The organism is Mesorhizobium sp. CA8, assembly GCF_020164955.1.
Taxonomy (GTDB): Bacteria; Pseudomonadota; Alphaproteobacteria; order Rhizobiales; family Rhizobiaceae; genus Mesorhizobium.
Genome location: NZ_JAIUHG010000015.1, coordinates 109,820 through 153,563, shown reverse-complemented (window position 1 = coordinate 153,563; position 43,744 = coordinate 109,820). Strand labels below are relative to the sequence as shown.

Annotated in this window: 41 protein-coding genes and 1 tRNA gene (1 of these 42 only partly in view); 17 read left to right on the top strand and 25 right to left on the bottom strand. The window is 64.6% G+C overall.

Annotated elements, in window-relative coordinates; translation table 11 throughout:
• Positions 1–273 precede the first annotated feature (273 nt).
• From LB553_RS18065 to LB553_RS18050, 4 genes are all read right to left on the bottom strand, one after another.
• Positions 274–519, bottom strand: coding sequence for a Trm112 family protein (locus LB553_RS18065; protein WP_224515385.1), 246 nt, complete (start codon positions 517–519; stop codon positions 274–276).
• 23 nt (positions 520–542) lie between these two features.
• Positions 543–1,214, bottom strand: coding sequence for an LON peptidase substrate-binding domain-containing protein (locus tag LB553_RS18060; RefSeq protein WP_224515384.1), 672 nt, complete (start codon positions 1,212–1,214; stop codon positions 543–545).
• 312 nt (positions 1,215–1,526) lie between these two features.
• Positions 1,527–2,519 (bottom strand): thioredoxin, encoded by a 993-nt coding sequence (trxA, locus tag LB553_RS18055; RefSeq protein WP_224515383.1) that lies wholly within the window; start codon positions 2,517–2,519, stop codon positions 1,527–1,529.
• Positions 2,520–2,621: 102 nt separating this feature from the next.
• On the bottom strand, positions 2,622–3,116 hold the full coding sequence (locus LB553_RS18050) for a prolyl-tRNA synthetase associated domain-containing protein (RefSeq protein WP_224515381.1): 495 nt from the start codon (positions 3,114–3,116) through the stop codon (positions 2,622–2,624).
• A gap of 261 nt (positions 3,117–3,377) precedes the next feature.
• Between LB553_RS18050 and LB553_RS18045 the strand changes: the two genes are divergently transcribed.
• Together LB553_RS18045 and LB553_RS18040 are read left to right on the top strand one after the other, a co-directional pair.
• Positions 3,378–3,452: transfer RNA gene (locus LB553_RS18045), tRNA-Gly, on the top strand.
• Between the two features lie 335 nt (positions 3,453–3,787).
• The gene (locus tag LB553_RS18040) at positions 3,788–4,171 is read left to right on the top strand and encodes a hypothetical protein (protein ID WP_224515378.1); all 384 of its coding nucleotides are present in this window, start codon (positions 3,788–3,790) and stop codon (positions 4,169–4,171) included.
• Positions 4,172–4,353: 182 nt separating this feature from the next.
• Here the strand turns inward: LB553_RS18040 and LB553_RS18035 are convergent, their stop codons facing one another.
• Both LB553_RS18035 and LB553_RS18030 read right to left on the bottom strand, forming a co-directional pair.
• Positions 4,354–4,650 (bottom strand): adenylate cyclase, encoded by a 297-nt coding sequence (locus tag LB553_RS18035; RefSeq protein WP_224515376.1) that lies wholly within the window; start codon positions 4,648–4,650, stop codon positions 4,354–4,356.
• Positions 4,651–4,818: 168 nt separating this feature from the next.
• On the bottom strand, positions 4,819–5,259 hold the full coding sequence (locus tag LB553_RS18030; RefSeq protein ID WP_040987948.1) for an Lrp/AsnC family transcriptional regulator: 441 nt from the start codon (positions 5,257–5,259) through the stop codon (positions 4,819–4,821).
• Between the two features lie 131 nt (positions 5,260–5,390).
• On the opposite strand from LB553_RS18030, the gene rocF reads away from it, so the two are divergent.
• On the top strand, positions 5,391–6,323 hold the full coding sequence (gene rocF, locus LB553_RS18025; RefSeq protein WP_224515374.1) for an arginase: 933 nt from the start codon (positions 5,391–5,393) through the stop codon (positions 6,321–6,323).
• 2 nt (positions 6,324–6,325) lie between these two features.
• Positions 6,326–7,384, top strand: coding sequence for an ornithine cyclodeaminase (locus LB553_RS18020; protein ID WP_224515371.1), 1,059 nt, complete (start codon positions 6,326–6,328; stop codon positions 7,382–7,384).
• A 204-nt stretch (positions 7,385–7,588) separates the two neighbouring features.
• On the opposite strand, the gene LB553_RS18015 is transcribed toward LB553_RS18020, so the two are convergent.
• The 5 genes from LB553_RS18015 to LB553_RS17995 all read right to left on the bottom strand — a co-directional run bounded on the left by LB553_RS18015 (position 7,589) and on the right by LB553_RS17995 (position 13,642).
• Complete coding sequence (locus LB553_RS18015) at positions 7,589–8,587, bottom strand: LacI family DNA-binding transcriptional regulator (RefSeq protein WP_224515369.1); 999 nt, start codon at positions 8,585–8,587, stop codon at positions 7,589–7,591.
• Between the two features lie 12 nt (positions 8,588–8,599).
• Positions 8,600–9,616 (bottom strand): ABC transporter permease, encoded by a 1,017-nt coding sequence (locus LB553_RS18010; RefSeq protein ID WP_224515368.1) that lies wholly within the window; start codon positions 9,614–9,616, stop codon positions 8,600–8,602.
• Entirely contained in the window at positions 9,613–11,112 is a 1,500-nt protein-coding gene (locus LB553_RS18005) for a sugar ABC transporter ATP-binding protein (protein WP_224515366.1), read from the bottom strand. The genes LB553_RS18010 and LB553_RS18005 overlap by 4 nt, the downstream gene beginning before the upstream one ends.
• 140 nt (positions 11,113–11,252) lie before the next feature.
• Positions 11,253–12,218: a sugar ABC transporter substrate-binding protein gene (locus LB553_RS18000; protein WP_224515365.1), complete on the bottom strand. Its 966-nt coding sequence runs from the start codon at positions 12,216–12,218 to the stop codon at positions 11,253–11,255.
• A gap of 404 nt (positions 12,219–12,622) precedes the next feature.
• Complete coding sequence (locus LB553_RS17995; protein ID WP_224515364.1) at positions 12,623–13,642, bottom strand: LLM class flavin-dependent oxidoreductase; 1,020 nt, start codon at positions 13,640–13,642, stop codon at positions 12,623–12,625.
• 249 nt (positions 13,643–13,891) lie between these two features.
• Here LB553_RS17995 and LB553_RS17990 point away from each other — a divergent pair, with 249 nt between their 5' ends.
• Positions 13,892–14,647, top strand: coding sequence for a COG4280 domain-containing protein (locus LB553_RS17990; RefSeq protein ID WP_224515363.1), 756 nt, complete (start codon positions 13,892–13,894; stop codon positions 14,645–14,647).
• Positions 14,644–14,859, top strand: coding sequence for a hypothetical protein (locus tag LB553_RS17985; protein WP_224515362.1), 216 nt, complete (start codon positions 14,644–14,646; stop codon positions 14,857–14,859). The genes LB553_RS17990 and LB553_RS17985 overlap by 4 nt, the downstream gene beginning before the upstream one ends.
• A gap of 320 nt (positions 14,860–15,179) precedes the next feature.
• On the opposite strand, the gene LB553_RS17980 is transcribed toward LB553_RS17985, so the two are convergent.
• A complete protein-coding gene (locus tag LB553_RS17980; RefSeq protein ID WP_224515361.1) occupies positions 15,180–15,812 on the bottom strand; it encodes a methyltransferase family protein in 633 nt (210 codons plus the stop codon).
• A 201-nt stretch (positions 15,813–16,013) separates the two neighbouring features.
• Between LB553_RS17980 and LB553_RS17975 the strand changes: the two genes are divergently transcribed.
• The 3 genes from LB553_RS17975 to LB553_RS17965 all read left to right on the top strand — a co-directional run bounded on the left by LB553_RS17975 (position 16,014) and on the right by LB553_RS17965 (position 19,090).
• Complete coding sequence (locus LB553_RS17975; RefSeq protein ID WP_224515360.1) at positions 16,014–16,796, top strand: hypothetical protein; 783 nt, start codon at positions 16,014–16,016, stop codon at positions 16,794–16,796.
• A gap of 197 nt (positions 16,797–16,993) precedes the next feature.
• A complete protein-coding gene (locus LB553_RS17970; protein WP_224515359.1) occupies positions 16,994–17,671 on the top strand; it encodes a winged helix-turn-helix domain-containing protein in 678 nt (225 codons plus the stop codon).
• A gap of 45 nt (positions 17,672–17,716) precedes the next feature.
• A complete protein-coding gene (locus LB553_RS17965; RefSeq protein ID WP_224515357.1) occupies positions 17,717–19,090 on the top strand; it encodes a sensor histidine kinase in 1,374 nt (457 codons plus the stop codon).
• Positions 19,091–19,111: 21 nt separating this feature from the next.
• Here LB553_RS17965 and LB553_RS17960 read toward each other — a convergent pair whose 3' ends face one another.
• The gene (locus LB553_RS17960; protein ID WP_224515355.1) at positions 19,112–19,981 is read right to left on the bottom strand and encodes a helix-turn-helix domain-containing protein; all 870 of its coding nucleotides are present in this window, start codon (positions 19,979–19,981) and stop codon (positions 19,112–19,114) included.
• Positions 19,982–20,087: 106 nt separating this feature from the next.
• On the opposite strand from LB553_RS17960, the gene LB553_RS17955 reads away from it, so the two are divergent.
• The 5 genes from LB553_RS17955 (at position 20,088) to LB553_RS17935 (ending at position 26,466) form a co-directional block, all read left to right on the top strand.
• Positions 20,088–21,356, top strand: coding sequence for an ABC transporter substrate-binding protein (locus LB553_RS17955; RefSeq protein WP_224515352.1), 1,269 nt, complete (start codon positions 20,088–20,090; stop codon positions 21,354–21,356).
• Between the two features lie 179 nt (positions 21,357–21,535).
• Positions 21,536–22,396, top strand: coding sequence for a carbohydrate ABC transporter permease (locus LB553_RS17950; protein ID WP_224515350.1), 861 nt, complete (start codon positions 21,536–21,538; stop codon positions 22,394–22,396).
• The gene (locus tag LB553_RS17945) at positions 22,393–23,229 is read left to right on the top strand and encodes a carbohydrate ABC transporter permease (RefSeq protein WP_224515348.1); all 837 of its coding nucleotides are present in this window, start codon (positions 22,393–22,395) and stop codon (positions 23,227–23,229) included. Before LB553_RS17950 ends, LB553_RS17945 begins: the two co-directional genes overlap by 4 nt.
• Before the next feature lie 66 nt (positions 23,230–23,295).
• The gene (locus LB553_RS17940; RefSeq protein ID WP_224515346.1) at positions 23,296–24,381 is read left to right on the top strand and encodes an ABC transporter ATP-binding protein; all 1,086 of its coding nucleotides are present in this window, start codon (positions 23,296–23,298) and stop codon (positions 24,379–24,381) included.
• 57 nt (positions 24,382–24,438) lie between these two features.
• Positions 24,439–26,466 (top strand): aldo/keto reductase, encoded by a 2,028-nt coding sequence (locus LB553_RS17935; protein ID WP_224515344.1) that lies wholly within the window; start codon positions 24,439–24,441, stop codon positions 26,464–26,466.
• Between the two features lie 215 nt (positions 26,467–26,681).
• On the opposite strand, the gene LB553_RS17930 is transcribed toward LB553_RS17935, so the two are convergent.
• Positions 26,682–27,110 (bottom strand): Lrp/AsnC family transcriptional regulator, encoded by a 429-nt coding sequence (locus LB553_RS17930; RefSeq protein ID WP_224515343.1) that lies wholly within the window; start codon positions 27,108–27,110, stop codon positions 26,682–26,684.
• 128 nt (positions 27,111–27,238) lie between these two features.
• On the opposite strand from LB553_RS17930, the gene LB553_RS17925 reads away from it, so the two are divergent.
• Positions 27,239–28,342 carry a saccharopine dehydrogenase family protein gene (locus tag LB553_RS17925; protein WP_224515340.1) on the top strand — a complete coding sequence of 368 codons (1,104 nt, stop codon included), beginning with the start codon at positions 27,239–27,241 and terminating at the stop codon, positions 28,340–28,342.
• Between the two features lie 169 nt (positions 28,343–28,511).
• Here LB553_RS17925 and lpdA read toward each other — a convergent pair whose 3' ends face one another.
• The 4 genes from lpdA to LB553_RS17905 all read right to left on the bottom strand — a co-directional run bounded on the left by lpdA (position 28,512) and on the right by LB553_RS17905 (position 33,745).
• Positions 28,512–29,909 (bottom strand): dihydrolipoyl dehydrogenase, encoded by a 1,398-nt coding sequence (gene lpdA, locus LB553_RS17920; protein WP_224515338.1) that lies wholly within the window; start codon positions 29,907–29,909, stop codon positions 28,512–28,514.
• Between the two features lie 181 nt (positions 29,910–30,090).
• A complete protein-coding gene (locus LB553_RS17915) occupies positions 30,091–31,479 on the bottom strand; it encodes a dihydrolipoamide acetyltransferase family protein (protein ID WP_224515335.1) in 1,389 nt (462 codons plus the stop codon).
• A 17-nt stretch (positions 31,480–31,496) separates the two neighbouring features.
• The gene (locus tag LB553_RS17910) at positions 31,497–32,510 is read right to left on the bottom strand and encodes an alpha-ketoacid dehydrogenase subunit beta (protein ID WP_224515333.1); all 1,014 of its coding nucleotides are present in this window, start codon (positions 32,508–32,510) and stop codon (positions 31,497–31,499) included.
• A 2-nt stretch (positions 32,511–32,512) separates the two neighbouring features.
• Complete coding sequence (locus LB553_RS17905) at positions 32,513–33,745, bottom strand: 3-methyl-2-oxobutanoate dehydrogenase (2-methylpropanoyl-transferring) subunit alpha (RefSeq protein ID WP_224515330.1); 1,233 nt, start codon at positions 33,743–33,745, stop codon at positions 32,513–32,515.
• 543 nt (positions 33,746–34,288) lie between these two features.
• Between LB553_RS17905 and holA the strand changes: the two genes are divergently transcribed.
• Entirely contained in the window at positions 34,289–35,335 is a 1,047-nt protein-coding gene (gene holA / locus LB553_RS17900) for a DNA polymerase III subunit delta (protein WP_224515328.1), read from the top strand.
• Between the two features lie 134 nt (positions 35,336–35,469).
• On the opposite strand, the gene LB553_RS17895 is transcribed toward holA, so the two are convergent.
• From LB553_RS17895 to mnmE, 7 genes are all read right to left on the bottom strand, one after another.
• Positions 35,470–36,255, bottom strand: a complete 786-nt coding sequence (locus LB553_RS17895; RefSeq protein WP_224515326.1) for a DUF2182 domain-containing protein — start codon at positions 36,253–36,255, stop codon at positions 35,470–35,472.
• Between the two features lie 34 nt (positions 36,256–36,289).
• Positions 36,290–36,916 carry a DUF1326 domain-containing protein gene (locus LB553_RS17890; protein ID WP_224515390.1) on the bottom strand — a complete coding sequence of 209 codons (627 nt, stop codon included), beginning with the start codon at positions 36,914–36,916 and terminating at the stop codon, positions 36,290–36,292.
• An 856-nt stretch (positions 36,917–37,772) separates the two neighbouring features.
• Positions 37,773–38,669, bottom strand: a complete 897-nt coding sequence (locus LB553_RS17885; protein WP_224515324.1) for a ParB/RepB/Spo0J family partition protein — start codon at positions 38,667–38,669, stop codon at positions 37,773–37,775.
• Between the two features lie 62 nt (positions 38,670–38,731).
• Positions 38,732–39,529, bottom strand: a complete 798-nt coding sequence (locus LB553_RS17880; protein WP_040999223.1) for a ParA family protein — start codon at positions 39,527–39,529, stop codon at positions 38,732–38,734.
• A 17-nt stretch (positions 39,530–39,546) separates the two neighbouring features.
• Positions 39,547–40,188, bottom strand: coding sequence for a 16S rRNA (guanine(527)-N(7))-methyltransferase RsmG (gene rsmG, locus LB553_RS17875; protein WP_224515322.1), 642 nt, complete (start codon positions 40,186–40,188; stop codon positions 39,547–39,549).
• Positions 40,185–42,059, bottom strand: coding sequence for a tRNA uridine-5-carboxymethylaminomethyl(34) synthesis enzyme MnmG (mnmG, locus tag LB553_RS17870; RefSeq protein WP_224515320.1), 1,875 nt, complete (start codon positions 42,057–42,059; stop codon positions 40,185–40,187). Before mnmG ends, rsmG begins: the two co-directional genes overlap by 4 nt.
• 159 nt (positions 42,060–42,218) lie before the next feature.
• Positions 42,219–43,526 carry a tRNA uridine-5-carboxymethylaminomethyl(34) synthesis GTPase MnmE gene (gene mnmE, locus LB553_RS17865; RefSeq protein WP_224515318.1) on the bottom strand — a complete coding sequence of 436 codons (1,308 nt, stop codon included), beginning with the start codon at positions 43,524–43,526 and terminating at the stop codon, positions 42,219–42,221.
• A 122-nt stretch (positions 43,527–43,648) separates the two neighbouring features.
• Here mnmE and LB553_RS17860 point away from each other — a divergent pair, with 122 nt between their 5' ends.
• A protein-coding gene (locus tag LB553_RS17860) for a thioredoxin domain-containing protein (RefSeq protein WP_224515316.1) crosses the window boundary here: on the top strand, positions 43,649–43,744 show its start. Its footprint extends 1,920 nt past the window's final position; only the first 96 of its 2,016 coding nucleotides appear in the window; its start codon is at positions 43,649–43,651; its stop codon lies beyond the right edge, outside the window.

Here is a 43,744-nt window from a genome sequence, read left to right as displayed (position 1 = left end):
AAGCGATTCGTGTGTCATCTCCAGCGTAGAATCACAACCGATTCCGCGCCGCAATACCTATCTTAGCGCCTATGCCCGCAAGGGGGAGATTGGCAGCTTGGGCGCTCCGCTCAATCCTGCGACGTTGAAGATTGGCGAAAGCCGGCGTGACGTCTGATCTCCCCCCTTGCGGGGGAGATGCCCGGCAGGGCAGAGGGGGGTGCTGCCCCGCCAGCCTTTCCGATTGCTGCGCTGCAGCGCCTCCGCCAATCCGAAGACTTGCCGGGGTCCCGCTCACGACGGCCCGCTGAGCCGCGGCGGTGGTGGCGTCAGCATGTCCTCGGCCGAGATCGTGCGCGCCTCCGAGGGAAGCATGATCGGAATGCCGTCGCGCACCGGATAGGCGAGCTTCGCCACACGCGAGACCAGCTCGCTGCGCTCGGGATCCCAGGTCAGCGGCCCCTTGGTCAGCGGGCAGGCCAGCAATTCAAGAAGCTTCGGGTCGACCTCGGCCTTCCGTCCGTCCCGTCCGTCCGTCATGGAACTCACCCCGTGTCGGCAAACTATTGCAGGCTTGGCCCAAACTCGTCATCCTCGCGCGCCAGCGTCATTTCGGTGATGGCGATCAGCGTCTCGGCACGCGTCTTCAGGTCCGGCGCTTCCAAGAGCGCCTGCTTCTCGGCCGGTCCATAGGGCGCCATCATCGACAGCGCGTTGACCAGCATGCCGTTTTCGGCCCGGCTGACGCTCTCCCAATCGGCCTCGAGATCGTTGGCCTGCAGATAGGCGCGGAACGCCTTGAGCAGCGCCGGCCGGTCGACCTCGGCGCCGGCCGGATCCTCCTCGAGGTCGGCGAGAAACGGCATTATCTTGCACTGCCGGAACGGCGCCTTTGCCGCGAGCTCCTGCACGATGCGGAACCGGCATACGCCTTGCAGCGAGATCAGATAACGGCCGTCGCCCGTCTCGGCGAGCGAGATGATGCGTCCGGCGCAACCGACGCTGCACAGCTCCGGTTCGCCGTCGTCGCGCAAAGCGCCGTCGAGGCTCGGCTGGATCATGCCGATCAGCCGGGAGCCGGCCATCGCCTGGTCGATCATCTGCAGATAGCGCGGCTCGAAGACGTTGAGCGGCATGCGGCCGCCGGGTAGAAGCAGCGCGCCGGCGAGCGGGAACACCGGGATTGCCGATGGCAAATCCTTGGCAAGCCGGTAGAGTGCATTACCGACGCGCACCGCAACCCTCCCAAAGCAACGCCGGCAAGCGCATTACCTGCAATCTCTCTCGCCCGGCAAACTCGTCTTCGTTTGGCGGCGAACCGCCAGCCTGCCCTTATCTGGCGCTGGCGCTCCGCCGCTCAAGCCTGCCGACCGCGACAGCCGGCAAAAAATTCGGGGCAATTCCGAAAACCAGCGGTTTCCGCCAGGAATTGCGCAAAGAACAAGCCTAGAGCAATTCCAGGAAAAGTGCGAAACGGTTTTCCGTCCGGAATTGCGTCAGAAAAACATTGACAGCGCTCCGGCGAATCCGTGAAACGCCGAGCCGAGCTACGAGAACAGCAGCGACGAGAGCTTGCGGCGCGCCGCGAGCGTCGCCTCGTCGGTCATTCCCCACGCCTCGAAGAACTTCAACAGCTGCGCCCTGGCGCCGTCGTCGTTCCAGCTCCGGTCGGCCTTGACGATCGCCAGCAGATTGTCGGCGGCCGCATTCCGCTCGCCGCGGGCGTTCTGGATCATCGCCAGGTCGAAGCGCGCCTGGTGGTCGGCGGGGTTGGCCGCGAGCCGCCGCTCGAACTCGGCTGGATTGCCGAGCGCCGCCGCTTCCGCCGCCAGCGTCATCTTGGCGCGCAGCGCCGCCAGCGCCGGCGCGTCCTTCTTGTCCTCGGGCGCCCGGGCGAGTGCCGCTTCGGCGCCTTCCGTATCGCCGGCATCGAACAGGATCTCGCCCAGCCCCGCGATCGCCTCGAGCGTCTCGGGCGCCTGCTCGAGGATCGCGTCGTAGATGTCGGCCGCGGTCTGCACGTCGCCGGCCGTGCGCGCCTCGGCCGCGGCGGCAAGCGCGTCCGCGATCTGCGGCGCGCCGCCGCCCTTGCCGCCGACCTTCTGGATGAATTGGGTAATCTGGCTTTCGGGAATGGCGCCCATGAAGCCGTCGACGGGCTGGCCGTCCTTGAAGGCGATGACCGCGGGGATAGACTGGATGCCGAGCTGGCCGGCGATCGAGGGATGATCGTCGATGTTCATCTTGACCAGCTTGACCTTGCCGCCCGCGGCCTGCACCGCCTTTTCGAGCTGCGGCGTCAGCTGCTTGCAGGGCCCGCACCATGGCGCCCAGAAGTCGACCAGCACCGGCTGACGGCGCGATTCCTGGATGACGTCGGCGGCAAAGGCGGCTGTTGTCGTCTCCTTGATCAGGTCGGCCGCCGCCGGCGCGTCGCCCAGCGAAACCTTTGGGCGGTCGCCGCCGCCATATTGCACCGTCTGGGCGTACTGGCCGCCATTGCCGCCGAACGCGCCGCTATACGGATTGTTGTCGCTCATCGTGTCGCCCTTTCGGTCGCGCTCCAGGCGTCGGCGCCCGGCGCATCATTGTCGGATTTTGGAACCGCCTTCCATGTGGCGATCAAGCCCCGACTTTCAAGATTATGAGACTTTCAGGATAACAGGATCATGGCCGGTTGCCTCGACGAATCTGATCAGGTCGGCGGCGGCGATCGAGGTCGTCGCCTCATTGGTCAGCGGATGGCCGTTGATAATGTCATGGCTCATTAATGCCTGGTCGAGCACCACCTTGACCTTCCCTTCGGTGTCGTTGATCAGGCCGAAAACGGTGACCGCGCCGGGGATGACGCCGAGCAGCTCCATCAGCATCTCCGGCTTGCCGAACGACACCCGGCCGGCGGCGCCGATCAGGTGGTGGATCTGCTTCAGGTCGACCACGGCGTCCTCGCCGACGGTGACGAGGAAGTAATTGTCCTTCTTGTCCTTGAGGAACAGGTTCTTGGTGTGGCCGCCGGGAATCTCGCCGCGCAGGCCTTGCGAATCGGCGACCGTGAACAGCGGCGGGTGCCTGACCGTCGAGACGGAAATGCCGAGATCGGCAAGAAATTCGTTGAGCTCGGCTTCGGTCTTCGGCATCGGTCCTCGCGCGGTCGAACAGGGCTCATGCCGTTTACGGCCAACCGTGCCGTCGGGGCAAGGCCGCCGGAACAATTCCAGAAAAATCGGGCGACGGCTTTGCCTGCGGATTTGCGATCGGTCCGCTTCCGCGCCGCGTCGATGCTTTCGACGCGATGTCACCGCGGGAAGAAATTCGTTCAAAAAAGACCGTCATTTCCCTGTTGCAATCGCCGCGCTCTTCGGCCATATAGGCGCGGCTTGCGGCCCGAGGCCGCGCGAGCGGGTGTAGCTCAGGGGTAGAGCACAACCTTGCCAAGGTTGGGGTCGGGCGTTCGAATCGCCTCACCCGCTCCAGTTTCCTCACCGAGGATCAAGCAAACGAAAAGCCGCGGTCTCCGCGGCTTTTTCGCGTTTAAAGGCCAGCCCGCGCCGAGCAGCAACATGTCCGGTATCTGCGCCGGGCAACCGGACCGCGGATCACACACGACGCCGCATCGGCGATTCGACCCCAGATCACATCGGATAACGTTTGCGTGCCACTCCATTTCAACGCCGCGGCGGTTTCTATATCTCCTCCCTGGGCCGAGAACCGCCGGCGGTGGATGGCCTGCACCGCGACACGACGCGACCGGACGGCCCGTTTCGGAAAAAGCGGCTTTGCCGCTCCTCCATCACGAGGAGATGTCATCATGCGTTCTTTCACCCCTAAAATCATCGCGGCCGCCTCGATCTTCGCGGCCATACCGCTTTCGAGCGCCTATGCCGTGCACCGCCACCATAGAGCGGCGGTCGACACCATGACCACGGCGTCGGCGCCGGCGGACCCGGAAGCGAGAGCCGCGACGGAGCAACTGCTTGGCGTGAAACAAGGCATCCGCACGGCCAGGCAGGCCGGCAAGATCACGCAGGACCAGGCCCGCGACCTGATGCGGCAGGCCGATGCCATCAAGCCCACCGGAGGCCGTTCGGCGATCGGGCAGATCAACGAGCTGGATCAGCGGCTTCGGGATGCCACCGGCCAGGGAACCTATATGGGCGACGGCTCGGACGGCGGCTATTATCCGAACGGCTGACGAACATGCATCTTGGTAAAGCGGTTGCCGGTGTGATCGAGCCTTCCCTGGCTTCACACCGGCGTGCCGCATACCGACGAGGCTGCGGCGGCGGTAACGCCGGCATGTGTCGTCTTGAGTTGCGCTCTTTGGGAATCTTCGCTTTCTCCGCCATGCGCAACCCCGTCGCCTAATGCCCGTCGCTAATGATTGTGGGACTGCTGGAACCCGGCCACGTCATATTGCGATACGCTCTTCGGATTCTTCGAATTCTGCGGCTGGGTGCCTGCGTAATGCGTTCCGGCGTTGCCGTCCGGGTTGAAGGCCGAACCCGGAGCGGAGGCGGCGTGGCCCGGCGTGGCATCCCCTGTCTGAGGCGTGCCGATGGTTTGGTTCGGCTGACCTGTCGTGCCCGTTACGGTGTGGACGTTGGCGGCCAAGGCCATGCCGGTGGAGGCTATGAACAGGCCAGTCGCTATTGGCATGAGAAGATGTTTCATCGTGTTCTCCTAAAAGCGTTGGATTTCAGGAGGGCGCTCGGGTCTTTGGAGCACCCGGCGAGTCGGACATCATGCGCCACTAACGCTCTCGGAGCGCCGATCGTCCCTAGTCTCACGCAACCGTGATGCGCAGGCGGGCCTGCCGGCAAGCCTCGACCGATCGCAAAACTACGCCAGCCGCGCCCGCGTCGTCCGCGGTGTCGCCAGCAACAGGCTGGTCTCGCTGCCCGTTATGCCGGGGATCAGCCGGATGCGGCGCAGCACCGCGTCGAAATCCGTCAGCGTGGCGGTGCCGAGCTCGACCACCAGGTCCCAGCGGCCGTTGGTGGTATGGATGGTCGAGACCTCGGCGAGGCCGCCCAGCGCCTTGACGACGCGATCGGCGGCGTGGCCCTCGATCTCGATCATCATGACGCCGCGTATCCTCTGATCGACCGCATCGGCGCGCAGCACCACCGTGTAGCCGATGATCTCACCAGATTTTTCCAGCCGCTCCATGCGCGCCCGGACCGTGGCGCGCGAGACGCCGAGATCGACGGCAAGGTCGGAGACGCTGCGCCGCGCATCGTGCCGCAGAAGCGTGACCAGTCTTTCGTCGAGCGCATCCATGATTGCCCGTTTCGATCAAATCGCTTGTCCAGAATGATAAATCATTCTTCTCGAAACACCAATTTCACCTGTTCAAACCGCCAGCGGCCGATGATCCAATAAGCCGATCAATCGCAAGGGCTACAAGAATCATGCGCTGCAGGATCGTCGGCGCGCCGGTGCAGGACGGCGCGGGCAGGATGGGATGCGAGATGGGGCCGAGCGCGCTACGCACGGCAGGTCTCGTCTCGGTGCTGGCCGAGCTCGGCCACGAGGTCGAGGACTGGGGCGCGGTCGAGAAGGCCGCGGCGCGTCCGGTGGTGCATGGCAATCTCGCGCTGAAGGCGCTGCCGGAGATTTCCGCCTGGACGGCGGCGATCGCCGAGACCGCCTACGCGGCTTCGCGAGACGCCATGCCAATCTTCCTCGGCGGCGACCATTCGATCTCCGCCGGCACGGTGTCGGGCGTGGCGCGCCGCGCCGCCGAGCGTGGCCGGCCGCTCTTCGTGCTGTGGCTCGACGCGCATCCCGATTTCCACACGCTCGACACCACCACCAGCGGCAATCTGCACGGCGTGCCGCTCGCCTATGCCAGCGGGCAGGCGGGTTTTCAGGGCTATTTCCCGGATCTGCCGCAAGCGGTCGACCCGGCCCGAATCTGCGCCATGGGCCTGCGCAGCGTCGACCCGGCCGAGCGCCGCGCGCTCACTGAAGCCGGCGTCACCGTCCACGACATGCGCGCCATCGACGAGCACGGCATCGCGCCCTTGCTGCGCGCCTTCCTGGCCTGCGTCGAGAAGGAGAACGGCCTCCTGCATGTCAGCCTCGACGTCGATTTTCTCGATCCTTCGATCGCGCCGGCCGTCGGCACCACCGTGCCCGGCGGCGCCACCTTCCGCGAGGCGCATCTGGTGATGGAGATGCTGTCCGACTCAGGCCTGGTCTCGAGCCTCGACCTGGTCGAATTGAATCCGTTCCTCGATGAGCGCGGCCGCACCGCGACCCTGATGGTCGACCTCGCCGCCAGCCTGATGGGCCGCCGCATCATGGACCGACCGACCCGCAGCCATTCCGGAAGCCTCTGATCATGACCCAGCCTTCGCGCCTTGCCATCGTTCCCTTCGTCAGCGTCGACCGCATGATGAAGCTGGTGCTCGCCATCGGCGTCGAGCGCTTCCTCACAGAGCTCGCCGCCTATATCGAGGAGGATTTCCGCCGCTGGGAGTTGTTCGACAAGACGCCGCGCATCGCCTCGCACAGCCATGACGGCGTCATCGAGCTGATGCCGACCAGCGACGGCAAGATGTACGGCTTCAAATATGTCAACGGCCACCCGAAGAACATGCGCGAGGGCCGCCAGACCGTCACCGCCTTCGGCGTGCTCGCCGATGTCGGCTCCGGCTATCCGATGCTGCTCACCGAAATGACGATCCTGACGGCCCTGCGCACGGCGGCCACCTCGGCGGTGGCGGCAAAATACCTGGCGCCCAAGGGCAGCCAAGCCATGGCCATCATCGGCAACGGCGCCCAGTCCGAGTTCCAGGCCATCGCCTTCAAGGCGCTGCTCGGCATCGACCGGCTGCGGCTCTACGACATCGACCGCTCGGCCTCGGAAAAATGCGCCCGCAACCTCGCCGGCAAGGGTTTTGATATCACCATCTGTTCGACCGGGCAGGATGCCGTGGAAGGCGTCGACATCATCACCACCGTGACGGCCGACAAGCAGTACGCCACCATCCTCACCGACAACATGGTCGGGGCCGGCGTCCACATCAACGCCGTCGGCGGCGACTGCCCCGGCAAGACCGAGCTCCACCGCGACATCCTGTTGCGCTCCGACATCTTCGTCGAGTTCCCGCCGCAGACGCGCGTCGAGGGCGAGATCCAGCAGCTCGACGCCGACCATCCGGTGACCGAGCTGTGGCAAGTGATGACCGGGAAAGCTGAAGGCCGCAAGACGCCGGAGCAGATCACGCTGTTCGATTCCGTCGGCTTTGCCACGGAAGATTTTTCCGCGCTGCGCTATGTCCGCGACCAGCTCCAGGCCACCGGCCTCTATGAAGAGCTCGACCTGCTCGCCGACCCCGACGAGCCGCGCGACCTGTTCGGCATGCTGGAGCGGGCGGCCATGCAGCCCGCGGCGTAAGCCAACCGCATAGGGCGCCCCCCTCTCCGTCCGCTGCGCGGACACCTCTCCCCCGCCTTTGGCGGGGGCGAGGAACCCAAGCCTTGCAAGGCCGCGCCGTTAGCGATTGGCGTTTCCTCGCCCCCGCAAAGCGGGGGAGAGGTGGATCGGCGCGCAGCGCCGAGACGGAGCGGGGGCTGCGCCAAAGTCGACGATTAAACAACACTACCGCCGCGCCGCGCAGCTCTCCCTCTCCACCAGCACCGGCGCCAGCACCTCGCGCCTTGAAGGCGCTTCCGGCTCGCCCAGCCTCTCGAGCAGCAGGCTCACCGCCAGCGTGCCGATCTTTTCCACCGGCTGCGCGATCGTCGTCAGCGGCGGCCAGGTGGTGACGGCATAGGGGATGTCGTCGAAGCCGATCATCGACATGTCGTCGGGAACGTGCAATCCGCGCGAGCGCAGCGCGGTGACCGCGCCCATGGCCATCAGGTCGTTGCAGGCGAATACCGCCGTGATGTCCGGCGCCTGCGCCATGAGCTGATCCATCGCCAACCGGCCGCCGGCGAAATGATAGTCTGAATCGACGATCGACGAGGCCGGCAGCTCCACGCCTGCTTCGCCGAGCGCGCGGGCAAAACCGCGCAGGCGGGCCGGGCTGGAGCTCGAATCGCGCGGGCCGCCGATGACGCCGATCTTCTTGTGGCCGAGTCCGGCCAGGTATTTGCCGGCGAGATAGCCGCCATGCTCATGGTCGACCAGCACCGAATCGACATTGACCGACTGGATCTCGCGGTCGAGCAGCACCGCCGGCACGCTGGGCAACAGCCGGGCGAAGACCCGCGCATGGTCGGACGAGCCGGCGAAGATCAGCCCGTCGATCTGCTTGGCCATCAGCACCGAGAGGTAGCGCTCCTCCTTCTCGGCATTGCCGTCGGAGTTGCACAGGATCACCGTGTAGCCGGAGACGAAGCCCGCATCCTCGATCTGCCGCGCGACGCTGGCGAAAAACGGGTTGGAATTGTCGGGGAGAAGCAGGCCGATGGTCTTGGTCTCGCCGCGCCTGAGACTCCGCGCCACCGAGTTCGGGCTGTAGCGCAGCGCGCTGATCGCGGCGCGCACCCGCTCGGCCGTTTCCGGCTCGACATGGCGCGTATGATTCATCACATGCGAGACGGTGGCGACGGACACCCCCGCATGGCGCGCGACATCTGCGATCGTCGTCATAGCCCGTTCCCCTCAGCGGATTTTCCGCAACAGCCTCTCCCGGTACGCGTCTAGGATGACCGCGAGCACGATGACAAGGCCAATCACGATCGGTTTGAAATTGTCGCCGACGCCGAGCAGCTGCAATCCGGTCGAGAGCACCTGCAGAATGCAGGCGCCGACCAGCGTGCCGATGATCGAGCCTTTGCCGCCGCTGAGGCTGGTGCCGCCGATGATGACGGCGGCGATCGCGTTGAGCTCGTAGCCGACGCCGGCGATCGGGCTTCCGATGTTGAGCCGCAACAGATAGACCATGGCCGCGATGCCGGCGGTCAGCCCGCTGATAGTGAAGGCGGCGACCGTGTAGAAATCCGGATTGTGACCCGACAGCCGCACCGCCTCGTCATTGGTGCCGACAGCGAAGATCATGCGGCCGAAGACGGTGAAGCGAAGCACGAACCAGCCGGCCGCGATCACCAGCACTGCCACCAGGAAGATCGACGGCAGGAAGCCGCCGATGATGAGGTTGCCGAAATCCACGAAGCTCTGCGGCAGGCCGGTGATGGTGGAATTGTCGCTGACGACGCGCGCGGCGCCCGCCGCCATGTTGAGCATGCCCAGCGTGACGATGAAGGAGGGGATCTTCCAGCGTGTCGAGATCCAGCCATTGAGGAAGCCGCAGGCTGCGCCCGTCGCCATGCAGGCGAGCAACGCCAGCGTGATGGCGACGGCCGGCGACAGGCTCTCGTTGATCATCACGGTGGCGCCGACCACGGTGCACAGCGCCAGCACCGAGCCGACCGAAAGGTCGATGCCGCCGGTGAGGATGACGAAGGTCATGCCGGCCGCCAGCACCGTGTTGATGGCGATCTGCACGAAGATCTTCAGCGCATTGCCGGAGGTGGCGAAATAGGGAGCGGTGGCCGAGAAGAACAGCGTGATCAGCACCAGCGCCAGGAGCACGCCGGCATCGCGCACGAGGAAGCGCAGGAATTTTGCCCGGCCTGGAGAAACAGGCGCCGCAACGGCTGCTTCGGTCGTCTCGCTCATGGCCGCACATACTCCTGATAGGCGAGCGACAGGATGCGCTCCTGGTCGAAGTCGGATCGCGCCACTTCGCCGACGATCCTGTTCCTGGAAAAGACGATGATGCGGTGGCACATGCCCATCAATTCAGGGAGATCGGAGGACACCATGATGATGCCTTTCCGCTGCGCCGCCAGCATCCACAGAAGCTGGTAGATTTCGCGCCGCGCGCCGATGTCGACGCCGCGCGTCGGCTCGTCGAGGATCAGCGTCGAGGTGCCGCGGAACAGCCATTTCGCCAGCACCACCTTCTGCTGGTTGCCGCCGGAGAGATTGCGCACCGCCTGCTCGATCGAGCTCGCCTTGACGCGCAGCTGGCCGACGAGATCGTTGGCGGCGGCAGCCTCCGTCCTTCGATTGAGCAGCCCGTTGCGCGAAACCTTGCTGAGATCGGTGATGGTGATGTTCTTGTCGACGGCCATGTCGAGCAGCAGGCCCTGGCCCTTGCGGTCCTCGGTAAGCAGGCTCAAGCCATGCCGCACCGCATCCTTCGGCGCTGTGATCGCCACCGGCTTGCCATCGATCTCGACGACGCCGTCGAGCTTCGGGTCGGCGCCGAACAGCGCGCGCATAGCCTCGGTGCGGCCGCTGCCGACAAGGCCGGCGACGCCGAGGATCTCGCCATGGCGCACGGCGAAGGAAATGTTCGGAGTGGAGGCGTCGCGCTTCAGATTGGCGACGCTGAGCGCGACTTTGCCGGGCACGATCGAGGCATCGAAACCGAATTCGTCGGCGATGTCGCGGCCGATCATCATGCGCACGATATCCGGCACGGAAAGGCCGTGAAGGTCGCGCGTTGCGACCACTCTGCCGTTGCGCAGCACCGTCACTCGGTCGCCGATCTCGAACACCTCATGCAGCCGGTGCGAGATGTAGATAATGGTGACGCCCTTGGCCTTCAGCCGCTTGATGATGGAAAACAGCCGCTCGATCTCCGGCGGCGTCAGCGTCGCCGTCGGCTCGTCGAGGACCAGAAGCTTCGAGTCGTAGCTCAGCGCCTTGGCGATCTCGACCAGCTGCATCTGCGCCACGCCCAGCGCCTCGACCCTGGTGCGCGGATCGATGTCGAGGCCGACTTCCTTGAGCAGCGCCACGGCGCGGCTGTTGAGCGCCTTGCGGTCGACGATGCCGAAGGCGCGGCGCGGCAGGCTTTCCAGCATCAGATTCTCGGCGATGCTGAGATAGGGCAGAAGATTGAGCTCCTGATGCACGATGCGGATGCCGCTCTGCTGCGCATCATGCGGCGTCTTCGGCTGGTAGGGCTCGCCGTTGAAGGCAATCCTGCCGGAGTCCGGCTGGTAGATGCCGGCCAAGAGCTTGATCAGCGTCGACTTGCCGGCGCCGTTCTCGCCCAGGATGATGTGGGTCTCGCCGCGCGCGATCGACAGCGACACGTCGCTCAGCGCGACGGCGCCGGGAAAGATTTTTCCGACCCCTTCAAGGGAGAGAATCGCATCCATGGGCGGTAGAAATCCTAAACCGTGCCCGTCGGCGACGATAGCGGCGCGGGCGCTCCGTCACCGCCGCCGGAATTGCCGGCGGCGGTGACGAGAGAGGCGAAGCCTGGCGCCGGAAGGGAGTGCCGGCGCGCGGACTCGCCTCATGCCGTGATCAGCTTGACGTCCGTCTTGACCCAGCCGGAGAATTTCTCGCCGGCCAGCTCGCGCAAACCATAATCGATGCCCATGGCCGCCATCTTCGCGCCATACTGCTCGACGGTGGCGAGCATCTTGCCTTCCTTCAGCAGCGGACCGACGGCCGGGATGTTGTCGAAGCCGACAACCTTGATCTGGCCGGACTTGCCGGCAGCGTCGATCGCCTTGACGACGCCGAGCGCCATGGAGTCGTTCGCCGCCATCACGCCCTGGATGTCGGGATGCTGGGTGAGGAAGTTGGTCATCAGCGTGTTGGCTTCTTCGGTCTCCCAATGCGCGGTCTTGGAGTCGAGCAGCTTCAGCTTGTACTCCTTCACCGAATCGTCGAAGCCGAGCTTGCGCTGCTTGGCATTGTCGGCCTCGGGATTGCCCTCGAGGATGACGACCTTGCCGCCCTTGCCCAGCGCCTTGCCGAGCGCGTCGCCGGCGAGCTTGGCGCCGGCGCGGTTGTCCGGACCGAAGAAGGCGAGGTCGATGCCGGCCTTCTTCTTGGCCTCGGCGTCGAGCGCGACGTCGATGTTGATGACCTTGATGCCGGCCTTCAGCGCCTTGGCGATCGGCGTGACCATGGCTTTCGAATCTGCCGGCGCCACAACGATGATGTTGTAGTTCTGGGTGATGAAGTTCTCGATGGCGTCGACCTGGGCGGCGAAGTCGCGCTCGTCCTTCATGCCGACTGCGGCGAAATCGAACTTGTCCTTGTTCTTGGCCGCATACTCCTCCGCACCGGCCTGCATCTGCTTGAAGAACTCATTGGCTAAAGACTTCATCACCAGGCCGACCTTCGGCTTGTCGGCGGCGAGGACCGGGCCGAGCGGCAGAGCCAGCGCGCCGGCGGCCAAGGCGCTGGTCTTCAGGAACTGGCGGCGTGAGAACGGGCCAAGCCCATGCGTGTTCGAAATCCTGCTCATGATCTCCTCCACTTGATTGAGCCGTAATCGGTTACGTAACCGATTACGTGGCAAAGTAGATTGCTATTTTATCAGATGTCAACGTCGAGGGTAAGGACGGGAGCGGCACCGGCGCCGAAGCTGCCGATCTCCCCTTGCGGGGGAGATGTCCGGCAGGACAGAGGGGGCGCGAAGGAACGCGGCCTATAACTTCCTCAATCCAAGGGCGGCGCCACCAGCGAGCGACGCGGCGCAGACCTGTGCCGCGCCCTACGAGCGTAGCGTGGTGCAGAATTCCGATATGCTTGCACTAGCCTGATCGAGCTAAAGAAACCGAATGCTGAGATGCCGGCGGGACAGCACCCCCCTCTGGCCTGCCAGCCATCTCCCCCGCAAGGGGGGAGATTACGCGTTTTGCGGTTTTCTTACCGCCAGCCCAGCGCCGGCGCGACGTGCTTCAGGATCGACTCGATGACATGGGCGTTGTAGTCGACGCCCAGCTGGTTGGGCACGGTGAGCAGCAGCGTGTCGGCCTCGGCGATCGCCTCGTCCTCCTTGAGTTGCTCGACCAGCTTGTCCGGTTCAGCGGCATAGGTGCGGCCGAACACGGCGCGCTTTTCCGGCTCGATATAACCAAAGTGGTCCTCGCCCTCGCTGCCGCCGAAATAGGCGCGGTCCATGTCGTTGACGAGAGCAAAAATGCTGCGGCTGACCGAGACGCGCGGCTCCCTGGCATGGCCTGCTTCCTTCCAGGCGGCGCGGTAGGCTCTTATCTGCTTGGCCTGCTGGACATGCAGCGGCTCGCCGGTCTCATCGAACTTCAGCGTCGAGCTTTGCAGATTCATGCCGAGCTTGGCCGCCCACACGGCGGTGGCGTCGGTGGCCGCGCCCCACCAGATGCGTTCGCGCAGGCCCGCCGAGAAGGGCTCGAGCCTCAACAGGCCGGGCGGGTTGGGGAACATCGGCCGCGGATTGGGCTGGGCAAAGCCTTCGCCGCGCAGCAGGTCGAGGAAGATCTCCGAATGCCGGCGCGCCATGTCGGCGTCGCTCTTGCCCTCTTCCGGCACGTAGCCGAAATAGCGCCAGCCGTCGATCACCTGCTCGGGCGAGCCGCGGCTGATGCCCAACTGCAGACGCCCGCCGGCAATCAGGTCGGCAGCACCCGCGTCCTCGGCCATATAGAGCGGGTTCTCGTAGCGCATATCGATGACGGCGGTGCCGAGCTCGATACGCTTGGTCTTGGCGCCGGCGGCGGCAAGCAACGGAAACGGCGAGGCGAGCTGCCGGGCAAAATGGTGGACGCGGTAATAGGCGCCGTCGGCGCCGAGTTCCTCGGCCGCGACCGCGAGGTCGATCGACTGCAGCAGCGCGTCTGCGCCCGAGCGCGTGCCCGATTGCGGCGAGGGCGACCAATGCCCGAACGACAGAAATCCGATTTTCTTCATTGGCTCCGTTCCTGCTGGAGCGGCCGTCGACCGCTTAAAACTTCTTGTTGCTCCAGCAGATAGCCAGGGCAGTGCCGCGATACAACGGACACCGAACGGATACAGTCCGTCAATGAGTTCATCGAAATGTCCGGTCCCGACCTCGCCTCACGCGGGACCAGATCGGATCATCTGCGGCATTTTCGCCGGCGCCGCAGCGCTGTATCGTTCTCACCGACCGATGATTCCCCAGCATTGGACGAAGCCTTGATGCATGGCCTGACACCTATATTTTCCACCGTGACGGCCTCGTTCCTGGCCTCCTTCGTCGAAGTGGTCGAAGCCTTCACCATCGTGCTCGCCGTCGGCGTGACGCGCAGCTGGCGCCCGGCGCTGACAGGCGCGGCGCTGGCGCTCGCCCTGCTGGCGGCGCTGGTGCTTGTTTTCGGGCCGCTTCTGGCGCTCGTCCCCATCACCGCCCTGCAATTCGTGGTCGGCGTGCTTTTGATCCTGTTCGGCATGCGCTGGCTGCGCAAGGCGATCCTGCGCAGCGTCGGCGTCATCGCACTGCATGACGAGGAGCAGGCTTTTTCCAAGGAGACGGCCGCCTTGCAGCGGCAGGCCAATGACCGCCGCGCCGACTATCGGGCGGCCGTCGCGTCGTTCAAGGCGGTGCTGCTCGAAGGCGTCGAAGTGGTGTTCATTGTCATCGCCGTCGGCGCCGCGCATGGGCAGACGCTTTATGCCGGCCTCGGCGCGCTGGCGGCCTTCCTGCTGGTGATGCTGATCGGCCTTGCCGTGCACCGGCCGCTGGCGCGTGTGCCCGAGAATGCGCTGAAATTCGTCGTCGGGCTGATGCTGACCAGCTTCGGCGTGTTCTGGACCGGCGAGGGCCTCGGCGCCGAATGGCCGGGCGCCGACCTCGCTCTGCTCGCCATCTTCGCCGTCATTGCCGTTACATCCTTCGCCATTATGCGCTGGTTGCGCGGCGCTTACCCGGCACCCGCCGAAGGGGTAGTCCGATGACCGTGATCCGTCTCGTCCTCAAGGAACTCGTCGGCATGTTCGTCGACGACGGCAGCCTTGCGTTGCTGGCGCTGATCCTGATCGCGCTGATCACCGCCGCGGTAAAGCTTCTGACGCTGCCGCCGCTCGTCGGCGGCTTCCTGCTTCTCGCCGGCTGCCTGGCAATTCTCCTGCAGAGCACCTGCCGCGCCGCGCGCGGCAAGGCGCGTTGATCGGCGTTCATTTTCTGGGAAATCAGCGCAAACGCAGGAGACTGGCGGAAGCTTCACAACCTCGTCATCCACGGGCGGAGCGACGCGAAGCGGAGCGCAGACCCGAGGATCCATTCCGTGACCTTGGTCGAGGAAAGCAGCGGAGCAGAATTCTGCATCGTGGCAACGCCTCGACGTCACGGAATGGATTCTATGGTCTGCGTGCGTCGCTTCGCTCCTTGCTCCGCCATAGAATGACGACCTGACAAGCGCGTCAGCCAATCTCCAACGTATGCCGCCTGCCAAGGCAGACAGAGCCGTCGGTCATTCTGTACCGGAAACTAATAGACCGTGAAAAGCGTCGGCAGGTCCCCGCTGAGACGCAAATATTCGACCGCCTCGATCACCGGAAACAAAGCCAGGAAATAGAGCCCGTCGCGAAACGTGTTCCGCAGCGCGCCCGTCGAGAACAGCCACTGCGCCTCGTCGCGGTAAAGCAGCGGATTCGGCCAGAAGGACGGCGTGCGTTCGGCGTAGACCGCGTAAGCCGGACCGAATTTGCCGGCGAGATATTCGGCCTCCTTGCGCGCGGTGAAGCGGAAGACGAGGAAGCTTGCCAGGCCGAGCATTCCAGCCGCCAGCACCGAACCGAACATCAGTCCGATGCCGGCCGTGCCGACAGTTGAAAAGAAATAGAGCGGGTTCCGGGTCATCGAGAACGGGCCGGACACGATCAGCTCGTCATTCTTCCTGCCACCGACGAAGAGGATGCTCCACAGCCGGCCGAGGAAGCAGATCAGCACCATCGCGAAGCCGATCGTCTCCACGACTTCGTGCCCGTCCGACCCTTCGGCCAGGGCCGGCTTGCTGAACAGGAGCAGGATGATGGCAAGCACGGCGGCCACCTGCACGACGATCAGCCGCTTGTGCTGGTCGAACGCTTTCGGCGCCGATTTGAGAGACGTGTAGGCCATTCCTTCTCACCGCTCCGGCGCCGGCAAGGGCACCAAGGCTTCTCTAGCTTCTCTGCCGCGTGATGGCGAGGCCCGGCGGATGTTTTTGGCCGACCTTACGAATTTGTAAGGGCGCGGACAGGCTGCGGTGAATTCGCCTGCCTAGCCTGACGATCGCCGCCGAACGCAATTTTTCGGGCGCGAATGGAAACGGAAATTGCGATGGCCGCAATCATTGAACACGACTCCGAATTGAACCGGGTTCCGGACGTCGCCATCGACTTCTGGCTGATCAAGATCATGGCGGTGACCATGGGCGAGACGGCGGCCGATTATCTCGCCGTCAATCTTGGCCTCGGCCTTACCGGCACGTCGCTCATCATGACCGGTGTTCTGATTGTCGCGATCGCCCTGCAATTCGCGCAGAAGCGCTACGTGCCCTGGGCCTACTGGCTCGCCGTGGCCCTGATCAGCATCGTCGGCACGTTGGTCACCGACAACATCGTCGACAATTTCGGCGTCCGGCTGGAGACGACGACGATCGTCTTCTCGGTCGCCCTCGCACTGACTTTCGCGGCCTGGTACGCCACCGAAAAGACCCTGTCGATCCACACCATCTTCACCACCAGGCGCGAAATTTTCTACTGGCTGGCGATCCTCTTCACCTTTTCGCTCGGCACCGCCGCCGGCGATCTGGTGGCCGAGCGCTTCGCCCTGGGCTATCTCGCCACCGGGCTCATCTTCGGCAGCCTGATCGCGGCGATCGCGTCTGCCTGGTTCTTCCTCGGCCTGAACGCCGTCCTCGCCTTCTGGCTCGCCTATATCCTGACCCGGCCGTTCGGCGCCTCCTTCGGCGACCTGCTCTCGCAGCCTGTCGAACACGGCGGCATGGGCTTCGGCACCACCTTCACCAGCCTGACCTTTCTCGGCTGCATCATGGCTATCATTCTCCATATGACGCTGAGAAAATTGATCGAAGAAGACGAGCAGGCGCTCCTCGACTAGGGCATGATGCCGAAAAGTGTGAGTGATTTGCGGCCGGGACTAGCTCCGTTTCGAAGAGAGAGCGCCTCTCGCAAAAATGTGTAGCGGTTTTCAGTCCGGAAATGCGTAAAAACAAAGAGATAGGACACCAGCCGAGAAAAGTCCCAGCCCGCGCTGCCGAGCCGGCGAGGCTGCGGCGGCAAGGATAGCACCGGGCAATGCGACTTCTGCTTGTTGAAGACGATCCGAGAACCGCCGACTATATCGTCAGGGGGCTGACCGAGGCCGGCCATGTCTGCGATTTGCTGCGCGACGGCCATGACGGGCTCTTCGCCGCGACTCGCAACGCCTATGACGTGATCGTGGCCGACCGCATGGTGCCCGGCCTCGACGGCCTGTCGATGATCAAGGCGGTGCGTGCCGCCGGCATCCGTACGCCGGCTATTTTCCTGACCTCGATCGGCGGCGTCGACGACCGGGTCGAGGGCCTCGAGGCGGGTGGCGACGACTATCTGGTCAAGCCGTTCGCCTTTTCCGAGCTGCTTGCCCGCATCCATGCGCTTGGCCGCCGGCCGGCGGCCCAGGAGCAGAAGACCAACTTACGCGTCGCCGATCTCGAAATGGACCTGATTCAGCGTCGCGTGACCAGGCAAGGCCAGCCGATCGATCTGCAGCCGCGCGAGTTCAGCCTGCTGGAAGTGCTGATGCGTGGCGAGGGCCGCGTCATCACCCGCACCATGCTCCTGGAGCGCGTCTGGGATTTTCACTTCGACCCCAAGACCAGCGTCGTGGAGACGCATATCAGCCGGCTCAGGGCCAAGGTCGACAGGCCGTTCGACGTGCCGCTGATCCACACCGTGCGCAACACCGGCTACAGCCTGCATGTCCCGGCCTGATCTTCCCTCCGCAATTGCGGGTCGGCCAACCGCCTCCGCGGTCACATGAGCGAGACGCGCTCCAGCCTGCTGCGCAGCACGCCGTTCAGGCTGGCCCTGTCCTTCGCCTTCCTGTTCCTGCTGGCTTTCATCCTGTCCGGCGCGATCGTCTATCAACTGATGAGCGCTTCGCTCGCCAGGCAGCTCGATCAGTCTATCAAGGAGACCTATTCGCTTATCGCCGCCACCTATGCCGAGAGCGATAAGGAGGATCTCGTCGCCACCGTCAGGGACCACGCCCAGTTCAGCCAGGACAAGGACGAAATCTTTTCCCTCACCGACAAGGACGGCAACCGCCTCGCCGGCGATTTCACCGCCACCAGCCTGCCGGACGGCTTCTCCATGTTCGCCGCCGACTTGCCGGGCGTGGCGCCCGATACCCAATATCGCGCCTATTCGGGCACGGTCGGCGACAACAAGCTGACGGTCGCCTTCTCGCTTTCGGAAACCGAGGATCTGGAAAGGATCGTGCTGATGAGCTTCGGCTGGGCCACGCTCTTCATTACCGTCTTGGCGGTCGGCGGCGGCGCCGTGCTTGCCTCGCGCGTCCAGCGCCGCCTCGACGGCATCGCCAACACCATGGTCGACGTCTCGCATGGGCGGCTCGATGCGCGCATTCCGCTGACCGGCAATGGCGACGACATCGACGCCGTCTCGGCCCAGGTGAATTCCGCGCTCGATCGCCTATCGGCCCTGGTCGATGGCATGCGGGAGGTAAGCGCCAACATCGCCCATGATCTCAAGACGCCGCTCAACCGGCTACAGATGATCCTGGAATCGGCCGCCGACAAGACGGTGTCGGGCGAGGATGTCTCGACCGAGCTGACCGACGCCCGTGCCGAAAGCCAGCAGATCAACAGCACCTTCGACGCCTTGCTGCGCATCGCCCAGATCGAGGCCGGCGCCCGCAAGGCACGCTTCGTCGATCTCAATGTGGGGCCGGTCGTCGAGACCATTGGCGAAGTCTATGCCGATGTCGCCGAGGACGACGGCAAGTCGCTGTCCACTGTGATCGTTCCGGGCACGAAATGGTATGTGCACGGCGACCGCGACCTGCTCATGCAGATGCTCGCCAATTTGGTCGAGAACGCGCTCAGGCATTGCCCGCCGGGCACCGCGATCGAGCTCTCGGTGACCGGCGGAGGCAGTCATGTGCTCATCCATGTCCGCGACAATGGCCCGGGGATTCCCGCCGAGGAGCGCGAAAAGGTGTTCCGTCGGCTGTACCGGCTCGATGCCAGCCGCACGACGCCCGGCAGCGGCCTGGGCCTCAGCCTAGTCAAGGCGGTGGCCGACCTGCATGGCGCCGCAATAACGCTCGAGGACCGCAATCCGGGTCTCGGCGTCACAATCAGCTTTCCGGCCGTCGCATCCGCCTGATCGTCCCGCTAACGCGATCCGCTACCGCGCCCCGCCCGCGCGGCGGAAATCGGAAGGCGACATGCCGGCGAGCTTGCGGAAGGACTTGTTGAAGGCGCTGAGCGAGCCGAAGCCCGAGTCCATGGCGACCCTCAGCACATTGGCGTCCTCATGCATCAGGAGCGCCTGGGCGTAGCTCAACCGCAGCAGGTTGACATATTCGTTGAGCGTCATGCCGGTCGATTTCTTGAACAGGCTCATGGCGTATTTGGGATGGATATCTGCGGCCGCGGCGATGGTCACAGAATCGATGTCGTAGAGGAAATTCTCGGCGATGAAATCGCACATGCGCCCGACATTACGCGAGGACTGCTGGTCGAAGGCATTGCCGGCGCCTTGCCCAGCCACCCTTTCCGGAACCAGCCGGTAAGGCTCGAAGCGTACCCGCTCGAGCCGAAGCAGCAGCTCGTTGACGGCGTGCTCGGTCCTGGCCGGATCGCCCGAGCGCGCATATTCGTTCCAGCGCTTGAAATTGTCGTCGTCCGACTGGTCGGTCGCGTTGGTCACCAGCGTCGCGCCGGTCATCAGCCGATGGCGTATGTCGGCCGGCAGGTGCAGGCGGAAGAAATGCACCAGCGGCAGATGCGCGCCGGCATAGACGGCGTCGTCGGAAAGATCGTCCATCTGGTGCGGCAAGCCGCCCCAGAACAGGCACATCTCGCCGGCCGAAAGCGAAATCTCGTGCTCGGCCATGCGGTAATGCACGCGGCCCTGCACGATGAAATTCACCTCCACCTGGGCGTGCCAGTGCGGCTTCAGCATCACCAACGGGTGGTTGTAAAACATCTGCAGCATGAGCGGCAGTCCTTCGACGCTGCTCGCGCCAGGCTGGTAGAACGGACGCTCCGGCATCTTACTTTCCGCCAACTTCTTATTCCCTCTGACGGCGACAAGCCTTCCGCGCCGCATAGTCTAGCCACGCTCACAGTGAGAGAGCAAATGAAATGGGAGGATTTCAATGCGCACTACACTGACCTGCGCCGCGCTTATGCTTGCCCTGGGTTCCGGCTCGGCCCTGGCGCAGTCCGGCGAGATCACCATCTGGAGCTGGAACATCGCCGCCTCGTCGCTGAAGGCGACGGTCGAGGGCTTCAACAAGAAATACCCCGACATCAAGGTCACGGTTCAGGACCTCGGCAACCAGCCCACCTATGACAAATCGATCGCCGGCTGCGCCGCCGGCGGCGTCGGCCTGCCCGATATCGTCTCGATCGAGAATGGCGAGGCGGAAAACTACTGGAGCCAGTTCCCGGACTGCTTCGTCGATTTGCACACGCTGGGTTACACGGCGGAAGACCAGAAGAAATTCCCCGATTTCAAGCGCACCGAGCTCGAAGTCGGCGACAAGGCCTACGCGATGCCATGGGATTCCGGCCCGGTCGCCGTCTTCTACCGCCGCGACTTCTACGAGAAGGCCGGTGTCGATCCCGCCTCGATCAAGACCTGGGACGATTTCATCGCCGCCGGCAAAAAGATCCAGGACGCCAATCCGGGCGTGTCGATGACCAATGCCGATTTCAACGGCGACACCGAATTCTTCCGCATGATCTCCAACGAGCAGGGCTGCGCCTATTTCGCCGAGGACGGCCAGTCGATCACCGTGGCCGAGCCGAAATGCGTCGATGCCATGACCAAGGTCAAGGAAATGAAGGACGCCGGCATCGTGTCGTCGGCCGACTGGTCGACCAAGATCACCAACAACACCGCCGGCACGGTCGCCAGCCAGGTCTATGGCGGCTGGTATGAAGGCACGATCCGTACCGAATCGCCGAAGGAGAGCGGCAAATGGGGCGTCTATCTGATGCCGAGCCTGACCGCCGACGGCCCGCGCGCCGCCAATCTCGGCGGCTCGTCCCTGGCCATCACCTCGGCCTCGAAGAACAAGGAAGCGGCCTACGCCTATCTGAAATATACGCTCGAGACCAATGAGGGCCAGATCACCATGCTGAAGGATTTCGGCCTGGTGCCGTCGCTGATCTCGGCGCTCGACGATCCTTACGTCTCGCAGCCGCAGCCCTATTGGGGCGGCCAGGCCGTGTGGAAAGATATCCTGGCCACGCTGCCCAAGGTGGTGCCGAGCCGCGGCACACAGTTCCAGAGCGACGCCGAGATCATCGTCCGCGCCGTGCAGACCAAATATCTGGCCAACGGCTATCCCGACGCCAAGGCCGCGCTCGACGACGCCGCCAAGCAGATCGCCGCCGCGACAGGTTTGCCGGTGAAGTAGGGCGCCGCCTCACCTTCTCCCCTTGTGGGAGAAGGTGGATTGGCGCGCAGCGCCAAGACGGTTGAGGGGTGTTCCAGCGGAGTGAGACGTTGGCGTTCCCTGGAACACCCTCATCCGGCCGCTTCGCGGCCACCCTCTCCCACCGGGGGAGAAGGGAAAGACAGACGAAAGGAGGAAGAATGCGCACCCAGAACGCCACCGCGTACCGCTTCCTCACGCCTTACCTTCTGATCTTCGCCATCTTCTGGATTTGGCCGATCATCTCTTCCTTCATCATCTCCTTCCAGGCGACCCGCACCGTGCCGTGGCGCTTCGCGCCGACCTTCAACTGGGGTCGCCTTATCGGCGACCCCGCCTTCTACAATGCGCTGAAGAACACGCTGCTGATCCTTGTCATCCAGGTGCCGGTGATGATTGCGCTGGCGATCGTCATGGCGGTGCTTCTGAACTCGCCGCTCCTGAAGGCCCGCGGCCTCTACCGCTTCGCTTTCTTCGCGCCCGTGGTGGTCGGCGAGGTCGCCTATTCGGCCGTCTTCCGGCTGATGTTCAGCCTCGATTTCGGCATCGTCAACAAGCTCCTGGAGAGCGTCGGCCTGGCCAAGATCGACTGGTTTTCCAACGTCACGCCGGCCATGGCGCTGATCATGATCGCGGTGACCTGGCGCTGGGCCGGCTACAACGCCATCATCATCCTGGCCGGCCTGCAGTCGATCCCAGAGGACGTCTACGAGGCCGCGACGCTCGACCGCGTCAGCAAGCTGAGGCAGTTCTTCTACATCACTTTGCCGCTGCTGAAGCCGGTCATCGTCTTTTGCGCCGTTCTGTCGATCATCGGCACCATGCAGCTCTTCACCGAGCCGTTCCTGATCACGGAGCGCGGCGGGCCGGGCGGCGGCACCGAGACGCTCGGGCTGCTGCTTTACCGCCAGGGTTTCCGCTCGCTCAATTTCGGCTACGCCTCGGCCGTCGCTTACACCATGGCCGGGCTCGCCATCGCCATCACCCTGGTGCAGCTCTGGCTGATGAGGGAACCGAAATGACTTCGCGCTCCCAAAGGCGGCTCGGGCGGAGCATTGCGCTGCATCTTTTCCTGACGCCGCTGGCGCTGGTCTGGCTGTTTCCGCTGTGGATGATGGTGGTGTTCTCCACCATGCCCGACAACGGCATCTTCAGCCCCGGCATCGAGCTCCTGCCGCACGACAATTTCCTCGACAATGTCGCCAACCTGCAGCGCGACACCAATTTCATCGGCGCCATCGGCATCTCGGTCTCGGTCGCGGTGACCTACACCGTGCTGTCGGTGCTGCTCACCTCGATGGCCGGCTGGGCGCTGGCGCGCTACGAGTTCCACGGCAAGGGCGCGGTCGTCGCCATCATCTTCGGCACCATCACGCTTCCCTATGCGGTGGTGCTGATCCCGCAATTCATCATGGTGGCGCGCGACTTCGCTTTGGCCAACACCTGGATCGCGCTGATCGTGCCGCCGCTGTTCAATTCGCTGGGCGTGCTCTTCATGCGCCAGGCTTTCTCGATGATGCCGGCCGAGCTGTTCGACGCCGCCCGCGTCGAAGGCGTCAAGGAATGGCGCATCTTCCTGTTCGTGGCGCTGCCGCTGGCCCGCCCGATGCTGGCGGCGCTCGCGATCATCCTCTTCCTCGCCTCGTGGAACAACTATCTCTGGCCGCTGCTGATCAACAGCCAGCCGGGCGCTATGACCGCGCCGGTGGCGCTCGGCACGCTGATCGGCCTGACCAAGGTTTCGTGGGGCGGCATCATGGCCGGCGCCGTCATGCTGACGGTGCCGATGCTCGTCGTCTTCGTGCTGTTGCAGCGTCATTTCATCGCCGGCATCGCCGCCGGCGCGGTCAAATAGGAAAGCGCGAGATGCCTCGCCCACCGGGACACAGAATGATCCACCCTAGCTACATCTCGCTCTAACATGGCGGCCGTCACCCTCACCAACGTCGTCAAACGCTTCGGCATCTTTGAAGTCGTCCACGGCGCCAACATCGACATCGCCGACGGCGAGTTCGTCGTCTTCGTCGGCCCCTCCGGCTGCGGCAAGTCCACGCTTCTGAGGATGATTGCCGGGCTGGAGGACATCAGCGGCGGCGACATCGCCATCGGCGGCAAGGTGATCAACGATGTCGAGCCGGCCGACCGCGGCATCGCCATGGTGTTCCAGTCCTACGCGCTCTATCCGCACATGACGGTCGAGCAGAACCTCAGCTTCGGTCTCAGGATGAACGGCAATCCGAAGGCCGACACCGAGCGCCGGGTGAAGCGAGCGGCGGAAATCCTGCGCATCGACGAATTGATGCAGCGCCGGCCGAAGCAATTATCCGGCGGCCAGCGCCAGCGCGTCGCCATCGGCCGCGCCATCGTGCGCGAGCCGCAGGTCTTCCTGTTCGACGAGCCGCTCTCCAATCTCGACGCCGAGCTCAGGGTCCAGATGCGGGTCGAGATCTCGCGCCTGCACAAGGAGCTCGGCGTCACCATGATCTATGTGACGCACGACCAGACCGAGGCGATGACGCTGGCCGACCGCATCGTCGTGCTCAAGGCCGGCAATGTCGAGCAGATCGGCGCGCCGCTCGATCTCTATGACGACCCGGCCAACCGTTTCGTCGCCGGCTTCATCGGCTCGCCGAAGATGAATTTCCTCAGCGCCAAGGTCGTCGAGACGACGAACAGCGCCGCGATTATCGAGCTCGCCCATCACGGCGGCGCCAGATTGCGCAAGCCGCTTTGCGAGACTTTTCCAGCCCTCGGCGCCGAGGTGGTGCTCGGCGTCAGGCCGGAGCATTTCTTCGAGGCCGGCGAGGGCGATTGCGACATCCCGGTCAAGGCCGATGTCGCCGAGCATCTCGGTTCCGTCAGCTACGTCTACGCCAACGCCGGACCCGAAGAGCTGATCGTCGAGCGCGAGGCCTCGCGCCAGCGCGCCAGCGGCGACCATTTCACGGTCTCGATCAAGACGGAACGGGCGCTGCTCTTCGACAAGGCGGGCGCAAGGATCCGCTGACCCGCAAATTATCTTTGCCGGCATGCCAGGCGTGGCGGCGACCATGGAGAATTCGACATGACATCTGGAAAAATCCGCTGGGGCATTCTCGGACCCGGCAGCATCGCCAAATCCTTTGCCGGCGGAGTGGCAGGGTCGCGCAACGGCGAACTGGCCGCGCTCGGAGCCCGCAATCCCGCCAAGCCGGGCTTGGCCCAGACCTTTCCGGGCGCGCGCATCCTCGACGGCTATGACGCGCTGCTCGCCGACAAAAACGTCGACGCGGTCTACATTTCGATCCCGCATCCCGGCCATGCCGAATGGGCGATCAAGGCGGCGGAAGCCGGCAAGCATGTCTTGTGCGAAAAGCCGCTGGCGCTGACTGCCTTCGAGGCCGACGCCATGATGCATGCGGCGCGTAAGGCCGGCACGTTTCTCGGCGAAGCCTTCATGTACCGGCTGCACCCGCAGACGTTGAAGCTGGTCGAGCTGATCAAATCGGGCGCCATCGGCGAGGTACGTATGATCAAGTCAAGCTTCGGCTTCGCCATGCCGGGCTTCATGCCCGAGCACCGGCTCTATGCCAATGACCTCGCCGGCGGCGGCATTCTCGATGTCGGCGGCTATCCGGTATCGATGGCGCGGCTGATCGCGGGCGCAGGGGCAGGTCAGCCCTTCCTCGAGCCCGTCAAGGTGGTGGGCGCTGCCCATCTCGGCCAGTCCGGTGTCGACGAGTGGGCCTCCGCGCTGCTCACCTTCGCCAACGGCATCGTCGCCGAGGTCTCCTGCAGCATTTCGCTCGACCAGGACAATGTGCTGCGCATCTTCGGCACCAAGGGCCAGATCGAGGTGCCCGATTTCTGGTTCGCCGGTGGCAACCGCGACGTCGGACCGGGCCGGATCGAGGTGATCCGGTCCGGGGCGGCTCGCGAGGTGATCAGCCTCGGCGAGACTCGCCACCTCTATTCCTTCGAGGTCGATGCCGCCGGCGAGGCGATCCTTGCCGGACGGCAGGAGTTCGCCTGGCCAGGCATGGGTTGGTCCGACAGCCTCGGCACGCTGCGCGTCCTCGACAAATGGCGCCACGCGGTCGGGCTGGAATATGACATCGAAAAGCCGGCTAAGCGCATCAACACCCTCTCCGGCCGACCGCTGCGGACCAACGGCACCGCCATCAGCAAGCGCGCCATCCCCGGCCTGCCGCGCGCAGTGTCGCTTCTGGCGCTCGGCTTCGAGGATTTCCGCACCTTCTCCTCCGGCTCCATCCTGCTCGACGCCTATTTCGAGGCTGGCGGCAATCTGTTCGACACCGGCTACGTCTATGCCGCCGGCTACACCGAGACGCTGCTTGGCCAATGGCTCAGGAATCGCGGCGTGCGCGAGCAGTCGGTGATCATCGCCAAGGGCGCGCATTCGCCGCTCTGTTATCCCGATGTGATTGCGAAGCAGCTGGCGCAGTCGCTTGACCGGCTGCAGACCGACCACGTCGACATCTATTTCATGCATCGCGACAATCCCGACGTGCCGGTCGGCGAATTCGTCGACGCGATGGACGCAGAGGCCAAGGCCGGCCGCATCCGCGGCCTATTCGGCGGCTCCAACTGGACGATGGAGCGCATGGACGAAGCGATCGCCTATGCCGAGAAGAACGGCAAGCAAAAGCCCGGCGCGCTCTCCAACAATTTCTCGCTGGCCGAGATGCTGGAGCCGATCTGGCCCGGCTGCGTCACCTCTTCCACGGATGACTGGAAAGCCTGGCTGACGGCAAGGCAGATGCCGAGCTTCGCCTGGTCGAGCCAGGGCCGAGGCTTTTTCACCGACCGCGCCGGCCGCGACCGGACCGAGAATGAGGAGCTGGTGCGGGTCTGGTATTCGGAAAAGAATTTCGGCCGCCGCGACCGCGCCATCGAACTGGCGCGCAAACTCGGCAAGAGCCCGATCCATGTCGCGCTCGCCTATGTCCTGGCGCAACCCTTCCCGTCGGTGCCGCTGATCGGCCCGCGCACGCTGGACGAGCTTGAAGACAGTCTTAGGGCGCTGGATATCAAGCTGACGTCGGAGGATGTGGCATGGCTGGATGAGGGGCCGGAGAGACGGAGGGCTTAGCGCTGACGCTGGAGATTAGCGAAACCCGCCGTGACGGCCAGGCAAGGCAGAGAGGGGTGCTGTCCCGCCGACCTCTCCAACCGGCTACAAGCTGAGGCAGCGTGACGACCTGGGCCAGGTAGCGTTCCGTCACACCCCCTCTGGCCTGCCGGCCATCTCCCCCGCAAGGGGGGAGATCGGCAGCTTCGTCGCCCGCCAACATCTCAGACCCCCGCCTACCGATCCAACCTTGTCGACAGAATAATCGACGACGACGTCCGCTCGACCCCATCCATCGCCCCAATCTTGTCGAGCAGCGCGTCGAGGTCGCGGATCGACGGCGCGTCGACGATGACGATCATGTCGAAATTGCCGCTCACCGAATGCACCGTGCGGACCGGGGGCATCGCCGCGAGGCTGCGCACCACGTTGTCGGCGAGCTTCGGCGTGACGGTGAGCAGCACATGCGCCTTGACCAGCCCTTGCTCATAATCGGGCGACAGCCTGACCCCATAGCCCGTGATGATGCCGCGCTGCTCCAGCCGCTCGATGCGGCTCTGCACCGTGGTGCGCGACACGCCGAGCTGGCGCGCGAGCTCGGCGGTCGAGGCGCGGGCATTGGCGCGCAACAAGGTAAGCAGCGCCTGTTCGGCTTCACTGATCATTTCGACGAAACCTTTCGGCATATCGCTCAAAGTTCAGCTTCATATTGCCAGATTCCACGCTTCCTTTCGACAGGCAAGCTGCGAGGATTCCCGCCACATCGAAATCAGTATTGGCAGGGGATATGATCATGAAGAACATCGTTGTCGTCGGCGCCGGCAAGATCGGCTCGACCATCGCTGAAATGCTGAGCGCCACGGGCGACTACTACGTCACGCTGGTCGACCGCTCGGCCGCCCAGCTTGCCGCCGCCGAACTGCCGGCCGGCGTTGCGACGAAGGAGCTCGACATCACTGCCTCGGGTGAGCTCGAGAAAGTGCTTGCCGGCAAGTTCGCCGTGCTCAGCGCCGCGCCCTTCCACCTCACCACGCGCATTGCCGAGGCGGCCGCCGCCACCGGCGTGCATTATCTCGACCTCACCGAGGACGTCGTCTCGACCCGTCGCGTCAAGGAGCTGGCGCGTGACGCCAAAAGCGCCTTCATCCCGCAATGCGGCCTGGCGCCGGGCTTCATCTCGATCGTGGCCAACGACCTCGCCAGCCGCTTCGACACGCTGGAAAGCGTGCGCATGCGCGTCGGCGCGCTGCCGCAATATCCGTCCAACGCGCTGAACTACAACCTCACCTGGAGCACCGACGGTGTCATCAACGAATATTGCGAGCCCTGCGAGGCGATCGTCGAGGGCGAGCTGATCGAGGTGCCGCCGCTGGAGGAGCGCGAGGAATTCTCGCTCGACGGCGTCACCTATGAGGCCTTCAACACCTCCGGCGGCCTCGGCACTTTGGCCGAGACGCTGAAGGGCAAGGTGCGCACGCTGAACTACCGCACCATCCGCTATCCCGGTCACGCCGCGATCATGAAGGCGCTGCTCAACGACCTTGGGCTCCGCCACCGCCGGGACGTGCTGAAGGACATCTTCGAGAGCGCCCTGCCGGCGACGCTGCAGGACGTGGTCATCGTCTTCGTCACCGTTTCGGGCCGCCGCAACGGCCGCCTGCTGCAGGAGACCTACGCCAACAAGATCTATTCGCAGCGCGTCGGCAGCATCGTGCGCAGCGCCATCCAGATCACCACCGCCTCAGGTATCTGCGCCGCGCTCGACATGCTGGCCGACGGCAGCCTGCCGGCGAAGGGTTTTGTCCGCCAGGAAGACATCGCCCTCGACGCCTTCCTAGCCAACCGCTTCGGCCGCGCCTACGCCCAGCACGAGATGGTCAGCCGGCTGGCGAGCTGAGCTGTATAATCTCCCCCCTCGAGGGGGAGATGTCGCCGAAGGCGACAGAGGGGGTCCCCGCGCGTGGAGCGCTAACCTCCATCTGTCCGCAAGGGAGGTCGCATCCAGTCGCACCGACCCCCTCTGGCCTGCCGGCCATCTCCCCCTCAAGGGGGGAGATTACGCTGCCCTAAACATGCAGCGCGTGGCCCAGCGCCTTCAGCGCCGCTTCCTGGAAGCCTTCGCCTTGGCTGGGATGCGCATGGATGGTGCCGGCGATGTCTTCCAGCCGCGCGCCCATCTCGAGCGCCAGGCCGAACGCCGCCGCCAGTTCCGACACGCCCTGCCCGACCGCCTGGATGCCCAGCACCAGATGGTTGTCGGCACGCGCCACGACTCGCACAAACCCGTCCTCGCCCTGCGTCGTCATCGCGCGGCCGTTGGCGGCGAAGGGGAACTGCCCGATCTTGATCTCGCCGGCGAACGCTTTCGCCTCTTCCGGCGTGAGACCGGCGGCGACCAGCTCCGGATCGGTGAAGCAGATCGCGGGAATGGCGCGCTTGTCCCAGCTTCTTTTATGACCGGCGACGATCTCGGCCACCATCTCGCCCTGCGCCATCGCCCGATGCGCCAGCATCGGCTCGCCGGTGACGTCGCCGATGGCAAAAATGCCGCGCATCGAGGTGCGGCACTGGTCGTCGATGCGGATGAATTTTCCTGCCATGTCGAGGTCGATCTGATCCAAACCCCAGCCTTCGGTCAGCGGCTTGCGGCCGACCGTGACCAGGATCCTGCCGGCGGTGACCTTGGCGTTCTTGCCCTCGGCGGTTTCGACCAGCAGCGCATCGCCCTTGGTCGACAATCCCTTGGCCTTGACGCCCAGCATCACCTCGACGCCGAGCTCGCCAAGCCGCTTAAGCACGGGTCGGGTGAGTTCCGCATCATATTGGGTGAGCACGCGCGGCAGGGCTTCGACCACGGTGACCTTGGCGCCCATCTTGGCGAAGGCCATGCCGAGCTCCAACCCGATATAGCCGCCGCCGACGACCGCGAGCTTCTCCGGCACTTCGCTGAGCGACAGCGCCTCGGTGGACGAGATGACCGGGCCGCCGAAAGGCAGGAACGGCAATTCGACCGGCGCCGAGCCGGTGGCGATCACCACGGTCTCCGCGTGGATGACCTGCGTGCCGGTCTCGGTCTCGACCTCGACGGTCTTGCCGTCCCGGAACGTCGCCCAGCCTTGCACGGTTTTCACCTTGGCCTTTTTCAAAAGTCCGGCCACGCCGCTGTTGAGCCGGCTAACGATGCCGTCTTTCCATGCTATGGTCTTGGTCAGGTCGAGCGTCGGCGCACCGACCTTGATGCCCAGCGGATCCTTGCCGCCGGCCATATGCGCAATTTTCCCGAACTCTTCCGCGGCATGGATGAGCGCCTTGGACGGGATGCAGCCGGCATTGAGGCAGGTGCCGCCCGGCTTGCCGAACTCGACGATGACCGTGTCGACGCCGAGCTGTCCGGCGCGAATGGCGCAGACATAGCCGCCCGGCCCGGCGCCGATGACAAGCAGCTTGCAGGAGATTTCTTTCATGGGGCCACGCCATTTGGGTTGGAGGAGACCCCCTCATCCGGCCGCTTCGCGGCCACCTTCTCCCCAAGTGGAGGCGCCGGCGACCTCCTCTCCCCTCGGGGAGAGGTCGGATTGCCCCGAATTGCTCTTCGCAATTCGGCTGGCAATCCGGGTGAGGGGGTCTTTGCGACCATTGTCATGTTCAATCCACAAAGATCAGCGCCGGCGTCTCCAGCAGCGCCTTGATGCGCTGCACGAACACCGCGGCATCCCAGCCGTCGATGACGCGGTGGTCGAAGCTGGACGACAGGTTCATCATCTTGCGCGGGATGAACTGCGTGCCGTCCCACACCGGCCGCACCATCATCTTGTTGACGCCGACGATCGCCACTTCCGGGTAGTTGATGACCGGCGTCGTCGCCAAGCCGCCCATGGCGCCGAGCGAGGTGATGGTGATGGTCGAGCCGGAAAGCTCCTCGCGGCTCGCCGTGCCGGCCTTGGCCGCATCGGCCAGCCGGTTGACCTCTGCCGCACAATCCCACAGGTCGCGCGCCTCGGCATGTTTCACGACCGGCACCACCAGCCCGTTCGTCGTCTGCGCGGCGATGCCGATGTGGATGCCTTCATATCGGTGGATGATGCCGGCATCGTCGTCGAACAAGGCGTTGAGGTTCGGCTGCTCGCCAATCGCCTTAACCATCGCCCGCATCAGGAATGGCAGCAGCGTCAGCTTGGGCCTTTCCGTCCCCTTGGCGCCGCGCTTCTCCTTGTTGAGGGTTGCCCGCAATTCTTCCAATGCGGTGACGTCGATCTCCTCGACATAGGTGATATGCGGGATGCGCGATTTCGCCAGCGACATCTTTTCGGCGATCTTGCGCCGGAGACCGACGACCTTGATGTCCTCGACGCCGTCCTTCCGGGCAAGTCCGGTGGGGCGGGCGACTTGCGGGCCGCGCGCGAGGAACGCGTCGATGTCCTCATGGCTGATGCGCCCGGCCGGACCGCTGCCCGTCACTTGGCGCAGATCGATGCCGGCTTCCTTGGCGCGCAGGCGGACGGCAGGCGAGGCAAGCGGCTTCTTGCCCTCCGCGCGCGGCTCGCCCGAAAGGCTGAGCATGGCGCGATTCTTTTTAACGCCGTCATCCTCGGGCTTGTCCCGAGGATCTGCCGACCTGCGTGGATGCGACGCCGCCAGTTCCGGGGAACCAGCGGATCCTCGGGACAAGCCCGAGGATGGCGGCGCTGCGTCTTGCGCAGGCTGGAGGGGAAGACGATCGCCATGGCTCGCCCCAGCGGGCATGCCGTCGGCACCACTCTCGCCTGGCGACGTGTTTTTCACATTGCCTTCGCCGGCCACCTTCAGCCGCACGATCGGCGAGCCGATCGCCACCGTGTCGCCGATCTCGGCGCCCAGCCACAGGATCTCGCCGTCGACCGGCGAGGGGATTTCGACGGTTGCCTTGTCGGTCATGACGGCGGCGAGAACCGTGTCCTCGCGCACAAGGTCGCCGACCTTGACGTGCCACTCGACAAGCTCGGCCTCGGCGACGCCTTCGCCGACATCGGGAAGCTTTATGACGTGCTCGCCCATCTCAGGCCTCCCCCCCTCTAAGCTTCCAATGTTTCGATCAGCGCGCGCCCGACTCGCGCCGGACCGGGGAAATAATCCCATTCCTGCGCATGCGGATAGGGCGTGTCCCAGCCGGCGACCCGCGCCACCGGCGCTTCCAGATGATAGAAGCAGTTCTCCTGCACCAGCGCCGCCAGCTCGGCGCCGAAGCCGGAGGTCAGCGTCGCCTCGTGCACGACGACGCAGCGACCGGTCTTCTTCACCGATGCGACGATCGCCTCAAGATCGAGCGGCAGCAGCGTCCTGAGGTCGATCACCTCGGCGTCGATGCCGGTCTCCTCGGCCGCTGCCTGCGCGACATAGACCATCGTGCCGTAAGCGAGCACGGTGACCGCCGAGCCTTGCCTGCGTATCGCCGCCTTGCCGAGCGGGATCGTGTAATGACCATCGGCGACCTCGCCGAGCTCATGCTTCGACCATGGCGTCACCGGTTTGTCGTGGTGGCCGTCGAACGGGCCGTTATAGAGCCGCTTCGGCTCGAGGAAGATCACCGGATCCGGATCCTCGATCGCCGCGATCAGCAATCCCTTGGCGTCGTGCGGATTGGAGGGCACGATCACCTTCAGGCCCGAGACATGGGTGAACAGCGCTTCCGGGCTCTGGCTGTGCGTCTGGCCGCCGAAAATGCCGCCGCCGGTCGGCATGCGCACCACGATCGGGCAGGTGAAGTCGCCGTTCGAACGGTAACGCAAGCGCGCCGCCTCCGATACGATCTGGTCGTAGGCCGGGTAAACATAGTCGGCAAACTGCACCTCGACGCAAGGCCGCAGCCCATAGGCGGCCATGCCGATGGCCGAACCGACGATGCCGGACTCGCTGATCGGCGCGTCGAAGCAGCGGCTCTTGCCGTATTTGGCCTGCAAGCCTTGCGTGGCGCGGAAGACGCCGCCGAAAAAGCCGACATCCTCGCCATAGACGATGACTTGGCTGTCGCGCCCCATCGATACGTCCATGGCGTCACGGATCGCCTCGATCATTGTACGCCTGGGCATGATCAGACCCCCGCCTGCTGGCGCTGGCGTCTCAGATGCGGCGGCATCTCGGCATAGACGCCTTCGAACATGTCGCGCGTCGACGGCTTGCCGCCGGCATGCAGCGTGCCGTGGCTTTCGGCTTCCTTCTGCGCCGCGATCACCGTCTCGAGAATCTCGGCTTCCGCCTGCGTATGGCGCTGTTCCGACCAAACGCCTTTGTGGATGAGATGGTTCTTCAGCCGGATCACCGGATCGCCGAGCGGCCAGGCGTCGGACTCGGCCTTCGGCCGGTAGGCCGACGGATCGTCGGAGGTCGAATGCGCGCCGGCGCGGTAGGTGACGTATTCGACCAGCGTCGGCCCGAGATTGGCGCGCGCCCGCTCCGCCGCCCATTTGGCCACGGCATGGACGGCGAGATAGTCATTGCCGTCGACGCGCAGCGACGGGATCCCGAAGCCGAGCCCGCGCGCGGCAAAGGTGCCGGAGCCGCCGCGCGCGATTCCCTGGAAGGTCGAGATCGCCCACTGGTTGTTGACGACGTTGAGCACGACAGGCGCCTTGTAGGTCGAAGCAAACACCAGCGCAGCATGAAAGTCTGACTCGGCCGTGGAGCCGTCGCCGATCCAGGCGGCGGCGATGCGCGAATCGTTGGAGATGGCCGAGGCCATCGCCCAGCCGACCGCCTGGATATACTGCGTCGCCAGATTGCCGGAGATCGAGAAGAAGCCGTGCTCCTTCGACGAATACATGATCGGCAATTGCCGGCCCTTCAGCGGATCGGCCTCGTTGGAATAGATCTGGTTCATCATCATGACCATCGGATAGCCGTCGGCGATCAAAAGGCCGGCTTGCCGGTAGGTCGGGAAGTTCATGTCGCCGGGCCTCAGCGCCTTGCGGAAAGCACAGCTCACCGCCTCTTCGCCCAGATGCTGCATGTAGAAGGAGGTCTTGCCCTGGCGCTGCGCCATCTGCATGCGCGCATCGAAGGTCCTCAGCGTCACCATATGGCGCAGGCCTTCGAGCAATTCCTCGTCGCCGAGCAGCCCGGCCCACGGCCCGACGGCCTCGCCGGCGCGGTTCAGCACGCGGATGATGGAGAAAGCCATGTCGCGGATGCTGCGCGGATCGACGTCGATCTCCGGACGCGGCACCGAGCCGGCCTTGGGGATGGTCACATTCGAGAAATCGGGCGTGCCGCCGGGCCGCACCTCGGGCTCGGGGACATGGAAGCGCAACAGTCCAGCGTCGGCCATGAGCTCACATCCTCCAATGTTGCCGGTGCGATCTTTGCACATCCGCGCCGCCAGACCAGTGCCAATTCGCCGGACCTCGGCACGGCCTTCCTCCCGGGCCGTCAGCTCGGCTGAGCAATGCGGTACGCAAGCGACAAGATGCAGATATGGCGACGAAATTTCTTGTCGATGTTTTTGCCCGCCGCGCAATTTGGCGGAAGTTTGCGGGGCGATTGCCGCCAGAAAAGACAACCTATGCATGCGCGGCGGCCGCCGCAGTTAATCTCCCCGTCGTGGGAGAGACGCCCGGCAGAGCAGAGGCGGGCGTGACAGGCGCTACTTTAGGATCGTCATTCTAAGGCGGAGCAAGGAGCGGAGCGACGCGCGTAGACCCTAGAATCCATGCCGTGGCGTTAAGGCGTTGCAGCAGTTACAGAATATTCTGCACCCTTGCGCCCTCGACAGAGGTCACGGCATGGATTCTCGGGTCAAGCCCGAGAATGACGAGAGAGGCCGGCCGCTTCTCCGTTCACTCGGCCTCCGCCCCGTGCTAACCCACCTGGCATGGCACAGAAGAAGGGATACGAGGTCGATTCGTGGCTGGCGAGGCCGGATCCGGCCATGGGAATCGTCCTGCTTTACGGTCCAGACCGCGGCCTTGTCGCCGAGCGGGCGAAAACCTTCGCCGCGAAAACCGGCCTGCCGCTCGACGACCCGTTCTCCGTCGTCAGGCTGGACGGCGCCGAAGTCGACCGCGACGAAGGCCGCCTGCTCGACGAAGCGCGCACGGTGCCGATGTTTTCCGACCGGCGGCTGCTTTGGGTGCGCAACGCCAGCGGCCAGAAGGCGCTGGCCGACGACATCAAGGCGCTGACCGCCGAGCCCGCGCGCGACGCCATCATCCTCATCGAGGCCGGCGACCTGAAGAAAGGCACGGGCCTCAGGGCCATCGTCGAGGCCGCGGGCAACGCGATCGCCTTGCCCTGCTACGCTGATGAGGCCCGCGACCTGGATACGGTGATCGACGACGAACTGCGCAAGGCCGGCATGTCGATGACGCTGGACGCGCGCCAGGCGCTGCGGCGCAATCTCGGCGGCGATCGGCTTGCCTCGCGCGGCGAGATCGAGAAGCTGGTGCTTTATGCGCACGGCCACAAGGAAATCGACGTCGACGACGTCAACGCGCTGTCCGGCGATGTCTCCGGCGCTTCCTTCGACGCCGCGGTCGACGCCATGCTGGACGGCAAGGCCGGCGACTTCGACATCGCCTTCAACCGCCACTGCCAATCGGGCGGCCATCCCTTCCTGGTGCTGTCCTCGGCGATGCGGCAATTGCAGGCGATCCAGCTGATGCGCGCTCAGATGGAGACCGGCGGCCGCAATGCCGCCTCGGTCGTCGCCGGCGCCCGGCCGCCCGTCTTCTTCTTGCGTCGCAAGCTGGTGGAAAAGACGCTGGAACGCTGGAACAGCGAGGCGCTCGGCCGCGCGCTGGGCCGACTGCAGACGGCTGTTCTGCAGACACGCAAACGACCCGATCTGTCGGAAGCGCTGGCCCGGCAGGCGCTGCTCGGCATCGCCATCGAAAGCGCGAGGCTGGGGCAACGCGGCTGATCTCCCCCCTTGAGGGGGAGATGTCGCCGCAGGCGACAGAGGGGGCCTCGCGTGAGGCGTCAACGCGTTCCGGCACGAGCGATAACGCTGGCGATCCGTGCGCGGCGATCCTTTCGTCCGAGGGTCGCCTCCGATCAGTTCATCGTCATCGTGTCCACCGGCTGGAAGGTTGGCAGCGCCTGCGGAAAGACCAGCACCGCCGCGCCGTAAAGAAGCAGGGCGACGCCCGACACCTTCGCTATCCGCTCTCCATACGGGAGCGTCTTCTCCGCAAAGACCAGCAGCGTGACCACAGCCATTGCAGCGACGTTCATGATCCCGAGCGGAAACAGGGCGAGAAACAACAGCCAGCAACAGCCCAGGCAAAAGAGCCCATGCTGCAGGCCCATGCGCACCGCCCCCCAGCGCCCATCGCGCCATGAGGTCAGGATGAAACCGATCGGCGAGCGGCATTTGGCGAGGCACAGATCTTTCAACGGGGAGAGTTGATAGGCGCCCGCCACCATCAGCAACGCGCCGCCGATGCGCGCGGCTGTCGCTGCGGCCAATCCCGCATGCGCAGCAAGCATCTCCGCGCCCGCCGCGCCGGCAAAGGCGAGAACGCCCGTCGACGCCCAAACCAGCATGTACCCGGCCACGAACACCCAGGTCGAGACAAACGCCTGGCCGCGCCCCCGTTTGCCGCTCTGGACCTGGTGAAAGGTCAGGATCATTGGCGCGGCCGCCGGAAACATCATGGCAATCATCATGATCAACCAGACGGCAACAAAGAGCGCGGCCGTCATGCCCATGGTGGGTGAGTACATGTCCATGCGCATGCCCGCGTCCATGCCCGTCTGCTGCCGGACAAGCACGGCCCACGCCGCCGCTGCGGCTGCGATCAGCAGCGCGAGGACAATGTTTCGCTGCAACGTCAGCATCGGCGATGCTCGTCCCGACTATGCGCAGCAAGAACTACTGCTGGCCGGACCAGTTGATCGGGGCGTAGTGTCCGTTCCGGCGGGAGTTGTCCCAACTCATGCCATGATCGCTGAAAGTATTGCCTTCCATCCCCATTGCCAGACCGAGCCAGTCAGGATTGACGGGATGGCCGGAGGCCACCCACATCTCGCCATCCTCACGCATTGTCGGCAGCGGTTCGACCGCGAGCTGCATCACGCCGGCAATCTCCACCGACCGCTTCTTGCCGTCGACCTGGTATGTGATCGGCACCTTCTTGGCTCCGAGGTTGGTGCTGATCATCGGCGCCAAAGCAGCCATCGGCCCACCGGCCGCACCGGTGAAGATGGCGCCCAGCGCTTCTGTTTGCCTGTCATTCGCGCGTTCGTCGATATAGGCGGCGGCCGTCCAATTGCCGTCCGCCATGGGACCCGGCGTGTGCGCAACCATCGCGACGTTGAGCCCATCCAATTGGACGTCGCCGTAATTGCCCTTGTCGATATGAAAGACCAGAGCGACGTCGCAAACGCCTTTCGTCGGCTTCGATGTCAGCTGCGCCTTGGTGGACAGCAGGCACGGACACACGACATCGCAGCTGCAGTTCTCGAAATAATTTCCGGACAATCGCCAACTGACCGCCATTTCCACCTCCCGTTTGCGTCAGGCGCGTCGGGCACATCGCTTCGGCGGGGCGGTGCCGTTTCCACGAACACGATCGGAACGGCAGATAGCCCTCATCGCGACTGATCGGCACGCCAGGGCATGATTTAGTTTGGACTAATACAAGGTACGCCGTTGCCCTAGGCTGTCAAGCGGAGGGCGCCGGCGCTGAATCCAACACCTTCTCGTCCAGGCAACGATCAAGCGCGGCCGGATAAAGAGCCGCGGCCGCAATGTAGCGTCGGTCGCCGCCTGTGATTGGCGAAAACCGCGATGCCGGCTGATCTCCCCTTTTTCGCTACGGCATGCGCACATTTCCAAGCCGCTGGTTTTGGGCGACGTGGGAGCTTGGCGCATGTATTGTCTTATGCTGCGCTGGTCGACCCCACACTCCGTCTCGGCTTCGCCGAGCCACCTCTCCCCGACCGACGGGTAGAGGAAGGCGCCAAGCCTTTTTACCGTCAACGCCTGTCCAGGAACGCTCCCTTCCTTTCCCTCCGGAGGGGGGAAAGGTGGCGCTGCGAAGCAGGGACGGATTGGGGGAACCACGTGGCAATCAAGCCTCGGCCTGATCAGTCACGCCAGTCACCTTAATGTCTGCGCCGCTCGTCCTTGGCTCGCTTCAGGAGATGTAGAGCGTTCCGTCGCGCCCCCTCTGCCCTGCCGGGCATCTCCCCACAAGGCGAGGAGATTAGCCGCCTCCGCCGCCTTCGCAGCCACCGCCGCCAAAAAAAGGGCCGGCAAAAAGCGCCAGCCCTGTCTATCACCAATATATCAGGCGTATGCAGCCTTAAGCCAAAACCTCAGATGCCGGCGAATATCGTTACGCGGCAGCCGCCTACCGCTCGTCCTTCAACCGCCGGCAGAGCTCGTCGAGCTGCTCCAGCGAGCGGTAATCCACTTTGAGCGTGCCGCCGCCCTTGCCCTTGTGCTCGATGCTGACGATCATGCCGAGCGTGTCGGTCATCAGCTTCTCCAGCGCCAGCGTGTCGGGGTCTTTCTCGGGCGGGCTCGCGGCGGACTTCACCTTGGCCGGCGTCGGGCCGGCGGGCATCTGGGCCAGCGCTTCCGCCTGGCGCACCGAGAGCCCCTCCTTGACGATGCGCTTGGCAAGCTCGGCCGGGTCCTCCGCGGTGACCAGCGTGCGGGCATGTCCGGCCGACAGGTCGCCGTCGACCAGCATGCTCTGGATGACATTGGGCAGCTTCAACAGCCTCAGCGTGTTGGCGACATGGCTGCGGCTCTTGCCAATCACCTGGCCGAGATCGGCCTGGGTGTAGCCATGCTCGTCGATGAGCTGCTGATAGCCTTGCGCCTCCTCGACCGGATTAAGATCGGCGCGCTGTACGTTCTCGATGATCGCCAGCTCCAGCGCGGTGCGGTCATTGACGTCGCGCACGATGATCGGGATCTCGCTCAGGCCGGCGCGCTGCGCCGCCCGCCAGCGCCGCTCGCCGGCGATGATTTCGTAGCGGCCGGGGTGCGAAGGCGAGGGGCGCGCCACCACCGGCTGCACCACGCCATGCTCGCGTATCGACTGGGCAAGGTCGGTAAGCTCGGCATCGCCGAAATGCCGGCGCGGATTCTTCGGGTTCGGGCTGACGAATTCGATCGGCACCTTGCCGTCGGCCGCCACCGCCGGGCTCGGCTTTTCCGGCGCCGCCGGACGATCGATTTCTCCGATCAGGGCCGCGAGCCCACGGCCCAGTCTTTTTCTCGATTGGTCTTCGCTCATTACAGTGTCCAGATCGTTTCGGAATCGAATCGGCGGATTAACCAAGACCGCAGGGCGAGCCTTCAGGCCGCGCGCAGCTTGCGCTCGCGGCGGATCACCTCGGAGGCGAGCTGCAGATAGGCCTGGCTGCCCGAGCATTTCAGATCGTAGAGGATCGCCGGCTTGCCGTAGGACGGCGCTTCGGAAACGCGCACATTGCGCGGAATGATCGTCTCATACACCTTGTCGCCCATATGGGTGCGCACATCCTGCACCACCTGGTTGGCGAGGTTGTTGCGCCCGTCATACATGGTGAGCACGATGCCCTGGATCGTGAGGTCCGGATTGATCGTATGGCGCACCTGCTCGACCGTCTCCAGCAACTGGCTGAGACCTTCCAGCGCGAAGAATTCGCATTGCAGCGGCACGAGAACGGAATCGGCTGCCGCCATTGAATTCAAAGTCAAGAGATTGAGCGAGGGCGGGCAGTCGATGAGCACGTAGCCGAACGGCGCCGAGCGTTCGGCCGCAGCGCGCAGCGCATTGCGCAGCCTGAGCACGCGGTCAGGGGCCGAGGCGATCTCCATCTCGATGCCGAGCAGGTCGAGTGTCGAGGGCACGATGGACAGGCCCGGCACCGCCGTCGGCACGGCAGCCGCCTCCAGCTCGAGCTCGCCGGTCAGCACATCATAGGAAGAAACCGTGCGGTCCTTGCGGTCGATGCCGAGCCCCGTGCTGGCATTGCCCTGCGGATCGAGATCGACGATCAGCACGCGCTCGCCGATCGCTGCCAGCGCCGTGGCCAGATTGATGGCAGTCGTCGTCTTGCCGACGCCGCCTTTCTGGTTGGCGACGGTGATGATACGCGGTGCTGTGCTCATGGGCTTATGCCAGTAATTCATTGCTGTTTCGCCGGGCGCAAGTCAGTGATTTCGAGGATGACACCGAGTGGGTCGGTCATACTCGAATGTTCTACCAGATCGAAGGCCCAGCGGTGAGTGCTTTCTTCCACTTCGGCCCGGTAATCCCGGCCTTTGTGGAACAGCGCGCGCGCTCCTTTGGTGAGCCAAGGCGCTGCCAGATTGAGCAGATCCGGAAGCGCGGCCAGCGCCCGCGCCGTGACGATTTCCGGCGCGGAAACAAGCGCATAGCTGTCGCCAATACGCTTGGCCAGAACGCGTGCAGGAAGGTTGAACTGGCCAATGACCGACTGCAGGAACGACGCTTTCTTGCGGTTGCTTTCGACCAGATCGATCGAGGCGCCGGGACGCTCGGCCAGAAGGAAGCCAAGCACCAATCCGGGAAACCCGCCGCCCGAGCCGAGGTCGACCCAGCGTGTCGCGGCGGGCGCGATTCGCGCGAGCTGGGCGCTGTCCAGGATATGCCGGCGCCAGACATCGTCCAGCGTCGACGGCGCCGCCAGATTGATGCTGCGGTTCCATTTCAGGAACAGCTGCTCGAAGGCCTGCAGGCGCCCGAATGTTTCACGTGAAACCGGTCCCGCTGCTTTCTGCAGGTCCGCCCAGGCATCCGAACTCACGCCACAGACCTTCGCGCGGCTAGCTCGGCATTGCGGACATGTGCGACAATGATGGCAAGCGCCGCCGGCGTCATGCCTTCCATGCGCTGCGCATCGGCAATCGAACGCGGCTGGCGCGTCTTCATCTTCTGCTTCAGCTCGTTCGACAGGCCCGGCACCTCAGAAAAGTCGATCGCCTCCGGGATAAGCCGCGATTCCTCGTGCCTGATCTGCGCGACATCGGTCTTCTGGCGATCGAGGTAAACCGAATATTTCGCTTCGGTTTCGAGCCGCTCGGCGGTCTTGGCGTCGAGATTTGCAAAGCGCGGCTCGACGCGACTGAGCCAGGCCATGCCGACGCCCGGATGCGCCAGAAGCTCGTAAGCCGAGCGACGCACGCCGTCTTTGTTGATCTCAAGCCCATGCCGCGCCGCCTCGTTAGGCGTCCAGGTAGCCGACTTGGCCAAGGCCCGCGCCTCGTCGAGCTTCTGCGCCATCCCGCCGAAACGCTGCAGCCGTTCCGACGACGCGATGCCAAGCTTTTCCGCCAGCGGCGTCAGCCGCTCGTCGGCATTGTCGGCCCGCAGGGAAAGCCTGAACTCGGCGCGCGAGGTGAACATGCGATAGGGCTCGGCGATACCGCGGCTGGTCAGGTCATCGACCATCACGCCGATATAGGCCTCGGTGCGGCTGAGCACGACCGCCTCATCGCCAGATGCCGTCCGCGCCGCGTTGATGCCGGCAAGCAACCCTTGCGCGCCGGCCTCTTCATAACCGGTCGTGCCGTTGATCTGCCCGGCCAGGAAAAGGCCGGCGACCCGCTTCGTCTCCAGCGTCGTCTTCAGCTCGCGCGGATCGACATGGTCATATTCGATCGCGTAGCCCGGCTGCAGCATGGTTGCCTTTTCCAGCCCGGGAATGGTCTTCAGGATCTCGCGTTGCACATCTTCGGGCAGCGAGGTCGAGATGCCGTTCGGGTAGACGGTGTCGTCGTCGAGGCCTTCCGGCTCGAGGAAAATCTGATGGCCTTCGCGGTCGCCGAACTTGACGATCTTGTCCTCGATCGACGGGCAGTAGCGCGGCCCGACGCCTTCGATCGTACCAGAATACATCGCCGAGCGGCCGAGATTGGCGCGGATCAGCTCATGCGTCGCCGGCATGGTACGGGTAATGCCGCAATGGATCTGCGGATTGGCGATTGCGTCCGTCATCAGTGAGAACGGCACCGGATCCTCGTCCGCGGCCTGGCTTTCCAGCGAGGCCCAGTCGATGGTGCGGCCGTCGAGGCGAGGGGGGGTTCCGGTCTTCAGGCGCCCGAGCTTGAAGCGCGCGCGCGCCATGGTGGCCGACAGCCCGTGGCTCGCCTGCTCGTTCATCCGGCCGGCGACGATCTTCTTCTCGCCGATATGGATCAGCCCGCGCAGGAAGGTGCCGGTGGTCAGCACGACCGCGCCGCAGGCCAGCCGCCGGTCGCCCGAAACCAGCACCGCCGCGACGCGACCGTCTTCGATCTCGAGGTCAAGGACTTCGCCCTCGACCACATCGAGATTGGCCTGTTCGCTGATCGCGGCCTGCATGGCAAGCCGATAGAGCTTGCGGTCGGCCTGGGTGCGCGGACCACGGACCGCGGGGCCCTTGCGGCGGTTGAGCAGGCGGAACTGAATGCCGGCGGCGTCGGCGATGCGCCCCATCAGCCCGTCCATGGCATCGATCTCACGCACGAGATGTCCCTTGCCGAGACCGCCGATCGCCGGATTGCAGGACATGACGCCGATTGTCTCGAAGCGCAGCGTCACCAGCGCGGTCCTGGCGCCGGCGCGCGCGGCAGCACTCGCCGCCTCGCATCCGGCATGGCCGCCGCCCACCACCACCACATCATAGTGATCGGTCATTTTCCAACAATCCGCTTTCAGAGATTGCCCGACACATGTCCCCGCTGTCACCTGCTGTCAAGGACGAAGGCGTTTCACGTGAAACATCGATCCGGTAAATCGCATCAGTGTTTCACGTGAGTCACTGCCGGGCAGGGGCGCGCCAGTGTTTCACGTGAATCACTTGCCGATGCAGAACTGCGAAAAGATGACGTCGAGCAAATCTTCGACATCGACCGCACCGATGATTCGCCCAAGGCGCTCGGCCGCCAGCCGCAGTTCCTCGGCGCGCAGCTCCTGGCTTTGGCCCGACAGCGCCGCCCGCAGGAAATGCAATGCCTCTTTGAGCAACTCTACATGACGCAGCCTGGATGGCATGACGTCGCCCGCCTCGCCAACCGCGGCGGCGGCGCGGGCTCCGATCTCGTTCAGGAGGCGGTCCAGACCGCTGCCGTCCTTGGAAGAAATCACCAAATCGTAGGCACCACTGCCGATCTCGGCGATATCCGACTTCGTCCCGATCCTCAGCAACGGAGCCCCATCTGGGATACCCCTAAGAGGCGCCGGCTCTGCCATGTCCTCCAGCAGCAGAACGAGATCCGCCACATCAGCCTTGGCCCGCGCTCTTTCGATGCCGATCGACTCGACCTTGTTCGCAGCCTCCCGCAGCCCGGCCGTATCGACAAGCCGCACCTTCAGCCCATTGAGGTCCATTACGACCTCGAGTAGATCGCGCGTCGTGCCCGGCTCGTCGGTGACGATCGCCGCCTCCCGCCGCGCCAAGGCGTTGAACAGGCTGGACTTGCCGGCATTCGGGGCGCCGAGGATCACGACTTCGAAACCGTCGCGAATGATCTCTGCGGCCTTGAACCCTTCGATATGACGCTCGATTTCTCCAATCATTGCCGACACGTCTGACCAGACCGCATCCGAAACGGAGCCTGGCACATCCTCCTCGTCGGCGAAATCGATCTCCGCTTCGATCATGGCTCGCGCATGGATCAGCCGGCGGCGCCAGTTCGAGTAGAGTTCGCTCTGCACGCCTTCGGCATTGCGCAGGGCGAAGCGGCGTTGCGCCTCCGTCTCGGCATTGACCAGATCGGCCAATGCCTCCGTCTCCACCAAATCCAGCCTGCCGTTGAGAAAGGCGCGCCGGGTGAATTCGCCCGGCTCGGCGTGCCTGACGCCCTCGAAGCCGGTGATCGTCTCCAGCATCTTGGCCGCGACGGCGCGGCTGCCATGGACCTGGAATTCGGCGACGTCCTCGCCAGTAAAGCTACCGGGTCCTGGGAAGAACAGAACGAGGCCGTGGTCGATCGTGGAGCCATCGGACGCCCTGAGCGTCCGCAAGTTGGTAAACCGATCCTTAACAGGCCCCGCGATCGTTTCGACCACGAATCGAGTCTTGGGGCCGGAAATACGGATGACGGCTATCCCGGCAGGCAAGCGGCCGCTGGATAGAGCTACGATCGAATCCTTCGAAACCATTGGCGAAATCATTTGCCGGACCTGCCGAACCGCCTAGATTAAAGGTAGAGCATGATGCGGCCGAAACCGCTTCGCACTTTTAGCCTTTGCCGCATCAAAACCCGAACGCGGAGCTCCCCATCGTGACCTTGCCCGCGCGAAACCTGCTTGCCGACGAAGCCAGCCCCTATCTGCGGCAGCACAGCGACAATCCTGTCCATTGGCGCGGCTGGTCGCCT

Excerpts from the sequence above, each read along its gene's own strand:
- LB553_RS17995 (WP_224515364.1), bottom strand. The coding sequence starts at position 13,642 with ATGAAGAAAATCGGATTTCTGTCGTTCGGGCATTGGTCGCCCTCGCCG.
- LB553_RS17880 (WP_040999223.1), bottom strand. The coding sequence starts at position 39,529 with ATGAGCACAGCACCGCGTATCATCACCGTCGCCAACCAGAAAGGCGGC.
- LB553_RS18050 (WP_224515381.1), bottom strand. The coding sequence starts at position 3,116 with ATGCCGAAGACCGAAGCCGAGCTCAACGAATTTCTTGCCGATCTCGGC.
- LB553_RS17975 (WP_224515360.1), top strand. The coding sequence starts at position 16,014 with ATGGCCGCAATCATTGAACACGACTCCGAATTGAACCGGGTTCCGGAC.
- LB553_RS18030 (WP_040987948.1), bottom strand. The coding sequence starts at position 5,259 with ATGGATGCGCTCGACGAAAGACTGGTCACGCTTCTGCGGCACGATGCG.
- LB553_RS18020 (WP_224515371.1), top strand. The coding sequence starts at position 6,326 with ATGACCCAGCCTTCGCGCCTTGCCATCGTTCCCTTCGTCAGCGTCGAC.
- LB553_RS17885 (WP_224515324.1), bottom strand. The coding sequence starts at position 38,669 with ATGAGCGAAGACCAATCGAGAAAAAGACTGGGCCGTGGGCTCGCGGCC.
- LB553_RS17890 (WP_224515390.1), bottom strand. The coding sequence starts at position 36,916 with ATGGCGGTCAGTTGGCGATTGTCCGGAAATTATTTCGAGAACTGCAGC.
- LB553_RS17915 (WP_224515335.1), bottom strand. The coding sequence starts at position 31,479 with ATGGGCGAGCACGTCATAAAGCTTCCCGATGTCGGCGAAGGCGTCGCC.
- holA (WP_224515328.1), top strand. The coding sequence starts at position 34,289 with ATGGCACAGAAGAAGGGATACGAGGTCGATTCGTGGCTGGCGAGGCCG.
- LB553_RS17895 (WP_224515326.1), bottom strand. The coding sequence starts at position 36,255 with ATGCTGACGTTGCAGCGAAACATTGTCCTCGCGCTGCTGATCGCAGCC.
- rocF (WP_224515374.1), top strand. The coding sequence starts at position 5,391 with ATGCGCTGCAGGATCGTCGGCGCGCCGGTGCAGGACGGCGCGGGCAGG.
- LB553_RS18040 (WP_224515378.1), top strand. The coding sequence starts at position 3,788 with ATGCGTTCTTTCACCCCTAAAATCATCGCGGCCGCCTCGATCTTCGCG.
- LB553_RS18015 (WP_224515369.1), bottom strand. The coding sequence starts at position 8,587 with ATGACGACGATCGCAGATGTCGCGCGCCATGCGGGGGTGTCCGTCGCC.
- mnmE (WP_224515318.1), bottom strand. The coding sequence starts at position 43,526 with ATGGTTTCGAAGGATTCGATCGTAGCTCTATCCAGCGGCCGCTTGCCT.
- LB553_RS17980 (WP_224515361.1), bottom strand. The coding sequence starts at position 15,812 with ATGGCCTACACGTCTCTCAAATCGGCGCCGAAAGCGTTCGACCAGCAC.
- LB553_RS18010 (WP_224515368.1), bottom strand. The coding sequence starts at position 9,616 with ATGAGCGAGACGACCGAAGCAGCCGTTGCGGCGCCTGTTTCTCCAGGC.
- LB553_RS17985 (WP_224515362.1), top strand. The coding sequence starts at position 14,644 with ATGACCGTGATCCGTCTCGTCCTCAAGGAACTCGTCGGCATGTTCGTC.
- LB553_RS17945 (WP_224515348.1), top strand. The coding sequence starts at position 22,393 with ATGACTTCGCGCTCCCAAAGGCGGCTCGGGCGGAGCATTGCGCTGCAT.
- LB553_RS18005 (WP_224515366.1), bottom strand. The coding sequence starts at position 11,112 with ATGGATGCGATTCTCTCCCTTGAAGGGGTCGGAAAAATCTTTCCCGGC.
- LB553_RS17965 (WP_224515357.1), top strand. The coding sequence starts at position 17,717 with ATGAGCGAGACGCGCTCCAGCCTGCTGCGCAGCACGCCGTTCAGGCTG.
- LB553_RS17930 (WP_224515343.1), bottom strand. The coding sequence starts at position 27,110 with ATGATCAGTGAAGCCGAACAGGCGCTGCTTACCTTGTTGCGCGCCAAT.
- LB553_RS18065 (WP_224515385.1), bottom strand. The coding sequence starts at position 519 with ATGACGGACGGACGGGACGGACGGAAGGCCGAGGTCGACCCGAAGCTT.
- LB553_RS17905 (WP_224515330.1), bottom strand. The coding sequence starts at position 33,745 with ATGGCCGACGCTGGACTGTTGCGCTTCCATGTCCCCGAGCCCGAGGTG.
- LB553_RS17950 (WP_224515350.1), top strand. The coding sequence starts at position 21,536 with ATGCGCACCCAGAACGCCACCGCGTACCGCTTCCTCACGCCTTACCTT.
- LB553_RS17970 (WP_224515359.1), top strand. The coding sequence starts at position 16,994 with ATGCGACTTCTGCTTGTTGAAGACGATCCGAGAACCGCCGACTATATC.
- LB553_RS17940 (WP_224515346.1), top strand. The coding sequence starts at position 23,296 with ATGGCGGCCGTCACCCTCACCAACGTCGTCAAACGCTTCGGCATCTTT.
- LB553_RS17955 (WP_224515352.1), top strand. The coding sequence starts at position 20,088 with ATGCGCACTACACTGACCTGCGCCGCGCTTATGCTTGCCCTGGGTTCC.
- LB553_RS17935 (WP_224515344.1), top strand. The coding sequence starts at position 24,439 with ATGACATCTGGAAAAATCCGCTGGGGCATTCTCGGACCCGGCAGCATC.
- LB553_RS17910 (WP_224515333.1), bottom strand. The coding sequence starts at position 32,510 with ATGCCCAGGCGTACAATGATCGAGGCGATCCGTGACGCCATGGACGTA.
- mnmG (WP_224515320.1), bottom strand. The coding sequence starts at position 42,059 with ATGACCGATCACTATGATGTGGTGGTGGTGGGCGGCGGCCATGCCGGA.
- LB553_RS17990 (WP_224515363.1), top strand. The coding sequence starts at position 13,892 with ATGCATGGCCTGACACCTATATTTTCCACCGTGACGGCCTCGTTCCTG.
- LB553_RS17925 (WP_224515340.1), top strand. The coding sequence starts at position 27,239 with ATGAAGAACATCGTTGTCGTCGGCGCCGGCAAGATCGGCTCGACCATC.
- LB553_RS18000 (WP_224515365.1), bottom strand. The coding sequence starts at position 12,218 with ATGAGCAGGATTTCGAACACGCATGGGCTTGGCCCGTTCTCACGCCGC.
- LB553_RS18035 (WP_224515376.1), bottom strand. The coding sequence starts at position 4,650 with ATGAAACATCTTCTCATGCCAATAGCGACTGGCCTGTTCATAGCCTCC.
- LB553_RS17960 (WP_224515355.1), bottom strand. The coding sequence starts at position 19,981 with ATGCCGGAGCGTCCGTTCTACCAGCCTGGCGCGAGCAGCGTCGAAGGA.
- lpdA (WP_224515338.1), bottom strand. The coding sequence starts at position 29,909 with ATGAAAGAAATCTCCTGCAAGCTGCTTGTCATCGGCGCCGGGCCGGGC.
- trxA (WP_224515383.1), bottom strand. The coding sequence starts at position 2,519 with ATGAGCGACAACAATCCGTATAGCGGCGCGTTCGGCGGCAATGGCGGC.